Annotated in this window: 55 protein-coding genes and 1 riboswitch (2 of these 56 cut by a window edge); of the genes, 27 read left to right on the plus strand and 28 right to left on the minus strand. The window is 56.4% G+C overall.

The window, feature by feature from the left end; translation table 11 throughout:
• A protein-coding gene (locus DUD43_RS06610; protein ID WP_153229634.1) for a host specificity factor TipJ family phage tail protein crosses the window boundary here: on the plus strand, nucleotides 1-1384 show its final stretch. Its footprint begins 1490 nt before the window's first position; only the last 1384 of its 2874 coding nucleotides appear in the window; the start codon falls outside the window, past its left edge; it ends in the stop codon at nucleotides 1382-1384.
• Between the two features lie 62 nt (nucleotides 1385-1446).
• Nucleotides 1447-3318: an SGNH/GDSL hydrolase family protein gene (locus DUD43_RS06615; RefSeq protein ID WP_153229635.1), complete on the plus strand. Its 1872-nt coding sequence runs from the start codon at nucleotides 1447-1449 to the stop codon at nucleotides 3316-3318.
• A gap of 45 nt (nucleotides 3319-3363) precedes the next feature.
• On the opposite strand, the gene DUD43_RS06620 is transcribed toward DUD43_RS06615, so the two are convergent.
• Nucleotides 3364-3570 carry a hypothetical protein gene (locus tag DUD43_RS06620; protein ID WP_153229636.1) on the minus strand — a complete coding sequence of 69 codons (207 nt, stop codon included), beginning with the start codon at nucleotides 3568-3570 and terminating at the stop codon, nucleotides 3364-3366.
• Between the two features lie 208 nt (nucleotides 3571-3778).
• Between DUD43_RS06620 and DUD43_RS06625 the strand changes: the two genes are divergently transcribed.
• Genes DUD43_RS06625 through DUD43_RS06635 form a run of 3 tightly spaced genes read left to right on the plus strand, consistent with a single transcriptional unit; the run spans nucleotide 3779 to nucleotide 4957 of the window.
• Nucleotides 3779-4033 (plus strand): twin-arginine translocase TatA/TatE family subunit, encoded by a 255-nt coding sequence (locus DUD43_RS06625; RefSeq protein WP_125304166.1) that lies wholly within the window; start codon nucleotides 3779-3781, stop codon nucleotides 4031-4033.
• On the plus strand, nucleotides 4017-4475 hold the full coding sequence (locus DUD43_RS06630; protein WP_153229637.1) for a lysozyme: 459 nt from the start codon (nucleotides 4017-4019) through the stop codon (nucleotides 4473-4475). The genes DUD43_RS06625 and DUD43_RS06630 overlap by 17 nt, the downstream gene beginning before the upstream one ends.
• A complete protein-coding gene (locus DUD43_RS06635; protein WP_153229638.1) occupies nucleotides 4454-4957 on the plus strand; it encodes a DUF2514 family protein in 504 nt (167 codons plus the stop codon). The genes DUD43_RS06630 and DUD43_RS06635 overlap by 22 nt, the downstream gene beginning before the upstream one ends.
• An 812-nt stretch (nucleotides 4958-5769) precedes the next feature.
• Here the strand turns inward: DUD43_RS06635 and DUD43_RS06640 are convergent.
• Together DUD43_RS06640 and DUD43_RS06645 are read right to left on the minus strand one after the other, a co-directional pair.
• Nucleotides 5770-6483: an SOS response-associated peptidase gene (locus DUD43_RS06640; protein WP_322742800.1), complete on the minus strand. Its 714-nt coding sequence runs from the start codon at nucleotides 6481-6483 to the stop codon at nucleotides 5770-5772.
• Nucleotides 6483-6815, minus strand: coding sequence for a hypothetical protein (locus tag DUD43_RS06645; protein ID WP_153229640.1), 333 nt, complete (start codon nucleotides 6813-6815; stop codon nucleotides 6483-6485). The genes DUD43_RS06640 and DUD43_RS06645 overlap by 1 nt, the downstream gene beginning before the upstream one ends.
• A 604-nt stretch (nucleotides 6816-7419) precedes the next feature.
• On the opposite strand from DUD43_RS06645, the gene DUD43_RS06650 reads away from it, so the two are divergent.
• From DUD43_RS06650 to tauC, 4 genes are all read left to right on the plus strand, one after another.
• A complete protein-coding gene (locus DUD43_RS06650; RefSeq protein ID WP_153229641.1) occupies nucleotides 7420-8109 on the plus strand; it encodes a VIT1/CCC1 transporter family protein in 690 nt (229 codons plus the stop codon).
• 464 nt (nucleotides 8110-8573) lie between these two features.
• The gene (gene tauA / locus DUD43_RS06655; protein WP_153229642.1) at nucleotides 8574-9572 is read left to right on the plus strand and encodes a taurine ABC transporter substrate-binding protein; all 999 of its coding nucleotides are present in this window, start codon (nucleotides 8574-8576) and stop codon (nucleotides 9570-9572) included.
• A gap of 5 nt (nucleotides 9573-9577) precedes the next feature.
• Nucleotides 9578-10363, plus strand: coding sequence for a taurine ABC transporter ATP-binding subunit (tauB, locus tag DUD43_RS06660; protein ID WP_153229643.1), 786 nt, complete (start codon nucleotides 9578-9580; stop codon nucleotides 10361-10363).
• A gap of 16 nt (nucleotides 10364-10379) precedes the next feature.
• Nucleotides 10380-11270 (plus strand): taurine ABC transporter permease TauC, encoded by an 891-nt coding sequence (gene tauC, locus DUD43_RS06665; RefSeq protein ID WP_153229644.1) that lies wholly within the window; start codon nucleotides 10380-10382, stop codon nucleotides 11268-11270.
• 49 nt (nucleotides 11271-11319) lie between these two features.
• Here tauC and DUD43_RS06670 read toward each other — a convergent pair whose 3' ends face one another.
• The gene (locus DUD43_RS06670) at nucleotides 11320-12024 is read right to left on the minus strand and encodes an SDR family oxidoreductase (RefSeq protein ID WP_153229645.1); all 705 of its coding nucleotides are present in this window, start codon (nucleotides 12022-12024) and stop codon (nucleotides 11320-11322) included.
• Between the two features lie 103 nt (nucleotides 12025-12127).
• Between DUD43_RS06670 and DUD43_RS06675 the strand changes: the two genes are divergently transcribed.
• A complete protein-coding gene (locus tag DUD43_RS06675) occupies nucleotides 12128-13060 on the plus strand; it encodes a LysR substrate-binding domain-containing protein (protein ID WP_153229646.1) in 933 nt (310 codons plus the stop codon).
• A 125-nt stretch (nucleotides 13061-13185) separates the two neighbouring features.
• Nucleotides 13186-14394 carry a sensor domain-containing diguanylate cyclase gene (locus DUD43_RS06680; protein WP_153229647.1) on the plus strand — a complete coding sequence of 403 codons (1209 nt, stop codon included), beginning with the start codon at nucleotides 13186-13188 and terminating at the stop codon, nucleotides 14392-14394.
• A 71-nt stretch (nucleotides 14395-14465) separates the two neighbouring features.
• Here the strand turns inward: DUD43_RS06680 and DUD43_RS06685 are convergent, their stop codons facing one another.
• Entirely contained in the window at nucleotides 14466-15170 is a 705-nt protein-coding gene (locus DUD43_RS06685) for an IclR family transcriptional regulator (protein WP_086068937.1), read from the minus strand.
• Nucleotides 15171-15260: 90 nt separating this feature from the next.
• Here DUD43_RS06685 and DUD43_RS06690 point away from each other — a divergent pair, with 90 nt between their 5' ends.
• From DUD43_RS06690 to DUD43_RS06730, 9 genes are all read left to right on the plus strand, one after another.
• Nucleotides 15261-16763 carry an amidase gene (locus tag DUD43_RS06690; protein ID WP_153229648.1) on the plus strand — a complete coding sequence of 501 codons (1503 nt, stop codon included), beginning with the start codon at nucleotides 15261-15263 and terminating at the stop codon, nucleotides 16761-16763.
• A 44-nt stretch (nucleotides 16764-16807) separates the two neighbouring features.
• Complete coding sequence (gene dctP / locus DUD43_RS06695; protein WP_153229649.1) at nucleotides 16808-17839, plus strand: TRAP transporter substrate-binding protein DctP; 1032 nt, start codon at nucleotides 16808-16810, stop codon at nucleotides 17837-17839.
• Between the two features lie 18 nt (nucleotides 17840-17857).
• Nucleotides 17858-18397, plus strand: a complete 540-nt coding sequence (locus tag DUD43_RS06700; RefSeq protein WP_153229650.1) for a TRAP transporter small permease — start codon at nucleotides 17858-17860, stop codon at nucleotides 18395-18397.
• Complete coding sequence (locus tag DUD43_RS06705) at nucleotides 18394-19674, plus strand: TRAP transporter large permease (RefSeq protein ID WP_153229651.1); 1281 nt, start codon at nucleotides 18394-18396, stop codon at nucleotides 19672-19674. The genes DUD43_RS06700 and DUD43_RS06705 overlap by 4 nt, the downstream gene beginning before the upstream one ends.
• Before the next feature lie 125 nt (nucleotides 19675-19799).
• Complete coding sequence (locus tag DUD43_RS06710) at nucleotides 19800-20144, plus strand: zinc ribbon domain-containing protein YjdM (RefSeq protein ID WP_042489141.1); 345 nt, start codon at nucleotides 19800-19802, stop codon at nucleotides 20142-20144.
• A gap of 147 nt (nucleotides 20145-20291) precedes the next feature.
• On the plus strand, nucleotides 20292-20786 hold the full coding sequence (locus DUD43_RS06715; RefSeq protein ID WP_026484514.1) for an RNA polymerase sigma factor: 495 nt from the start codon (nucleotides 20292-20294) through the stop codon (nucleotides 20784-20786).
• The gene (locus DUD43_RS06720; protein WP_153229652.1) at nucleotides 20783-21727 is read left to right on the plus strand and encodes a FecR family protein; all 945 of its coding nucleotides are present in this window, start codon (nucleotides 20783-20785) and stop codon (nucleotides 21725-21727) included. Before DUD43_RS06715 ends, DUD43_RS06720 begins: the two co-directional genes overlap by 4 nt.
• A 101-nt stretch (nucleotides 21728-21828) precedes the next feature.
• Nucleotides 21829-24546 (plus strand): TonB-dependent receptor, encoded by a 2718-nt coding sequence (locus DUD43_RS06725; protein ID WP_153229653.1) that lies wholly within the window; start codon nucleotides 21829-21831, stop codon nucleotides 24544-24546.
• 203 nt (nucleotides 24547-24749) lie between these two features.
• Entirely contained in the window at nucleotides 24750-25772 is a 1023-nt protein-coding gene (locus DUD43_RS06730; protein ID WP_228125920.1) for a cytochrome-c peroxidase, read from the plus strand.
• A 95-nt stretch (nucleotides 25773-25867) separates the two neighbouring features.
• Here the strand turns inward: DUD43_RS06730 and dctP (DUD43_RS06735) are convergent, their stop codons facing one another.
• From dctP (DUD43_RS06735) to DUD43_RS06750, 4 genes are all read right to left on the minus strand, one after another.
• Nucleotides 25868-26965: a TRAP transporter substrate-binding protein DctP gene (gene dctP, locus DUD43_RS06735; RefSeq protein WP_086060773.1), complete on the minus strand. Its 1098-nt coding sequence runs from the start codon at nucleotides 26963-26965 to the stop codon at nucleotides 25868-25870.
• An 18-nt stretch (nucleotides 26966-26983) separates the two neighbouring features.
• Entirely contained in the window at nucleotides 26984-28306 is a 1323-nt protein-coding gene (locus DUD43_RS06740; RefSeq protein WP_153229655.1) for a TRAP transporter large permease, read from the minus strand.
• A complete protein-coding gene (locus DUD43_RS06745) occupies nucleotides 28296-28796 on the minus strand; it encodes a TRAP transporter small permease subunit (protein ID WP_153229656.1) in 501 nt (166 codons plus the stop codon). The genes DUD43_RS06740 and DUD43_RS06745 overlap by 11 nt, the downstream gene beginning before the upstream one ends.
• A 384-nt stretch (nucleotides 28797-29180) precedes the next feature.
• Complete coding sequence (locus DUD43_RS06750; RefSeq protein WP_042489114.1) at nucleotides 29181-30587, minus strand: amino acid permease; 1407 nt, start codon at nucleotides 30585-30587, stop codon at nucleotides 29181-29183.
• Nucleotides 30588-30965: 378 nt separating this feature from the next.
• Nucleotides 30966-31055: riboswitch (glycine riboswitch) on the minus strand.
• A gap of 288 nt (nucleotides 31056-31343) precedes the next feature.
• Here DUD43_RS06750 and DUD43_RS06755 point away from each other — a divergent pair.
• Nucleotides 31344-32288, plus strand: a complete 945-nt coding sequence (locus DUD43_RS06755; protein WP_153229657.1) for a rhodanese-like domain-containing protein — start codon at nucleotides 31344-31346, stop codon at nucleotides 32286-32288.
• Between the two features lie 63 nt (nucleotides 32289-32351).
• On the opposite strand, the gene DUD43_RS06760 is transcribed toward DUD43_RS06755, so the two are convergent.
• The 5 genes from DUD43_RS06760 to aqpZ all read right to left on the minus strand — a co-directional run bounded on the left by DUD43_RS06760 (nucleotide 32352) and on the right by aqpZ (nucleotide 36123).
• On the minus strand, nucleotides 32352-32768 hold the full coding sequence (locus tag DUD43_RS06760; protein WP_153229658.1) for a DoxX family protein: 417 nt from the start codon (nucleotides 32766-32768) through the stop codon (nucleotides 32352-32354).
• Nucleotides 32769-32793: 25 nt separating this feature from the next.
• Nucleotides 32794-33669, minus strand: a complete 876-nt coding sequence (locus DUD43_RS06765; RefSeq protein ID WP_153229659.1) for a DMT family transporter — start codon at nucleotides 33667-33669, stop codon at nucleotides 32794-32796.
• Between the two features lie 145 nt (nucleotides 33670-33814).
• On the minus strand, nucleotides 33815-34753 hold the full coding sequence (locus tag DUD43_RS06770) for a LysR substrate-binding domain-containing protein (protein ID WP_153229660.1): 939 nt from the start codon (nucleotides 34751-34753) through the stop codon (nucleotides 33815-33817).
• Nucleotides 34754-34757: 4 nt separating this feature from the next.
• Nucleotides 34758-35177, minus strand: coding sequence for a lysozyme inhibitor LprI family protein (locus DUD43_RS06775; protein ID WP_153229661.1), 420 nt, complete (start codon nucleotides 35175-35177; stop codon nucleotides 34758-34760).
• Between the two features lie 247 nt (nucleotides 35178-35424).
• A complete protein-coding gene (aqpZ, locus tag DUD43_RS06780) occupies nucleotides 35425-36123 on the minus strand; it encodes an aquaporin Z (RefSeq protein ID WP_153229662.1) in 699 nt (232 codons plus the stop codon).
• A gap of 282 nt (nucleotides 36124-36405) precedes the next feature.
• Here aqpZ and DUD43_RS06785 point away from each other — a divergent pair, with 282 nt between their 5' ends.
• Nucleotides 36406-36771: a DUF4440 domain-containing protein gene (locus DUD43_RS06785; protein ID WP_153229663.1), complete on the plus strand. Its 366-nt coding sequence runs from the start codon at nucleotides 36406-36408 to the stop codon at nucleotides 36769-36771.
• A 97-nt stretch (nucleotides 36772-36868) separates the two neighbouring features.
• Here DUD43_RS06785 and DUD43_RS06790 read toward each other — a convergent pair whose 3' ends face one another.
• The 11 genes from DUD43_RS06790 to DUD43_RS06840 all read right to left on the minus strand — a co-directional run bounded on the left by DUD43_RS06790 (nucleotide 36869) and on the right by DUD43_RS06840 (nucleotide 47610).
• On the minus strand, nucleotides 36869-37834 hold the full coding sequence (locus DUD43_RS06790; RefSeq protein WP_153229664.1) for a DUF3325 domain-containing protein: 966 nt from the start codon (nucleotides 37832-37834) through the stop codon (nucleotides 36869-36871).
• On the minus strand, nucleotides 37831-38127 hold the full coding sequence (locus DUD43_RS06795; RefSeq protein WP_153229665.1) for a DUF3649 domain-containing protein: 297 nt from the start codon (nucleotides 38125-38127) through the stop codon (nucleotides 37831-37833). The genes DUD43_RS06790 and DUD43_RS06795 overlap by 4 nt, the downstream gene beginning before the upstream one ends.
• A complete protein-coding gene (locus DUD43_RS06800) occupies nucleotides 38124-39785 on the minus strand; it encodes a PepSY-associated TM helix domain-containing protein (RefSeq protein ID WP_228125921.1) in 1662 nt (553 codons plus the stop codon). The genes DUD43_RS06795 and DUD43_RS06800 overlap by 4 nt, the downstream gene beginning before the upstream one ends.
• Nucleotides 39786-40354: 569 nt before the next feature.
• Nucleotides 40355-41716: an SLC13 family permease gene (locus tag DUD43_RS06805; protein ID WP_153229666.1), complete on the minus strand. Its 1362-nt coding sequence runs from the start codon at nucleotides 41714-41716 to the stop codon at nucleotides 40355-40357.
• A 298-nt stretch (nucleotides 41717-42014) separates the two neighbouring features.
• Nucleotides 42015-42497, minus strand: coding sequence for an isochorismatase family protein (locus DUD43_RS06810; RefSeq protein ID WP_153229667.1), 483 nt, complete (start codon nucleotides 42495-42497; stop codon nucleotides 42015-42017).
• Between the two features lie 96 nt (nucleotides 42498-42593).
• Complete coding sequence (locus DUD43_RS06815; protein ID WP_153229668.1) at nucleotides 42594-43598, minus strand: YeeE/YedE family protein; 1005 nt, start codon at nucleotides 43596-43598, stop codon at nucleotides 42594-42596.
• 36 nt (nucleotides 43599-43634) lie between these two features.
• The gene (locus tag DUD43_RS06820) at nucleotides 43635-44930 is read right to left on the minus strand and encodes an NAD(P)/FAD-dependent oxidoreductase (protein ID WP_194273453.1); all 1296 of its coding nucleotides are present in this window, start codon (nucleotides 44928-44930) and stop codon (nucleotides 43635-43637) included.
• Nucleotides 44931-44932: 2 nt separating this feature from the next.
• The gene (locus tag DUD43_RS06825) at nucleotides 44933-45286 is read right to left on the minus strand and encodes a c-type cytochrome (protein ID WP_153229669.1); all 354 of its coding nucleotides are present in this window, start codon (nucleotides 45284-45286) and stop codon (nucleotides 44933-44935) included.
• A gap of 165 nt (nucleotides 45287-45451) precedes the next feature.
• The gene (gene soxZ / locus DUD43_RS06830; protein WP_153229670.1) at nucleotides 45452-45778 is read right to left on the minus strand and encodes a thiosulfate oxidation carrier complex protein SoxZ; all 327 of its coding nucleotides are present in this window, start codon (nucleotides 45776-45778) and stop codon (nucleotides 45452-45454) included.
• Between the two features lie 13 nt (nucleotides 45779-45791).
• Nucleotides 45792-46295 (minus strand): thiosulfate oxidation carrier protein SoxY, encoded by a 504-nt coding sequence (locus DUD43_RS06835; protein ID WP_153229671.1) that lies wholly within the window; start codon nucleotides 46293-46295, stop codon nucleotides 45792-45794.
• Nucleotides 46282-47610, minus strand: coding sequence for an FAD-dependent oxidoreductase (locus tag DUD43_RS06840; protein ID WP_153229672.1), 1329 nt, complete (start codon nucleotides 47608-47610; stop codon nucleotides 46282-46284). Before DUD43_RS06840 ends, DUD43_RS06835 begins: the two co-directional genes overlap by 14 nt.
• A gap of 225 nt (nucleotides 47611-47835) precedes the next feature.
• On the opposite strand from DUD43_RS06840, the gene DUD43_RS06845 reads away from it, so the two are divergent.
• Nucleotides 47836-48045: a cold-shock protein gene (locus DUD43_RS06845; protein WP_009461028.1), complete on the plus strand. Its 210-nt coding sequence runs from the start codon at nucleotides 47836-47838 to the stop codon at nucleotides 48043-48045.
• 93 nt (nucleotides 48046-48138) lie between these two features.
• Here the strand turns inward: DUD43_RS06845 and DUD43_RS06850 are convergent, their stop codons facing one another.
• Both DUD43_RS06850 and DUD43_RS06855 read right to left on the minus strand, forming a co-directional pair.
• Nucleotides 48139-49491 (minus strand): ATP-binding protein, encoded by a 1353-nt coding sequence (locus tag DUD43_RS06850; protein ID WP_153229673.1) that lies wholly within the window; start codon nucleotides 49489-49491, stop codon nucleotides 48139-48141.
• Nucleotides 49492-49503: 12 nt separating this feature from the next.
• A complete protein-coding gene (locus tag DUD43_RS06855; protein WP_153229674.1) occupies nucleotides 49504-50166 on the minus strand; it encodes a response regulator in 663 nt (220 codons plus the stop codon).
• 252 nt (nucleotides 50167-50418) lie between these two features.
• Here DUD43_RS06855 and DUD43_RS06860 point away from each other — a divergent pair, with 252 nt between their 5' ends.
• From DUD43_RS06860 to DUD43_RS06875, 4 genes are read left to right on the plus strand one after another with little or no spacing between them, the layout of a single operon-like run.
• Complete coding sequence (locus tag DUD43_RS06860; RefSeq protein WP_153229675.1) at nucleotides 50419-52014, plus strand: cbb3-type cytochrome c oxidase subunit I; 1596 nt, start codon at nucleotides 50419-50421, stop codon at nucleotides 52012-52014.
• Nucleotides 52011-52661 carry a cbb3-type cytochrome c oxidase subunit II gene (locus DUD43_RS06865; RefSeq protein ID WP_153229676.1) on the plus strand — a complete coding sequence of 217 codons (651 nt, stop codon included), beginning with the start codon at nucleotides 52011-52013 and terminating at the stop codon, nucleotides 52659-52661. The genes DUD43_RS06860 and DUD43_RS06865 overlap by 4 nt, the downstream gene beginning before the upstream one ends.
• An 8-nt stretch (nucleotides 52662-52669) precedes the next feature.
• A complete protein-coding gene (locus DUD43_RS06870; protein WP_153229677.1) occupies nucleotides 52670-53485 on the plus strand; it encodes a c-type cytochrome in 816 nt (271 codons plus the stop codon).
• A 21-nt stretch (nucleotides 53486-53506) separates the two neighbouring features.
• A complete protein-coding gene (locus tag DUD43_RS06875) occupies nucleotides 53507-54595 on the plus strand; it encodes a c-type cytochrome (RefSeq protein ID WP_153229678.1) in 1089 nt (362 codons plus the stop codon).
• Between the two features lie 820 nt (nucleotides 54596-55415).
• On the opposite strand, the gene DUD43_RS06880 is transcribed toward DUD43_RS06875, so the two are convergent.
• Nucleotides 55416-55836 carry the 3' portion of a metallophosphoesterase gene (locus DUD43_RS06880; RefSeq protein ID WP_153229679.1) on the minus strand. 248 nt of this gene lie beyond the right edge of the window, so the window shows 421 of its 669 coding nt (coding positions 249-669); its start codon lies beyond the right edge, outside the window — the gene reads right to left on this strand; the stop codon is at nucleotides 55416-55418.

The following is a 55836-nucleotide window of genomic DNA, read 5'->3' on the forward strand; positions in this document are numbered from 1 at the left end:
GGTGCAATTGCATGCCGTACCGCTCGATGAGCACCGCAATCCAACTGGGCCTGAGCAGGTGTTTCATGGAACAGTGCAGGGTTCGGGCACATCCCGTGCCACGCGTGCGTTGACTATGGACGTGGATCTGGGCGCCGAGTCTTTGCGCTGGCAGTTCCGTATGCTGCGTACGAGCGATTCTGATACCAGCTTCGAAGGGCAGGTGGTTGACGAGGTGAAGTGGCGGGATTTGTACGTGGCAGCTCCGGTCGCTCAGCCGCACTTTGGTGATGTGACGATGGTGCAGTCTTCTACGTTTGCGACTGACGGGGCGTTGGCGGTGAAAGAGCGCAAGTTGAATGCGCTTGTGACGCGCAAACTGCCTCGGCGTGTTGAGGGTTCTACGTTTACCAGCGAGCTTTACCCCACGAACAATGTTGCTGACATTCTTTCTGCTATCAGCCTGGACCCTAAAATGGGCAATCGGACGGCTGCCGAGGTGGACTTTGACAATCTGTACGCGACGGCTGCGGAGATCAATGAGTACTTTGGCGTGAATGTTGCTCAGTTCAACTACACGATTGACGCTGACAGCCTGTCCTTTGAAGAGATCGTGGCCATGATTGCCGAGGCTGTGTTCTGCAAGGCCTACCGCCGGGGCAGTGTGCTGCGGCTTCACTTTGAGCGGGAGACGCCCGATAGCGCGATCCTCTTTAACCATCGAAACAAGGTGCCGGGTTCTGAGACGCGAACCACGTCTTTTGGGCCAGCCGAGCAGTATGACGGGGTTGAGTTCCAGTGGGTAAGACCCTCTGACGACTCCGTGCAGACGATTTATCTTCCGGCAGACCGCACGGCGGTCAATCCGAAGTCGGTGGAATCTGTCGGTGTACGGGTGCCTGAGCAGGCGCATTTTCACGCTTGGCGAGCCTGGAACAAGATCCGCTATCAAACGGAGGTCACCGAGTTTGATGCGCTGCCAGAGGCCAATTTGCTGACTCTATCCGAGCGAATCCTGAATGCTGACAACACTCTGGGTTTCTGCCAGGACGGTGAAGTGATCAGCGTGGATGGCCTGGCCATTGAGCTGTCCCAGCCCTTTGATTGGGGCGAGGGCGCGTACAACATCTTTTTGCAGAACGCGGATGGCCTGGTGGAGAGCATCCCAGTGTCGAATGGCGGAGGGCGGCGCTATGCATTGCTTGCGCGTGTACCGCGCGTGCCGATTGTCACCGAGGGGTATAACCCGACGAAGTACATCATCGCGGACGCCGCAGATCGGCGCAGTGCCAGGCCGTTTCTGGTAACAGAAAAGGATGTGCCGAACGAAGACGGAACGATCCCGCTGACCGCTATTAATTACGACGCTCGGTATTACACGAACGACGCTGATTACCGCGCTTGAACCTTACCTTTTTAATCAACTGAACCCCGCTGAAAGGCGGGGTTTTTGTTTGTGAGACAGCTATGAGCTATATCACCGCGCAAGAGTTACGGGATGCCAGTATTGATGCCGGGACACTTGAGAAATTTGCCCTAGGTGGGGTTGGGGAGCAAAACCTTAATCGTGAGGGTGTGGATGTTGAGACCCTTCAGACCATAAAAGACCGGACTTTGGAAATCGCCCGTCAGGCCGCCAACATGCAGACGTATCTGACGAAGGAAGAGGCGGACGCGGCCCAGCCACAACCTAAGGGAGTTATGGCGCAGGTCACCAACGGCCCTGGTCAAGGCTATTGGGTGTCCGATGGCTCGCAATGGATTTGGTCTGGGCTCCAGCCGACTGACTACAAGTACCGAGTCGCTGCGAACAACGTAGCACTTTCCACACTGTTGAAGATGGGAGTTTATGGCAGTGCCGCTGAAAATGGGCACCCCGATTTGCCAGCCAACTTTCCAGTGGGAGTAGGCAAGGTCATTCGGGTAGAGAGACAGCTTGATGCTGGTGTGAGTTGGTACGTGACCCAGTATCTATCGCAAACTGATCGGCCGCAGTTTGAATGGACCCGGCGTGTATTGTCTAGTGGAGCGACCACTAGTTGGGTGATGCCTTTTGATCAGTCGATTATTGGTGTGACCGATGCGAATGCGAAACAGCTATTACGGCCAGGTACCTACGTACTGACAGGAGCTCCAACGAAGCTGCCTGCAGATTGGCCGTCTGGTGCGACGCCGTTAGCGAAGGTTGAGCTGCACGGCGGTTTCCGGATCACAACTCTATTCCCGACCAGTGATGCTGCGCTTCGGTGGCAGTCCGTTGGTGGGGCAGAGTGGAGCAAAGACAAAGGTTACGACCTGACGGCGGCGTCGAACTTTACCCGTAACTATGCTTACCGTGGATTAGTCGCGCAGGGCAATGCTGATGAGTTGCATGACGAAGGGCATTACATGCTCACGCAACCGGCAACGGGGCTGCCCGCAGACGCACCGAATGAAACAGCGCTTGTTGACGTTGAGGTGTACGGCTCATTTGCTGTTCAGACCGTGCGTTATCGGAATCAGATGAAAAGTGTGTGGCAGCGGTCGGGCACCATTACAAGTGCAGGCGTTGCTACTTGGCAGACTTATCAGAAGGTTGGCGGTGGTGACAACCCGCTAGCTGGAGCCGTCATTGCAGTGATTGGCGACAGCATCGTTGAAAGTGGGAACTGGCCAGAGCAATTGGCCTCAGCCACTGGCGCAACAGTTCATAAATTCGGCTTCGGAGGATGCCGGATGTCCGCTTATCCGACAAGCATGGGACGCTACGACGGAATGTGCGGGTATGCAATTGCTACCTGCATTGGCAGCGGTGACTATACATACCTGCTGGATTGCGCTGAAGCAGTGGCACAGCCACCAACAAGTGACGACAACAGGCCGCAGGCAGCAGCGCTCGCTGCACTGGATTGGTCCACTGTCGATATTTTGGTGATCGCATTCGGCACGAACGATTGGACGCGCCCAGACCTTGATTTAGGGACTGGTTACACGCCAGACCCAACAGGCATGACCCTTCGTGGTTCTGTGGCTCACATTATCAATGCAATCCAGTCCGCATACCCAAACATTCGCATCGTCTTTCAGTTGCCCGCATATAGAACATTTGGCGGTGGAGCAAGCACAACCGACGACGCTTGGGTTCCACGAGCAAACAACATTGCACTCCCTGACGTGAACGAAGCGATTGCCGATGTGGCCCAGAGGACGGGCAGCCCAAGCATGGACATGCTCCGAGATGGAACGGTCAATCGACACACAGCTGATCACTATCTGCGAGATGGTATCCACCCGCGTCCCGGTGTTGGATTCGATCTGTGGGCAAAGCGGATTGCTGGCTGGCTGCGCTCCATAGCATGACGCAGGTTGTGGCTTATCCCCGCTTGTGCGGGGATGTCCAACTTATTAGGAGTCGGCTTTGGCCAGTCGGGTCAAAACAGACTGATACAGCGCGACAGCGTAGCTGGCGTCGTTCTGTGCGCGGTTAAGGATACCGTTGGTGTCTTTCAGGCGCTGCAGTGCACCGCTTTGCACAGCAGCTTTTGTGAGCTCAAGTGCGATTTCTTCGTTCTTGCTGAGTTGTAGGGTTTGGTTGTTGTTACGGCTTGCCATCTGGCCTCTCCAAGTATTGAAGCCGAGAGGATAAGCCAGCGAAGTAGGGTAAAACTGTAGTCAAACGAAATGGTTTGTAAGTGCTTTTCTCTATAGGAAAGCATCTATTCGACTTCCAATGAATGAGCCCGATTGGATTGATTGAGCGCCGCCTTCGAGCGGCTTTTTTTACGTCTGCTGCTTTTGCAGCATTTCACGGGAGACAGCCATGCCGACCGTAAACAAGGGGAAGAAACCAATGCTGCACAACGATGGAGCACATCTGCCGATTACCACCGGCTCAGCATTACTGATCTACAAGTGGACGCTGCAAGAGTTCGTGTTGCTGCTGTGGGCGGCTTATGTGCTGATTCTTATTGTGATCAAGCTACCAGACTTCTTGCGGTCGGCAGCCCGTTTGGTTGGTGGTCTGCAGCGTGCATGGGGGAACTTTAAGGAGTGGAAGCGTGGATCTAAAAACTAAAGTCGGCACAGGGATAATTGCGGCCGCGATTGGTCTGGTGGCTGCTTGGGAGGGGCGTTCGCTGGTGGCCTATGTGGACCCTGTGGGTATCCCAACTATCTGCGACGGCTATACCCATGGCGTGAAGCTGGGCGATGTGGCTACGCCGGAGCGTTGCGATGCTTTGACAGAGCAGGAAGTGCGCAATGCGCTGGGCGTGGTGGACCGCTCGGTGCCGCAAGCTCTGCCGGATGGTGTGCGCGTGGCGCTGGCCAGCTTTGTCTATAACGTGGGGGCTGGCGCTTACGGTAAGTCCACGCTGTTGCGCAAGCTACGGGCTGGCGATCTGTCTGGGGCCTGCAACCAACTCCCGCTCTGGGTGTATGCCGGGGGCAAGAAGTTGCGCGGATTGGAGCGACGTCGGGAAGCGGAGAGGCAGATATGTCTATCAAGTCTGCGATAACTGGGGCTGCTGTATTGGCAGCCCTTTTTATTGGGCTGCAGATCTACGGCGCAGCCCAGCATAGGAAAGGCTACGACCAGGCCCAGACTGAATACCTGATCGCTGTCGCGCATGCAGAGGGCAGGGCGCGGCAGATCGAGCATGAGTTAACTGAAGAAATGGAGGCCCGTGATCGTGAAACCCAAGAACAACTGGTACAAATTGCTAGTGCTGAGCGCCGCGCTGCTGATGAGCGGGTGCGCAGGTCTGCCGAAGAATACGCAGCCCGCTATCGTCGGGATACCGCGCTTGCCAGCGCTGCCGCAGAGCGCCAGGCAGCCGACACCGTCATCAGATTGTTTGCCGAGTTGCTTGGAGAGCTTGATGAAATGGCGGAAGTCTACGCAGCAGAGGCTGACCGTCGACGAGTAGTTGGGTTGGTGTGTGAGAGCACCTATAACTCTGCGCAGATTCTCGGCCAAACTATGTCAATTAATAATTGAACCGATGCGTAAAATTGATGCCTTGAATTTTCTATGCTTAAGTATTAGCTCTTGCTCGTCATCTGATATGCATGCCGGTGCGTTGGGACGTATTACTACCCTCAACTCTTTTTCATGCGAAAATCTCTCAGGCTTACAAAATACGGTTCTTTCGTACTCATCGGAACTGGGTCGAAGGGGGCCATAGATGAAGGTCGAAGGAACATGATATTCCGTTCGAGTACTCCCATACCTTACTGGCTTGTGTATAAGCCATGGGTGACCGAGCGTGTATCGGAGTGTAGTTTGATGCGGCGCTGAAAATCTAATTCCTTTAAGAAAGCGGTCTAAATCTATTACGGCATACTCACTAAGGTCGGGATTTTTTTCTAACAACTTTTCGTGATGCTCTTGGTCATAGTCGCCAAGTGATGCACAGAATACGAAATCATTTATAGTCGACTCCACTATCATTGGGGCGCCGCCTCCTCTAGTGGTAAAGCTACAGTTTACAAATGTGTTTCCCCCAATATTTGCATAGGAGACTTTTCCACCCGCGGGGAAAATAGCATTTTGGACCAGTCCTTCTCTGTTATCTGACATACGGTCTAGGCCCGACACCTGCCCTTCCTTTGCCCTGTAAGATTGCAGTGTTCCAAAGCGAAATGAGCCTTGTTCGACAAAGGGTAATACATTTTTCTCAAAGTATTTTGTTATTCGTTGTTTCATGGATTTTAAATAAAATTGCTCACCAATATAGGTTAGTGAATTTACTACTTAATGAGCTCCATTGCAGTAGTCTGCGTCGTGTCTGGATTCTCGCGTCAGAAAAGTTAACTTTTCGCACGATGGTCAATAGGCCTTTGAATAGCGGATGTTTGGTTAGTATTCGGCTCTTGATACTTCACATTACTCATCTGCCTGGTGACGGGGTGCCAGGCGAACGCCGTTTCTGGCCGTGCGGTGCTCAACAGTTCCAGCGCCGATTCGACGCTGGTGCCTGGCGAAGTCCACTCGCGAGCGGCATCTGGCATTAAAACTACCGGCCTACGGTCGTGAATATCCACCATGCCGCCCGCACTGGCATCTGTCACGATGGCAAAGCCGTGTTCAACGTCATCTTCCTTGCCAGGCTGCCAAGCCGTAATTGCGGCCATATAGATCGGCTCACTGTTCTTCGCATGAATAAACCAAGGTTGCTTGTCGCCAGTTTCCCCCGTCCACTCAAACCAGCCGTCTGCCGGCACAAGTACACGCTTGCCGAGTAGGCTTCGCCACATCGGCGACTTCTTCAAAATCGTGTCCAGCCGGGCGTTGATCACCGGCGAGCGCTTGTACCACTCTGGTTTGTAGCCCCAGAACAGCCTATCTATCTGATCGCTGCCATCACCGAGCTGGTGCATGACGAGGGGGCGGGTGCCAGGTGGCACGTTGTACTTCAGGCCATCTGCCAGTTTGCCAAGGTTGCGAGGATTCCAGTTCATCGACTCTATATAGTCAACTGGTTCGCGGGCTTGTCTAATTCGTCCACACATGCATTTCTCCATCAAGATTTGGTTGCTGGATCTTGCTTGTAGCGCTGTAGGTAGTATGCCATGTCGCCGTCCCGGCCCTGTGTGCGGTGAGGGAAGTTGAGCCGGTCTCGATGTTCTGATGCACGCATATAGCCTTGGACGGCATTCTCCATTTTGAGTGCCTCAAAGAGAGGGGTGAGGCGATGCCTGTTCTCTCCCAGCCCATTTAAAGGCATGGTGCCCAAGATGGAGTAGGTAAGTACGGTCAGCTCGCGTAGGCGTTTTACCTCACGCAACAGGTTCATCACGTCCTGATTGCGCCGGTTGCCTTCTTGTATGGCTTTCAGTTCGCGGTAGGTAAGCATGGTAAATTGCTGTATAAAAAAACAGTAATTTAGCACTTAACTGCTTGACAGGTGTTACCGAGCGTGGACGCAAAAAAGCCCGCCCCAAGGCGGGCGATAGGTTCCTTGCAAAGGTTAAATCTGCTCCGCATCGATAAATACTTGCATATATATCAACGCATTAGAATGGCCGGAAAACTCATGATTGCGGAGCGGAATAAGACTTAACCGCTTGAAAATACAGAGATTACCGTTGGAATCATAATCCGCAGGTCCCCTGTTCGAATCAGGGATGCGCCACCAGAATACCCCTGTTCAATCAGGACATTAAAGCCACCCAGCCGGGTGGCTTTTTTGTTTTCTGCGGCTTGGGGCAATAGAAAAAGCCGTAGTCCCATCTATGGTATGAGTTGTCACGGTATCAACAGATATTTTGCGTCTATATCCACCTTAAACTCACCTTGAAAACAGCGCGCTGCGGATGATGTTGGCACCGACATTGAATTACTATTTATCTTGATACTTTTTAATTGCATGCTCAGGTTAAAAACGCATGCTTAAATCAACCAGAGTGTTGGTACATTTGCTGCGCTGTACGTAATTCCACATTAACTTGGGGCTACCCATGAGACATGCTGAAAGACATAAGACGCACCGCACAGGCTGGCTTAGGGCCGCAGTTCTTGGGGCAAATGACGGAATTGTCTCTACGGCAAGCTTGGTCCTAGGTGTGGCAGCCACAGGAGCAAGTGCAAAGAGCATTCTTGTTGCAGGCGTCGCCAGCCTAGTGGCTGGGGCCATGTCGATGGCGGCAGGTGAGTATGTATCGGTCAGCTCGCAAGCCGATACAGAGCGTGCGGATCTTGCCCGTGAACAAGCGGAGTTGGCTAAAAACCCAGAGCAGGAACTGGCAGAGCTCACTGACATTTATGTTAATCGAGGCTTGGATAAAAATCTGGCTGCAAGCGTAGCGGCCCAGCTAATGGCCCACGACGCAATTGGGGCCCATGCGCGAGACGAGCTGGGCTTATCAGACACGTTGGTAGCCAAGCCCGTGCAGGCCGCATTGGCCTCGGCTTCGACTTTTGCTGCTGGAGCATTGTTCCCTTTGCTTGTGGTTCTTTTGCTCCCGACTTCTGCACTCATGTGGTACGTCGCGGGTAGTTCACTGTTCTTTCTTGCCTTTCTAGGTTTGATCGCAGCAAAGGCAGGCGGCGCTCCTTTGTTCGCCTCAACCGCTCGCGTGACTTTTTGGGGGGCATTAGCCATGGGGTTAACGGCTGGTGTGGGTGCTTTATTTGGTGTTGCCGCTTAGTCGCCGGGCATATTTCACCTTATAGGGAAAATGTCGCTATTTTGAATTTTTTTCCTTGACGGTGTTATAGGAGTCGCTGCCTACACAGGGGGAGTCTCTTGCGGTTTGGCAGCAGGAGTAAGGGCTTTTGTACAGGTTTTCTCGGCCTTTCGTCCTCTGCATTAGCTAGACTCCGGCTTGTTTAATGCGAACCACGACCCTCGTGGCTTGAAGGTCCATGAAGTCTAGCGATTAAGTGCTGAAGGCCGCGGTGCGGCTGCGAGTATTCATGGGCTTGATGGTATTTAATCGGATACTTCTGTGCTTTGAGGTGGATGGGTATTTAGTGGAGCCATCTTTGCACCTCATAAATTCGCGCACTAACAATAAGCGAAATCGTTCTTTTGCCTGCAGCCTCCCTTTGTCTATCCTGATTCCTCGACCTAACGGCTTATCCGGCCGCAAAAATAATCGAGGAATGCTCCATGTCGTTGACGAGAACTCTGCAGCATCTGGGCCTGGCCTTGGCGGCCAGCGTCGTATCTTTGACAGCCCAGGCCACCAGCCTGACGGTCGCCTATCAGACCATTCCCACTCCGTCGAACGTGCCTCAGGCAGACGGTGTTTATGAAAAAGAAACCGGCGCCAAGATCGACTGGCGCAAGTTTGATGGTGGGGCAGAAGTCATCAATGCCGTCGCTTCAGGCGACGTGCAGATTGCCTATTTAGGTTCCAGCCCCTTGGCCGCTGCGGCCAGCCGTAAATTACCTATCGAGACCTTCCTGATCGCGGCCGAACTGGGCACCAGCGAAGAGCTGGTTGTGCGTAACGGTTCGGGTATTCAGGCTCCCCAAGATCTTGTCGGCAAGACGATTGCCACGCCTTTTGTATCGACCAGTCATTACAGTCTGCTGGCTGCGCTCAAGCATTGGAAGATCGACCCCAAGCAGGTCAACATCATTAATCTGACGCCGGCCAATATCGTAGCGGCCTGGGCTCGTGGTGATATTGATGGTGCTTATACATGGGACCCGGCCTTGAGCAAGGCCAAGGAAAGCGGCAGGGTACTGATCAGTTCTGGCGAACTGGCCAAGCTAGGTGCGCCGACGTTTGATGTCTGGTTGGTGCGCAAGGATTTTGCGGAAAAACACCCGGATATTGTGTCGGCTTTTGCTCGTGTCACTTTGGCTTCTTACCAGAGCTACACACGTGATCCCGCCGCCTGGGTTGCCAATGCCGACAACATCAGCAAGCTGTCCCGCTTGACTGGCGCGACGCCTCAAGAAATTCCCAATGTCCTGGCAGGCAGCGGCTTTTTATCTGCGGCTGATCAGATCAAGACTCTGGGTCAGCCTACCGCCAAAGCCTTGGCCGATACCTCTGCCTTCCTGAAGGAGCAAGGCCGCATCGACGAGGTCTTGCCTGATTACGCGGCTTACACCACCAGCAAATATGTCGAGGCGGCTGCCTCGCAGGCCAAGTAATTCTGATGGCGCAGTTAACACTGAATCACGTCAGCGCACGTTATCCCGGTGCTGATCATCTGGCGCTGCGAGACGTGTCGCTGCAATTGGGGCCGGGGCAGTTGGTGGTGGTGCTGGGGCCTTCGGGTAGTGGCAAGACTACCTTATTGAATCTGATTGCTGGCTTCACCTTGCCTAGCGCTGGAACGATTACCCTGGATGGTGAACCTGTGCGCGGCCCTGGGGCTGATCGTGGTGTGGTGTTTCAGGATGATGCCTTGCTGCCTTGGCAGACGGTCCTGGAGAACGTGGCTTTTGGTTTGACGTTACGTGGGGAATCCAAGGAGCAGCGTCAGGCGGTGGCGCGTCATCAATTGGCTTTGGTGGGGCTGGACGGCTTGGAGCAGCGCCGTATCTGGCAATTGTCTGGTGGTCAGAAGCAGCGGGTGGGGATTGCTCGTTCTCTGGCGGCTGACCCGCGTGTGCTCTTGCTGGATGAGCCTTTTGGGGCGCTGGATGCCTTTACCCGAGAGCAGGCTCAGACGCTGTTGTTGAGTGTCTGGCAGCGCAGCGCCAAGCCTGTTTTTCTGATTACACACGATATTGAAGAAGCCGTGTTTCTGGCTACCGATCTGATCATTTTGGGCGGTACGCCTGGGCATGTGGTGGAGCGTTTGACGCTGGATTTTGGGCAGCGTCACACCGATGGGCAGCCGGTGCGTCAGGTGAAGTCCTCGCCGGAGTTCATCGCGGCGCGAGAGCGTGTGCTGGAGCATGTGTTCTCGGCGCATCCCGTTGTTGCTTCGTCCTGAGTTTAGGAGATTATTCATGAAATCCTCTGCCGCTGGCGAGGTTCTGCAAGCAGGCGATATCGCAGGTTTGTCGGGCGCTTCGTCTTTAAGCGTGGGTGGCGATTCCAAGCCTTATCAATCAGCGTCCACCAAGCCTCGGCAAACGTCTATTGCTGTGATCAGTTTGCTCACTTTAAGTGGGGTGCTGTTTTTGTGGTGGGCCGTTACCGAGTGGGGCTATGTGGATCCGCTGTTCCTGCCCTCACCCCCGGCTGTGCTGAGTCGTGTTTTTCGACTGTTCTCGGTGGGCTATATGGATGCCACGGTCCAGCAGCATTTGGCGGCCAGTTTGTGGCGGATCAGCTTGGCATTGATTGCGGCTGTTCTGTTGGCGATTCCTACGGGTATCGCGATTGGCCGTAATCGTATTGCTCAAGGCATTCTGGACCCTTTGATTGAGTTCTATCGCCCGATTCCTCCGCTGGCGTATTTGCCTTTGATCGTGATCTGGTTTGGGATTGGCGAGTTGTCCAAAGTGCTGCTGATTTATCTGGCGATTTTTGCGCCAATCACGATTGCGACGGCTGGCGGGGTACGTAATGTGGACCCGGTGAAATTGCGTGCGGCTCAATCTCTGGGGGCGACGCGTGTTCAGTTGCTGCGTTACATCATTATCCCCAGCGCCTCGCCCGATATTTTGACGGGCCTGCGCATTGGGCTGGGAGTAGGGTGGTCGACTCTGGTGGCTTCGGAGCTGGTGGCTGCCACGCGTGGGCTGGGATTCATGGTTCAGTCAGCGGGGCAGTTTCTGGCGACTGATGTAGTGATGGCGGGGATTCTGCTTATTGCCTTGGTGGCGTTTGTGCTTGAAATCGGCTTGCGTCGTTTACAGGCCAAACTTGTTCCGTGGCACGGGCAAGCGCGTTAACCCCCCTTTATTTGGCGTGAGCACCGCAGCCTAAGCAGATTTAGCTAGCTCACACCGACCGGGTCAGCCCACCATCCACCTTGATGTTCTGGCCCGTAATGTAGCCAGCTCCATCCGACAACAAGAACGCAATCGTCGCCGCAATTTCCTCGGCTTTGCCATAGCGTCCCATAGGCACGCTCTCTCGCCGTTCTTCGGTTGCAGGCAGGCTATCAATCCAGCCAGGCAGCACGTTGTTCATGCGTACATTCTTGGCTGCATAGCTGTCCGCAAAAATCTTGGTGAAGCTGGCCAGCCCGGCGCGGAATACGGCGGAAGTAGGGAACATCTCCGCAGGCTCAAACGCCCAGGCTGTAGAAATATTCACAATAGCCCCGCCACCTTGCGCGGCCATAATGGGGGCCACCAGTCGTGCGGGACGTACGGCATTCAGAAAGTAGACGTCCATGCCTGTGTGCCAGTCTTCGTCGCTGATCTCCAGAACCGGGCCTCGCGGGCCATGTCCGGCGGAGCTGACCAAGGCGTCGATACGCCCCCAGCGTTGCATGGTCAGGTCCACCAGTCGCTGCAAGTCCTCGTTGGATTGATTCGATCCTGTCAGACCTATACCGCTTAACTCTTTTGCCAAGGCTTCGCCCTTGCCGGAGGAGGACAGGATGGCGACGCGGTAGCCATCTTGAGCCAGCCTGCGGGCCGCTGCGGCGCCCATGCCCGAGCCGCCTGCGCTAATAAGTGCTACTTTTTCTACAGTCATGAGAGCCTCCGTGTGTTGAGATTGGTACTATTATTTCAGCCTAAAGCAGAAAAATCATGCGATAAATAAGCCCTCAAGGGTGTAGAAAAACTACTGACAGAATATGACCAAATCTCGCCGCTCCTTGCCTCCGCTCAATGCCTTGCGTGCTTTTGAAGTGTCTGGCCGTCGTTTGAGTTTCCGTGCCGCAGCGGATGAGCTGGGTGTGACTCAAGGTGCTGTCGCCCAGCAAGTCCGGGCCTTGGAAGAACATCTGGGGCTGGCGCTGTTTCAGCGTCATCCGCGTGGCTTGCAACTGACTTTGGCGGGCGCTGCCTATCTGGCCGAGGTAACTCGTGCTTTCGATACCCTGGCGGAGGCGACAGGGCGTTTGTTGGTGCGACCCGATTCGGTGACGATCAGTGTGACGCCTACCGTTGCTGCCAAACTATTGATCCCTCGCCTGGGGGATTTGCAAGCGATGTTGCCTGATGTGGAGTTGCGCACGGTAGCAACCGAAGCCTTGTCGGACTTCGAGCGTGATCAGGTCGATATCGCTGTACGCCTTACTCGCCCCCCGTTTGCGGCGGACCTGGAGGCACAGTTGCTGTTTCGTCAGGATTTAGTGGCTGTGGCCAGCCCCCAATTAGTGGGTAATGCCGCTCTTCCTTTGTCGTTGGAGCAGTTACGCTCTCTGCCCTTATTGCATGATGCGCAAGGTCATTGGGCTACGTTTCTGAAAACCAGTGGCAAGTTACCGGGGGCGGTATTTAATCAGACAACATTGGCTTTGGATGCGGCGATCGCGGGTCAAGGTGTGGCGTTGGCGTGCAAGGCTTTTGTGGCGACAGACCTGGCAACAGGCCGCTTGGTGCAGGTGGCGGAGGCGGGGACTTTGGGGGCGGATTTCTACTTGGTGCGCAAGCGCTCGGTATCGGCCCGAGAGTCTGTTGAGGCTGTTTGGGATTGGTGTCTGCATAGACTGTTGTTGCCTCAAGATCTGGCTACTCGGCGATTTGAAGCCGGAGGCGCTAGAGACTGCCCGGTTTATCGTTGATCGTAATAGTGAACTTAGGCATTCAGTAAAAAACACTTACAATCGTTCTTCCCCTGTTGATGCTTCACTGGCTTGATGACGGTGGCCAGGCGCAGGAATTCCGTTTTCTTTTTCTACTTCTTTCTATGGTCGCTTCCGTTCTTGTTGGCATGCTGTGCGCACATCTTTTGTGCTTCTCAGTCATGTTCTTGTTGATCAGCCGACGCTTGCCTGACAACCGGATGGGGATGGATTTCTTTGCGGCAGGTAATCTTTTGCTGGCCTTGGCCTACATCCTGCAACTGCTGGAGGGAGGCCCGGCCTGGAGCTTGCTGAGTGTCATCAATCACAACCTGACGCTGGCCTCACCCATTGCCTATTGGCTGGGTGCCATGCGGTTTTTTGGGCGGCCGGTTCCGTTGTGGCGCCCCTTGATTCTGTTTTTTGTGGCCTATGGTCTGCTGCAATGGATGGTGCAGTGGGGCCTGGGGCCGACAGCCCGTTATGCCATGTTGGCGGCAATGGCGTCTTTGCTTTTCTTGGTGATGACGATCACGGTTATTTATGGGGTACGCACGTTTGCCAAGGACCTGCACGGGGAGATGATTTTCTTCGCCTTGCTGATTGGCGGGATCTGCATTCTTAACGCGCTCAAGTTTCTGAAAATCTTGGATGGCGGTTTGGATGCGCTGCAAATGGATAGCCGTTTCCAACTGGTTTTCTACATCTATATGTCTACGCTGGCGACGATAGTGCCGCCTTCGATTGTCTGGTTGGTGCTGCGACGGCTGACGGATGATCTGCGTAATCGGGCTGCGCGCGATCCTATGACGAATCTGTTCAATCGTCGGGGTTTGATGGAGGCGCTGCACCTGTACTTCAATACGCGCAGCGCGGTCCCTGCTTATCTGCTGCTGATCGATATCGACCATTTCAAGAAAATTAACGACAGCTATGGGCATCAGGCAGGGGATGGGGTGATTTGCCATGTTGCAGACCTCTTGTCTTCCACGGTGCGTCGCGGGGATTTGACCGGGCGTATCGGGGGCGAGGAGTTCGTGGCTATTTGCCTGGAGACCGATGAAGTCGGTGTCTGGCGTTTGGCCGAGCGTTTGCGCACCAGGCTGAAAAATGAAGTGATCAAGCTGCCAGGTCTGGAGCAGCCGTTACATTGCACGATTACGATTGGGATTTCACCGGCGTTTCATGGTGCGCAAGGCTTGGAGGACGCGTTGCGGCAAGCGGATGTGGCGCTATACAAGGGTAAGGCGGCGGGGCGGGATCGAGTTGAAGGGGCTCCCGGCGTGGGTAGTAGGGATTTGGTTCCTATGCCTCAATCTGCTCTGGTGGAATAACAGCCGGACGAGGGTAGTAAGACTGTGGCAAGGGAGCAGGCCACATCCCCCGGATGTGGCCTGCATGGAGTTCAGGGCACGGCGCTGTGTATGCGTTTTAAAGAAGCTCCTAAGTGCGCACAGAGCTCCTGCCTGTACTCATCCTCTTGAAACCGTGTTCGTGTCCCCGACAGCCCCAAGGCCCCCAGCAATTTCCCGTCGCCACTGAACACCGGCACCGCCAAAGCAGCCAGTTCCGCCACGCGCTCGCCCAGGGACTGGAAAACCTTGAACTCATAATCCTTGGGGCGGCCATCGCTAAACTCCGTCAGCACATGCCCGCTGGCGCCTGTCATGGGCAGGGTATCCCCCGTACACAAACGGTGCCCCACATCCCGCCATCCCATGGCGACCGCCACACACAAACGCTGCTCGCCACTGCAATTGAAAAACGATGCCGTCTCGCCGGTTTGTTTGGCCAGCCAATCCAGCTCCGGCTGCATGCTGCTGGCCAGCCAGTTGTCCATGCTCAGGTTGCGGGTGATGACGGCCAGCGCATAACCAAAGTAATACAGCTGCCGACCATCCCGCCACACAAAGCCTTGTTGCTCCAGGGTCCGCAGCAATCGCAGGGCGGTGGCCTTGTTTAAATCACTGCGCTGGGCGATTTCCGTCAGGCTCAGCCCTTCTTGCTGCCCCAGGGTGCGCAAGATTGATAGACCGCGTTCCAAAGCCGCGACACCAGCCGGTGCAGACTGTTTTTGTACGGCTTGTTCAGGACTGTCCTTTCTTGACATCACCCAACTCCTCTGATAGATTTTTATGAAAATAATACACGAGTTTCATCTGATGAAACTACGGCAAAAAACTGCCCAGGGGACAAAACAATGGCCAGCACAACGCAGGCGGACCTACGCTACACATTTGAGCAGTACGCAGGCTGGATTCAACAGCCTTTGACCAAGCCTTCCACCGCCGAGCAATGGGTACAACGTTTAGCAATTAACGAAGCGGAAATCCAACATTTTCTGCAATTGCCCCTCAGCAAGGCACAGCCTTATCAGGCTCGTCCCGCGCAGATCAAAGACGCGCAGGGCACAGTAACGCGTGCGCAGTTCAGTTTGCCTGCCATTGCTCTTGAACCGGAGCAGGCTTTGCAGCGTGCCAAGGATCTGAATCCTGACTTGCACTTGTTTACCGCCTTGGCGCAGACAGCGCCAAACGGGCAGGCGGGGTATCTGCACAATCTGCCCATTGCGGTTAAAGACATGACGGCGGTTGCGGGGTTTGCGGTCACGGCGGGTAGCGCCTCGGGGGATGTTGAGCCTGTGACGCAGGATGCCTTGAGCGTGGCCCGTTTGCGTGCCAAGGGGGCCGTGGTGATTGGCATGGCCAATCAGCACGAGATGGCTTTTGGGGCCAGCAGCAACAATCCTCGTTATGGCCGTGTGATCAATCCTGCTTCACCTGAGCACATTCCCGGCGGTTCCAGCGGTGGTTCTGCCGCGATTGTGGCTGCGGATGTGTGCCGCGTTACCTTGGGCACTGACACGGGCGGGTCTATCCGTTTGCCTGCTGCTTGCTGTGGCGTGGTGGGTTTTAAGCCTACCTACGATAGCGTGCCGCGTGACGGGTCTATTGATGTTGCGCCCAGCCTGGATCATCTGGGGCCCATTGCCAAGTACGTGCAGGACTGCGCTCTGGTGTATGCCGGGCTGCTGGATTTGCCGCAAGAGCCGGACTGGGCAGTAGACAATCTGGACGGTATTCGCGTGGGTCGCTTGGGGGGCTATTTCGCGGAGCCTTTGGAGTCTCAAGTGCTGCAAGCACTGGATCAGGCTTGTCTGGGTCTGGAAAAGGACAAAGCCAGCGTGCAGGACATTCTCTTGCCCGAAGCCCATATGGCGGCCGCCTTGCAGTTCATGATCATCACTTCCGAGGCCACTGCGTCCTACACCGACCGCCTTCAGGAAAAGCCCGAGCAGATCAGTGAAGAAATCCGTATCCGGCTGGAGATTGGGCACTTTCTGCCTGCTCCCTGGTATCTGCGCGCGCAAAAACTGCGTACTGAATTCAATGCCCGCATCGAGGCCCTGTTTGATCAGGTCGACATTCTGATTTGTCCGACCATGCGTTGTCCGGCTCCGAAAGTCGGCGCGACGCAAGTGCAGATTGGTCATAAAACCTACCCTCTGCACACGGCTGTCACGCAACTGACCATGCCTTTTAGCTTGTCGGGTTCGCCTGCCATCTCCATTCCTTGGGGCGTGGCGCAGGACGGCGCACCTATCGGGCTGCAATTGATTGCCAAGCAGGGGGATGACTGGCGTTTGCTGGCCGTTGCCCAACGCCTGGAAGCCGCCGGGCATGCCTTGTTCGGTAAAAACTAAAACGATTCGCTGCAGAAACTACCTCTACCACCAGGAAAAAAACCATGTCTTCACATCGCATTTCTCCTTTGCGTTGCGCGGGGCTATTCGCCCTTGCCCTGACGCTTGCGCCTGCTGCTCATGCAGCGGATAAATTCCGGATCTCTCTGGATACCAACCCCAACCACGTGCGCAATAAAGGCGTGGAAGTCTTTGTGGCCGAGCTGCAAAAAAGAGTAGGGGACCAGTTGGTGGTCGAGGTCTACCCCAGCGCCCAGCTGTTCCGTGACCGTGATGTGCCTAAAGCCTTGCGCCAGGGCGCGATTGAAATGGGCTTGCCCGGCACCTGGCAGCTGGAAGGCAGTGAACCTAGTGCGGCGGTTACGGCCTTGCCCATGTTCTACGGCGTGGACCCCGAGATCACCCACCGTTTGATGGATGGCAAGCTGGGAGCCTTGGTCAACCAGAAAATTGAAGACCGCTTGAAGGTGAAAGTCTTGGGTAACTGGGCGGATGCCGGTTCCATCCATTTCTACACCACAGGTAAAGAAGTCCGTTCCTACGACCAACTGCAAGGCATGAAAATCCAGTACTCGGGTGGCACGACTTTCTCGGCCCGTATCGAAGCGCTGGGCGGTGTGCCGGTGATGATTCCTTTCTCCGACTTGCCCATGGCCATGAGCCAAGGCGCCATCGACGCCATTGCCAGCAGCCGCGAGGGTGTGCGTACTGCCAAGCTGTGGGACTCGGGCCTGAAATACAGCTTTGACGATTACCAGATGATGGCGCAATACGTGCCTCTGGTCAGCGAGCGTTTCTGGAAAAAGCAAAGCCCTGAAGTTCAGGCTGCGATTACCGAAGCCTGGCAAGTCGCGGTGAAAGAGCAGCGCGATATGGTCAAGCAAGTCGAGCTGGATGCAGCCAAGACCTTGCAGGAGAACGGGATTCAGGCATTCAGCCCGGATGAAGCCGCCCGTACCGAAGCGCGCAAGAAGCTGAGCCAGTCTCAGGACGCGTTGGTCAAAGCCATGAAGATTGACGCCGAGGCCGAGCAGTTGGCCAAGCAAGAACTCCAAGCGGCCAACGTGGACTTCTAAAACAAAAAAGGCGTGAGCATGTCCAATACCTGTACCAATAAGGACACGCCAGCCTTGGGGGAGGCCACGCCTCCCTCCGCGCTGCAGCGAGTCGAAGATGTGATCGTGGGTTTACTGGGACTACTGGCTGTACTGGTCTGTTTGTATAACGTCATCCTGCGCAACACCAGCAGCAGTCACGCCATTACGGCCAGTGATGAAATCCAGGTGTATCTGATTATCTGGGCCGTGTTCTTGTCCCTGGGCGTGATTACGGCGCAAGGGCGGCACATCAAGGCCGATATTGTTCTGAACTATTTGTCGCCCAGCTTGAAGCACAAGGCGTTTCTATTTACCTATGTGCTGGGCCTGCTGTTCTCCATGTTGATGAGCTACCTGGGTGTGCAGATCACCATGGAAGCCTATGAGTTCGGTGATGTGTCCTCGACCAGCTTGCGCTTTCCGCTGTGGATTTACACCGCAGCCTTGCCGGTAGGCATGAGCCTGATGAGCCTGCGCTATCTGCTCCTCTTGTTCCGCTGCCTGCGCACGCCGGCAGGCCAGGAGATGCAATCATGATCGGGATTGTGTTTCTGGGTTTTCTGGCCTTGCTGGCTATCGGTGCACCTATCTTTTTGGCGTTGGGTACGACGGGTGTAGTGCTGTTCTATCAGGATGATGCTTTGCTGTCCTTGGCACAACGCCTGATTGATGAGCTGAACTCCGTGCCCTTGCTGGCTGTTCCGTACTTCGTCATTGCCGCTACGTTCATGGAGCGTGGGGGTATTGCCCGTGCCTTGGTCGATGCGGCTCAGGCCTGGGTGGGGCAGATTCGTGGGGGCGTGGGTCTGGTCGGGATTACCGCCTGTGCCTTGTTCGCCACCATGTGCGGGTCTTCGGTGGCCACGGCCATTGCCATGGGCACCATCCTGATTCCCGCCATGCTGCGTAGCGGTTACTCCGGTGGCTTTGCTTCTGGTGTAGTGGCATCGGCTGGGACTTTGGGCATTCTGATTCCGCCGTCGCTGGCCTTTGTGATTTACGGTGTGCTGGCGGATGTGTCGATTCCCCGCCTGTTCCTGGCAGGCGTCATCCCGGCGATTTTGCAGATTGTGATGATCTCGGGCTACATCATCTGGTTCAGCCGCAAGAATAATTACGCCATTGATAGCAGCACCATCAGCCGTGGTGAAAAGCTGCATAAAACCTTGCTGGCCTTGCCGACCCTGTTGATCCCCCTGATCGTGCTGGGTGGCTTGTACGGCGGTTTCATGACGCTGTCCGAGTCCGCAGCGGTCTCGGCGGTAGTGGCTTACTTTCTGGCGCTGTTTGTCTACAAAGGCATTACCGTCAAAGAGACTTTTGCGGTGCTGGCAGTGGGTGTGCGTAACGCCGCGGTGATCATGATTATTGTGGCGGTGGCCTTGCCATTCGGTCACTGGATTACCGAAAGCGGTTTGGGTGCCAAGCTGGTGGGGCAACTGCATGACTGGGATATCAAGGGCTGGCAGTTCCTGCTGTTCCTGAACCTGGTTCTGCTGTTCCTGGGCATGTTCCTGGAAGTGCTGTCGGTCCTGATGATCATGATGCCGCTGGTGCTGCCTTTGCTGGAGCCGCTGCAAATCGACCCTATTCACTTTGGTGTGCTGGTGGTGGTGAATATGGAGATTGCGCTGCTTAGCCCGCCTTTGGGTCTGAACCTGTTTGTGGTGTCGGACATAGGTAAAGTGCCTTTGTCGCAAGTGATACGCGGCACGACACCGTTCTTCCTGATCCTATTGGTATTGCTGGTCATGGTCACCTACATTCCCATCCTGTCCACCTGGCTACCAGAATTGCTGATGCCTACGATGTAATTAAGCTCCCATCACAGGCCCTGCCTAAACCGCAGGGCCTGTGTGTTTTTGGTCTTCCTGATGCAAAGGGCTAAACTGGCCGCACTTCTGGTGCAGCAGCACCCAGCTTTTTACAGGAAAAAAATATGAGCACACCGCTTCCCTGTCCTCAGTGCACCTTGGAAAATACCTACCATGACACGGAGCAATGGGTATGTGCCGATTGTGGCTATGAATGGCAAGATGCGGACCCGGTCGCCGAGTCTGAAACCGATGGCGATGAGCTCATCGTTAAAGACAGCAATGGCAATTTGCTGGCCGCTGGCGATGATGTGATTCTGATCCGCGACTTGAAGGTCAAAGGCTCCAGCACCTTGAAGAAAGGTGCCAAGGCCAAAGGCATACGCCTGGTTCGTGGCGACCATGAAGTCGATTGCAAGATCGATGGCATCAGCTACTTGCTGAAGGCCATGTACTTGAAGAAAGCCTAAGCATTCAGACTTGGGATTTGAAAGCGCAGCGTTGATACGCTGCGCTTTTTGCTTTCTGCGCACGGCTTTTTGTAGCGGAGAAGGGGTGATCGGTGTATATAATAATGAGAATGATTATTAATTAGATGCTCACCTGATTGTCTCTCTATGTCCAAGCTGACGGCGGCGTTCCTGACCCATTACCCGGATTTGATCCGCTATCTGCGCAGGCGTACTCATTGCTCTGAACTGGCGCAGGATTGCGCGCATGACACCTGGCTGCGCTTGCTGGAGAAGGGCAAGCAGGTCACGGCAGACAACCACCGGGCTTATGTGTTCAGAGTGGCCGCCAATATTGCGGCGGACTGGTATCGGCGTCAAACGCGTGAGCAGGCTGCTTTCGATGGCTACGCCTTGAGTGTCGCCCATCACCATGCCCCGGATACGTACGAGGAAGTGCTGGCCAAGGAAACCTTGCAGCGTTTGGAGCAGGCCTTGATGGCTCAATCTCAACGTAGTGTGCGGATTTTCATGATGCATCGCTGTGAAGAGATGAGCTACGCGCAGATCGCCCAGAAGTTGTCGGTATCCGAGAGCACGGTTGAGAAACATATGATGCGTATTTTGCTGGTGGCGCACCAAGTCTTTAATTCCGCCGCATGAACGCGCAGCCAGATTCGGCCTGGAGCCGTGTAGACGAAGACGCCGCCCGCTGGGTGGTGCGCAAAGAAGGCGCCAAGCTGGAGCCGGATACCCTGGCCCAGTTCGACGCCTGGTATGAAGCCGATCCTTTGCATGCTCAAACCTACGATGCCTTGGCGGCCAGTTGGCGGCGACTGGATCAGGTTTCAGTGTTGCCCATCGCCCGTAAAAAGAGAAAGTCCCGTGTCAAAGCGCTGGCCAGTGCCTGTGTCTTGATGGGGGCGTCTTTTTACGCCTGGCAGATGTTTGAGCTGCAAGGCTCGATCCGCAGCGGGGTGGAGATTACTCAATTGAGTCTGCCTGACGGCTCAGTGGCGATTCTGGACGCGCAGACTCGTGTGCGTCTGAATTTTGAAAATGGCCAACGACAAGTCAGCGTGGAGTCGGGGCGTGCCTTCTTCCAGGTGGTGCCTGTTTCGCCCCAGACAGGTCCGTTCACCGTGCAGGCCGGTCCGGCACAGGCGACGGCTTTGGGAACGCGCTACGAGGTCAGCCTTAAGGATCAGGTCAGCGCTGTGGCGGTGTATGAACATACCGTGCAGGTCCAGTGCCAGTCTTGTGATACCTCCCAGCCAGTGATCTTGCAGCCGGGGGACAGCGCCACGGTAGCGGGCGGGCAACTGCGGGCGCAGTTGGCTCAGTCTACGGCTTCCACACACGCGGAAGCGGCACCGGCCTGGACCAATGGTTTGCTGAGTTTTGATGATGTCAGCCTGCGGGAAGTGGCCCGTCAGTTGGGGGAATACACACACCGAGTGATCTGGATTGGCAACGAGCAAGCCGGGTCAACGCGAGTGTCCGGTGTGGTGCAAGCGACTCGTCCAACCGCTGCCCTGAACTTGCTGACTGTCGGCCAAGGCTTGCAAATCAAGGAGTTACCGGGGATTATAGTTATTTACTAATGATAATTATTATCAATTAAAAAATACGATGGCAATCAGGGGTGAGGGGAGAGGGGTAGCACAGCGTCCTGAGGGTAGTTATTTACATAGGATGCTCAATCATGAAGTGCGCTTTGCAGGACACGCCGTCCCTTTTTGCCTTGCGCAGGCAAGTTCGCCCCGGCGTGGCAACCGACTCTCTTTCTTCTTCCCAAGGCTCGCGCTTTAAGCAGGGGAAAGTGGCTTTATTGATGGCCAGTGTTTTGCTGCTGATACAGCCCATGCAGGCATACGCTGCCGGGCCTATGGTGCTGAATATGGCGTCGCAGCCCTTGGCTGATGCACTCTTGCAGATTGGCCGTCAGGCCCAGGTGGAGATCGCGTTTTCACCGGGGCAGGTTCGGGAAAAGCGAGCCGTGGCCTTGCAGGGCGAACTGACCGTTGAGCAAGCTTTGGATACCTTGTTGACCCCTTGGGGACTGGCGGCCAGAGCCCAGGGCGATCAGCGCTATACGATTGTGACGGCCCCCGTTGCCAAAGGCTTGTCCGTGCTGGAGCCCGTCCGTGTACAAGGCCAGCGTGTTGGTGAACGCAACTATTCCCGTGAGGAACTGGATCAACGCGCGGCGGGTAATCGTGATCTGTCCAGCCTTCTGGCTGATAACCCGGCTGTGCGTCAGAACGAGGCCGCAAAAACCAGTGCCAACCGTGGTTCTCTGGCGCTGGAAGATATCAGCTTCTACGGGGCCAGCCCTTTCCAGAATCAGTTCCAGATTGATGGCATCAGCTCCACCAATCAGATTGATCCTGCCAGCCGCAATTTGAATTTGCAGGTGGGCAATGTGCCCGCCTACGCCCAGGCCTACAACCTGGACACGAATATGCTGGAAAGCGTGACGGTGCTCGATAGCAGCATTCCAGTGGAATATGGCCGCTTCACCGGGGGCGTGGTTGATGCCAAGGTGCGTGATCCCAAGGGCGATAACAGCTTCCGCGCGGACTTCAGCTACAACTCCTCCGGGCTGACCTCCCAGACTGTGCCAGAAGAGCAGAAGAAAAAGTTCGGGGCAGGCGAGCCGGGTTTTACCCCTGCCTGGACCAAGCGTTTTTCGTCCGCCATGCTGGATGTGGGCATTACCGACAATACCGCGGCCTTGATCAATGTGTCCCGGCGTGAATCCAGCATTGATCGCACCATGCGCGTCATGCACGAGAAGGAGTTCACCGATGTGAATACGAACTCCAAAGACCGTGTCGATAATGTGTTCGCCAAAGTCCATACCCGTTGGAGTGCCAGCACGGACTCTGCCTTGACCTTCAAGTACGCGGATCGGCGCGAGGATCTGGTGGATTCCGGCATCCTGGCCAATCGGGTGCAGTGGCAGCATCAACAAAAAGCCTATGGTCTGGGCTTTGACCTGAACCATGACTTTGGTTGGGGGCAGGGGAGGGTGCAGTTGGGTTACGACCAGATGAACAGCTACCGTAATTCCGACGGCACGGAATATATGGTCAATATGGTGTTTCAACCCGATGGCCGACCCGACTACACCTATATCAGCGGCGGTTTCGGGCAGGAGTCTACCGAGCAACGTAACCTGACCTTGAAGTCCCGACTGGAGTTCAAGCCTTTCCAGACGGGGGCAATCGAACATACACCTTATGTGGGTTTCGAGCTGGCTCATACCAAGGGAGAGTTTGTCCGTGACCAGGACGCCTATGGTGGTAATACCCGTCACTTCAGCAATGGGCAGCCAGACAAGATCCAGACCTTGAACTATTACCGTGCTGGCGAGGTGGGCGTCAGCTATACCAATGCGTCCATTTACGTATCGGATCGCATGTCCTGGCAGCGTCTGGCCCTGACTACGGGCTTGCGTATGGATAGGGACAACTACTTTGGCAACACCAATCTGGCCCCTCGTACCTTGCTGGAATGGGATGTGCTGGGAACGGGTGAAACCCGTCTGTCGGGTGGCTGGTCGCGCTATTACGGCATGGATATTCTTGGCATCGCCATGCGCGAACGCAAGAGTCAACTGCACACCTTGCTGGTGACGGGCGGCAATCCGGTAGACCGTCCTTCGCATACGGCCTACAAGCTGGATGGCCTGAAAACCCCGTATGACGACGAGTGGGCCTTGCGCTTGCAACAGCAGTTGTCGAGCACGGTGGCTGCCGAGCTGGCTTATGTGCGCCGCTATGGTCGTCAACAAGTCTCTATCGAAGGGCTGGCGAAGACGGGCTACACCTACACCAATAATGGCAAGTCCAAAACCGATGCCATTACCTTGAGTTTGAAAAACACGGCTCCCTGGACCTTGGGCGAGAGCTTGTGGACGGCGCGGGTGGATGTGACCTATCAGCACAGCAAGCGGAACAACAAGCTGGCCGACGGCTACGACGGCGAGGCGGAGGCACAGGAGGAGAACATCTATTACAACGGCGACCTGATACGCCGTGGTGATCGTCCAGTGGGGGACTACAACCTGCCTTGGCGAGTCAGCGCTGGTGTGACCGGCATGTGGGCGCGTTATGGCTTGCAGATGAACAACCGGATCAATTGGAACAGCGCCCGCATGGATGTGCACTATGTGGGTCTGAATAGGGGCGATGGCTTGGAGAAGTACGAGTCCGGTCGGGTTGGTTCCTACTGGACCTGGGATATGCGTCTGGACTGGGAGCCAGCCATGCTTAAAGGTCTGGGCCTGGGGCTGGATGTGCTGAACGTGCTGGACAAGCAAGCACCCGTGGTGGTCTCGACACCGACCTCCGTGCTGAATCCGAACCTTTATCGCACAGGACGAGAGTTGTGGCTGCGCGCTTCCTATCGATATTAAAAAGGGGGCGAGCTGGCGCAAGTTTGCTGATGGCGGCACTGACAACAGTGCTGGCAGAGGCAGCTTGCGCGGTGGGGGGATTGGAGACAGGAGCGGACCAGAAGCTTGGCTCAGGTGTAGCTTCTGCTTCTGTTGCTGCTCCTGTGGTCACTACGGGGCCTTTCGCTTTGGAGGCAACAGAGCCATCCTGTGGAGCTAAGGACATGCTTGAGGCCAGGTGTCTACGTACCCTCTATAAAAATGTCCCCGCTCAATGGCCTGCGCCCACCATTGATCCGGGGCAGTCCTGGCAAGAATGGGGGCCCGTGCCTGGGCCGGGCTCCAGCGCCCAGCCCGAGGCGGCGGAGGATGCCAGGAATACGCAGATCGTCTCCTTGGGCGCCCGACTGTTTTTTGACAAGCAGCTGTCGCGTAAAAAACAGATCTCCTGTGCGTCCTGTCATCAGCCCGACAAGTCCTTTACCGATGGCAAGGCGTCAGCGGTAGGGGAGGATGGTTTGATGGGCAAGCGCCGTACTCCGCCCTTGTTTGCTGCGCCTTTCGCCCAAGATCTGTTCTGGGATGGCCGTGCACGAACCTTGCAGGAGCAAGTCGTTGGCCCCATAGAAAATCCGGTAGAGATGAACCATGCCTTGAGCGACTTGATTCCGCGCTTGCAGGAGTCAGGGGACTATCGAGAGGCATTTCAACAAGCCTTTGGCGCATCCTCATCCAACCCCATCGACGCTGAGCGACTGGCCCGAGCCTTGGCCGCCTATGTCGTCACTATCCGCCCGCCAACAACGCGCTTTGATGACTTTATCGCCGGGGATACGGCTGCCTTGAATGACCAGGAGCTGATCGGCCTGCACCTGTTCCGTACCAAGGCGCGCTGCATGAATTGCCATAACGGTCCCATGCTGACGGACAACGATTTTCATAATATCGGTCTGTCTTTTTACGGACGCCGCTTGCAGGATCTGGGGCGATTCGAGTGGACCCGAAACCCCGCTGATCTGGGGCTGTTCCGCACTCCCAGCCTGCGCAATGTTGCCAAGGCTGGCCCCTGGATGCACAACGGCTTATTCCCCAGTCTGGATGGCTTGCTGCGCATGTACGATGTGGCGATGGGGCCGGCCCCTAAAGAAACCGGCCCTTTGGTGCCGCGCAAATCGGAACGGATCCGGGAACTGCACTTGAGTGATGAGGAAATCCAGGCTTTGCTGGCCTTTTTACGAGTCTTGTAGCGATTACAGCGGTTCAGACCTGATGGCTTGGCGCATAAAAAAACGATAGTGGCGGAACCACTATCGTTTTTAATTTTAACGGAGTGAGTGCCGCTTTACTTCAGGCAGGCTTTGATTTTTTCCAGATCTGGGCCCTCAATAGGACGTCCCAGGTTAAAGGGCATGGAGGTCTCGCGCCAGTCCTTGTAGTCGTGCAGATACTCCATCTGGCTGGCATATACCTTGGCAGCATCGGGGTTGCTGCAGGCCATGGAAATCATCACCTCGTTGGTGACTTGCTGAATGGTCTTCAGGCTTTCATCATCCATGCGGTGGATTTCCACGCCAGCTTTCTGAAAGGTGCGCAGACCTTCCGTCGCTTTTTTCTCTGTAAAAGCGATGGACCACATCATAGTGGCGTCGGCGGCAATTTGCAGTTTCTCCTTGGCCGAATCACTGAGTGCATCCCAGGCGGTTTTATTGATCATGACGCCAAACACGGAAGCGGACTGGTGCCAACCCGGCGTGGTCCAGTGCTTGGTGACCTGATGCAGCCCGGCAGAAACGTCCACGTTCGGAGTGGAGAACTCGGCTCCCTCGATCACGCCACGCTCAAGCGATTGATACAGCTCCTGACCCGCCATGGACACCTGCGTGCCACCAATTTTTTCAAGCACCTTGCCTTGTTCCAGACCAGAGAGACGCAGGCGCTTGCCCTTGATTTCTTCCAGGTTGCGAATCGGCACATTGGTATGGAAGCCGGATTCGTTATTGGTGATGGCGTAGGGGAGGTACACCATGCCGTACTTGCCGTAGATCTCGTTATAAAGTTCGGCGCCACCCCATTCCTTGATCCAGTTTGCGTAGTCAACCGCGTTGAACAGGCTGGAGTGTGTTCCTAAAGGGGAGAAAGCCGGGTTGCGGCCGGCCCAGTAGCCCGGCCAGTCGGCCCCGGCCTGGATGGTGCCGGATTCGACCGCGCTGAATACTTCGCCAGTCGGCACCAGGGCGCCACCTTCGTAGAATTCGATTTTCAGCTCGTCACCGACCAGCTTGTTGGCCAGCTCCACCCACTTCTTGTCCAGTTCAACCAGCTCGATGGAGGCGGGCCAGGTACTGGTCATGGTCCACTTTTGTGCTGCCTGGCTCAGGCCGCTCATGCTCAGCAGGGCAAAGCCGGTCAAGGCGAAGAGTGCCTTCTTTGTTAGCTTCATGGTGTCTCCTTGTTTTATTTAAGTTCCGTACAGGACGGTGGGTAGCCAAGTGGCCAGGCCAGGGAAAATGGCCAGCAAGATGCACATCAAAATAATCAGGCCAATGAATGGAACCACCCCGCTGATGATCTCCATGGTCTTCACAGATTTAGGCGTGATGGCCCGCAAATAGAAAAGGGCGTAACCAAAGGGCGGGGTCAGGAAAGAGGTTTGCAGAACAACGGCGACCAGAATGACAAACCAGAGCAGGCTGATGCCCATTTCCTGCACAATCGGCAAGAGAATCGGGAAGGACAAGAGGACAATACCGGTCCAGTCCAGAAAGCAGCCCAGTACAAAAATAATCAGCAGCATGACCACAATAAGCAGCCAGGGCTCCATATCCAGGCCACGCATCAGGTCTTGTGCTGCGCCTAAACCGCCGGTGATATTAAAGACGCCAGTAAAGGCGGTTGCACCTACCACGATAAATAAAATCATGGAGGAAGTACGGCCTGTTTCGTAAAGCGCATTCAGGAAAATGGACCATTTGAATTTGCCCCGGAAAATAACGATCAGCAGGGACAGCAATACCCCAATGGCCGAGGCTTCGGTGGCCGTTGCAATACCGGCCAGCATGGAACCCAGAATGCCCAGAATCAGAAAGATGGGGGGCACGGCTTCCACCAGCAGCATGCGGATCAAGGCGGGCCGGGAGATCTTTTCATCGGGTTCCACGGACGGGGCGCGTTCTGGGTGACGCCAGGCAATAAACACGACCCACACGGCATAGAGCAGGCCCAGCAGTACGCCGGGAATCAGCGCGCCGGCAAACAACTCACCGATAGACAGCGGGGAGTAGCTGGCCATCAGAATCAGCATGATGGATGGTGGGATCAGAATCCCCAGACAGCCCGAGGCTGCAATCACCCCTGTGGTGAGCTTGGGGCAGTAGCCGTATCGCAGCATGGGGCGCAAGGCCATCATGCCGGTGACCGTAATGGAAGCACCGATAATGCCGGTGGTGGCGGCCAGCAGAATGGAGATGAACACCACCGCCAGCGCCAGCCCGCCACGAACGCGCGACATGAGCAGGCGCAAGGCCTCGAACATTTTGTCGGTTACTTCGGAGTCAGACAAAAAGCGCGCCATCAGGATGAACAAGGGGATGGCGATCAGCGTGTAGTTGTCCAGGACATCGCCGTAAATGCGGTTGACCACAATGCCCAGCACCATGGGCTTGCCCGCGACCAGCGCACCGATAACGGCTGTGCTGCCCAGAACAAAGGCCAAGGGATGGCCCATGAACAGCCCCAGCAACAGCAGGCCACCCATCACCAATGCAATCAGTTCAGGCGTCATGGCGGGGGGCTTCCTTCTGAATCAGCAAACGGACGACTTCAGCAATGCCTTGCAACAGCAGTAGTGCAGCGGCAAGAACCATGGACATCTTCAAGGGATAAACGGGCAATTGCACCGCGCCGTAGGTGGTTTCACCTTGAGCTAAGGAGCGCATGGCGAAATCGTAGCTGCGAGTCAGAAATACCCAGGCAAAGGGGAAGAAGAAAATCAGATAGCCCGCAATCTCGGTCCATTTGCGGACAGTGGGGGGAAAGCGGTTGATTAGCAGATCCACCCGGACATGGGCCTGGTGTTTAAGCGCGTAGGCACCCAGCATCAGAAAGTAAAACCCATACAGCTGCTTGGTGACGTCAAAAGTCCAGCGAGTGGGCTGATTCATCACGTAGCGCATGAACACTTCGTAAATAATGATGGTGGAGAAAATAATGGCGATAAAGGAGATGAGCCTCCCTATCCATTCATTCGTTGAGTCGATTAGACGCAAAACCATGCTTGTCCCTTATGTTCGTTTTTATGGGCGACATCTCTGTTTTAGTCTATGAGCAAGATCGGGACGGTCACAACTTGGGTTTACCCTTACGTCAACCTGAAATGAATAAATTAGGGTAATAAGGCGTAAATAAGTGTGATTCTCTTGGGGAATCGTGCTGGGGAAGGAGTTGAAAGCCTGATTTTCGGTTGAGCAATCTGCATTAAAAAAGCCACCCGCTTGGGTGGCTTTTTGCAGTCGGGCTCCAGCCTCGTTCCAGTTCTGCTGCCCAAGGACAGCGAGTTGAAGTGTTGCCAGTGTGTGCCAGCCAGGTTTTGTAGAACGAGGCCAGACCCGACTGCTACAACACGGTTCTTGGTAGAGCCGTATTGTGCCCATCACAACTTAGCGTACGCTTTGCGCCGCCAGGCCCAGGGCCAGATCCTGCTTCATGCGTTTCTTGTAGAAAGGCAGGCAAATGAACAGGGCCAGGAACCAGAATGGCGTGGCGATCAGACCGATCAGGGTTTCTTCTTCCTGGCTGAACAAGTACAGCGCAAAGGCAAAGAAAGCCAGGGTCAGGTAGCACATGGGAATCGCAAAGGGCATTTTGTAGCTCGATGCGGCATGGGCCTCGGGGCGAATGCGACGGTACTTCAGGTAGGTGATCAGAATTACAGCCCAGACAAAGATAAAGCAGATGCTGGCCACGGTGGTCACGATGGTGAACACACGCATCACGTCGCCTTCTGCGTAAAGCAGGAACAGGCTGGACAGCAAAAGGGCGCAAGAATAGATCAGACCATTACGGGGGGTGCCGTTACGCGACAACTGGCTGAATGCTTCGGGAGCCAGCTTGTTCTTGGACAGACCGTACAACATGCGGCCAGTCGAGAACATGCCGCTATTGGCGGACGACAGGGCCGAGGTCAGCACCACGAAGTTGATGATGGCTGCAGCGGCACCCACGCCAATCAGCAAGAACATATTTACAAACGGGCTCTTGTTGGGCGCAACAATATCCCAGGGGGTGACGGTCATGATGGCGGTAAGTGCCAGCACGTAAAACACAATCACGCGAACGGGAATCTTGTTGATGGCTTTGGGCAGGTTCTTGGCAGGGTCCGCTGTTTCAGCAGAAGCCGTACCCACCAGCTCAATCCCCACGAAAGCAAAGATGGCGATCTGGAAGGCGGCAAAGAAACCATGCAGGCCATTGGGGAACATGCCACCGCGATCCCACAAGTGGGTCAGGCTGGCTTTTTCGCCGGTCGGGCCGACAAAGCCGGTGAACAGCAAGTAAGCACCCACACCAATCAGGGCCACAATGGCGATGATCTTGACCAGAGCAAACCAGAACTCCAGCTCGCCAAACAATTTGGCCGACAGCAGGTTAAAGATCAGCAAGAAGGCAATGCATGCCAGGCCGGGTAACCAGAGCGGAATGTCCGGCCACCAGAATTGGGTATAGCCGGTAATGGCGACAATATCCGCAATACCAATCACTACCCAGCAGAACCAATAACTCCAGCCCAGAAAGTAGCCCATGGTGGGCCCGAGAATATCGGCGGAGAAATCCACAAAAGATTTGTATTCCAGGTTATGCAGGAGCAATTCCCCCATCGCCCGCATAACAAAAAATAAAAAGAACCCGATGATCATGTACGTAAACAAGACCGAGGGTCCGGCCAGGCTAATGGTGCGGCCTGATCCCATAAATAGCCCTGTACCGATAGCGCCTCCAATTGCTATCAGTTGCAGGTGCCGGTTTTTCAACGAGCGCTGCAGTCCAGATGAATGTTGCTGAGACACACTGTTCTCCTAATTTTTTTTCGTTCAAATGCGTAATTATGACTGTGCTGCGAGAAAACAAAGGGCACAACCCGTCCTCAAGGACGGTTTTCTTGATGCCGATCTAAATATGATGTGGAGCGCACAGCAGTCCTCCTTGTTCTGACGACATGAAATGTCAAAACAGACCTGTGTGCGAATAAATATGGGAATAGGGTAGTGGTGTGCCAGGCGGCCAGAAAAGGCACCTGACTATCTGCTCATAAATAGGCTCCGGACGAATAGGTGAACACAGGCCATCTGGCCTCTGTACCCCCTCTGTCCGTTTACCTGAGAGCTTATCCATCGGCGGGCGATGGTCCCCTTCGGTGGGCACTGATGTGCCTCTCTCCAGAACGTCAAGGGTTCAAGATTCTTTTGCCTGAGAGATTCCGGGGTCGTTGCTCCGTCGGCGCTTCATCAAAGTGAAGACTCTCACCTGAACCGTTATTGACGCCGCTATTGTATAGACAGGCAAAAAGCGATGACTACTAGCGTTAACCTGTAGGCTTTTAATGAGAATAGTTCTTGTTTGTTGAGCGCTTTTGTGGCTGGAGAGTCAGCGTAGGGGGAGCCGATGCGCGTGATGAAAGCGGTGGCGCCGGTTCCCGCCCAGCGCCTGTGAAGGGGCAATGTTTTTGGCATGGTAGCTATTCCGGGATGCTTGAGCGTTGAAACAGAAATCGGCGGGTACCAGCCTACAATATCGGCTGTCTGGCAATTTTTGTACCCTGCGATATGGTCGAATCGATTCTGCAACTTATCGAGCAACACGGTCTGTTGATCGTGTTTTTCAATGTCCTGGTGGAGCAGGCGGGCGCGCCCATTCCTGCCTATCCGGTGCTGGTGGTAACGGGTGCCTTGCATGAGTCGGGCGGCTACAGCTTGTGGAACTTGCTGGGTTTTGCCGTACTGGGCGCGATGATTGCGGATTACGGCTGGTATCTGGCCGGGCGACGCTATGGTGGCAGGCTGCTGGCCTTGTTGTGCAAGATTTCTCTGTCGCCGGATTCCTGTATTCGTCAGACTGAATCCATTTACATGCGTTGGGGTGCACCGTCCTTGATGGTGGCCAAGTTCGTTCCGGGCTTTGCCTCGATTGCCAGTGTGCTGGCCGGTACGGTGGGTACACCCAGAAGAAGCTTCCTGTTTTACGACATCATCGGGGCTGCGGTCTGGGCGGGATCTGCCGTCTTTCTGGGTTCCTTGTTCAGCTCGGCGGTGGATGAGCTTTTGAATGTGCTGGTCAGCCTGGGTGTGGTGGGCGGAATTCTGCTGGCGCTGGCCTTGGCCGTGTTCATTGCCAAGAAATGGTGGCAGCGTCATCGCTTCATCAAGTCCTTGTGCATGGAACGTGTCAGCGTGCAGGAGCTGCATCAGATGCTGTCTTCGGAATCGCCCCCCACGATTGTGGATGTGCGCTCCACCCTGATTCAGGCGCAAGGACGCATTCCGGGGGCGATCAGTCTGGCCTTGGGCGAGGCCACCTTGAACCTGATTACCGACGGGGAAATTATTGTGTATTGCGATTGTCCCAACGAGGTATCCGCGGCCCTGGTGTCCAAGCGTTTGCTGCAAAGTGGCTATAGCCGGGTGCGTCCTTTGGAAGGCGGACTGGAGGCCTGGCGGGCCGCCGGTTTTGATATACAGCGCGGCCCCGATCAGCCCGAAGCGGCCCTGTAAAGGAAAATGGCAGACATGGTTTGATGTCTGCCGTTTTGCCAGAAGAACGCTTGATACCGCGCTTTAGTGACGTGCCTGCCGGTGAGCGTGAGCCAGGGCTGCGGCCACCGCCAGCCCGCCGATCACACTGATATGGTCTTGCACCAGAGCCTGTTCCAGAAAGGCCTCTAATCCCTGCATTGCCCAAAACCGATGTGCGAGGGGAATCGTGGACAAGGTAAAGACACCAAGCATCAGCGCCCCCAACCAGGCCAGACGACTCGCGCTGATAATCAGCCAGCTGCCCAGCAGTTGAACTGCAATAGTCAGCACCGCAAATAAAGCCTGGGGCTCCAGCCCGAAGTGGGCCATCTCTCTTTTTGCCGCGCTGAAGTCCCAAACCTTGTTCACGCCGCTCCACCAGAAAATGTAGGTCAGGAGCAGAGTAGCCAGCACAAAATACACTCGTGAACGCAGTAATTCTTGTATGACGTGGTTCATGATGCCTCCTCCTTGGGTGGGGCGTTCAGGGCTTGTGTACGGATGCTTCCAGCGTGGAGCGTGCTACGGCCAGTGTCTGCTGGCTCAAGACCAGCCCAGCCATGACCAGTGCCACTCCCACCAGTTGCAGCGTGGTGGGCCAGACTCCCTTGATCAGCGCGTCCAGAATAAAAGCGGTCACTGGCACCAGCAGCATGAAGGGGGCAACGGTGACGGCACCCAGCTGCTTGATGGCACTGAACCACAGCGCGAAGGGGCCCGCAGTCAGTACAGTTGCCAGCAGGAACAGGCCCAGCCAATGCACAGGAATCAGCTGGCTTGGAATGTCCTGAGTCAGCAGCACAATCACGCTCAATTCCACACCGGCAATCAGCAGCTGCCAGCCGGTAAAGCCCAGCAACGGGATAGGTGGCGCGCCCCATTTGTTCATCAAGACCCCACCTGTCGCAATGGACAACATGCTGCCCAAAGCGGCGGCAATGCCGATCAGATCCAATGTGGCCTGGCTGGACAAGACCACCAGTGACACGCCCAGTGCGCCCAATAAAACGGCACCAATGCGCGTCAAGGCTGGGCGAGCACGCAGAATGCCCCAGGCGATAAATATGGTGGCTAGCGGCGTCAGCGCCTGAAAGATGGCAGCTACGCCACCGGGCAGACGGGTTGCAGCGATAAAGAACAGACCAAAGAACAGGCCGGTGTTCAGAGTGCCTAGCACGGCCAGGCGTCCCCACCAGGCGCGGGGCGGCAGGCTGCGTACCAATGCCAGCAAGACGACGGCACCTCCCAAAGCCCGGACCGCCGCCAGGAACAAGGGGTTAGGTGGCAACCAGGTCGTGGTCAGAATGTAGGTAAAGCCCCAGAGAATAGCGGCGGTTGCCGCGGCCATTTTGGCGTTCATGTCGATGCACTCCCCATCATGAATAGTTGGATGAAGAGACTATAGAAGTGCAACGATGGCTTGAATAGATAAGAATATGGCCATCAGCGTTCCATAATTAGAACGACTGGGCAATGGCTGGCTTGGGGTGATTTGCAGCGCGGATTTACGAGGAGGGCGCATGCAAAATAGTGACGAATTCCTGGCCCAGAAAGTCCAGCAGGGCACGGACCGCAGGCACCAGCCCCCGGCGTGAGGGAAAGACTGCATGCACCACGCCGGAGCGGGGATTCCAGCCGGGGGCCACATCCACCAGCCTGCCGTCCCGCATATACGGGGCAATCAACATGGCCGGCATCTGAACCACGCCAATCCCTTGCAAGGCCGCTTGCAGCAAAGTCATGCGGTCGTCACAGACCAGACGGGGCTGGTAGGGCACTTCCATCAGGGTGTTTTCTGCGGTTTGCAGCTGCCAGGTGGGATTGCGTTGCAGATGCTCGTCGCTCAAGGAGGGCCAGCTACCTAGTTGGTCCAGCTTGGGCAGCCCGCCCATGCGCTCAATCAAGGCCGGGCTGGCCACCAGATACTGCGTGCTCTCGCCCAGGACTTTCATGACCAGGCCGCTGTCTTCCAAAGGCGGGAAGCGGACGCGCAGGGCCACATCAAAGCCCTCACGAATCACGTCCACGCGGCGGTTGGTGCTTTCCACTTCCAGCTTTACCTGCGGATACGCCGCCATATAGCGGGCCAGCAATTCATTGACTCCATAGTCCAGCAAAGCCAGGGGGCAACTGATGCGTACCGAGCCTTGCGGCTCGCTGCGATGGCGCTCGATGATGTCCTGGGCGGAGTCAGCCTCTACCAGCATGGCCAGACAACGCTGGTAGTACATCTGGCCGATTTCCGTGACGCTGAAATGGCGGCTGGAGCGCTGGATCAGGCGCACCCCCAGGGACTCTTCCAGAAAGGTGATGCGTCGGCTCAGCTTGGATTTCGGGATGCCCAAGGCTCGTCCGGCAGGCGCAAACCCACCGTGGTCCACGACCTGTACAAAGTAGTAAAGGTCGTTCAAGTCGCGCGTGGAGGGATGTTTGGTATCGGGCATGTCATTACATGGCGGGTGGAACCGGGCAGCTCGTATCGCCTTCTTCGCAGGACAGGTAGGTGTTGAAGTTCTTGATGCGGGCTTGGGTCAGTTCATTGCGGCAAGTGGTGATCAGCATGGCGTGAATACTGCCGCCTTGGGTGTTGATCGCGGCAAAGTCGCATTCCGCATCCCTGAAGCTGACCCAGGCACGTTGGGCGTTACGCAAGGCTTTGAGGGTGTCAGCATCATCTTTAAGACGATTGCCGATTTCCTTGTAGAGCTTGTTCAGTTCGGCGTCCGAGTTCTTGTACTCGTTGCTAAAGCACTGATTCATGGCGTTTTGATTGGTCATGCTGTCGCAGTCGGCCGCCTGAACGTAAGAGGCGCTTGCCATCAAGCTCAGGCCTAAAGCGATCAGGCCGGTGTTCAATGCTTTTTTCATGGGGTTCTCCGGGTGTGTGGGTGTTGAGAAGCGTATGAGTCTGGTTTGAGTCGCCAGGTGCAGCGCGTACTGCCTGTTTGCTTGGGGCAGGGTGTAAATCCTACTACAGAAGCGCGACAAGCCTGGTGCTTTGCAGGGCGACAATTAGGTTCCATAAATAGCATTGAGCCGCATCGTCTTGAACAGGCCATGTGCCCGATTCAAGCCTTTGCGGCTCAAGGATCCTGCCAGCAGGAGTCAGTGCAGCTTACTCGTCGTTGGCGTGCAAAAAGCGATACACCAGGGCGCCGATCACGCCGCCAATCAAGGGAGCCACCCAGAACAGCCACAGCTGTTCCATGGCCCACGTGCCCTGGAAGAAGGCCACGCCGGTAGAACGCGCAGGGTTCACGGAGGTGTTGGTGATGGGGATGCTGATCAGGTGAATCAAGGTCAGAGACAGACCAATTGCCACGCCTGCCAGACCAGCGTGACCACGCTTGTGGGTTGCGCCCATGATGATGAACAGGAAGAAGGCGGTCAGTACAATTTCTGCGATCAGGGCAGCGTTGCGGCTGTAGTTGTCGGGCGAGTGCTCGCCAAAGCCGTTGGAGGCAAAGCCTGCTACGGGATCAAAGCCGGTTTTGCCGCTGGCGATCAGGTACAGAACGCCGCCGGCCAGCAGGCCGCCGATAACCTGGGCAATGATGTAGGGAATGGCATCGCGAGCGGGGAAACGTCCACCAGCGACCAGACCCAGCGTGACAGCCGGATTGATGTGGCAACCGGAGATATTGCCGATGGCATAGCACATGGTCAGCAAGGTCAGGCCAAAGGCCAGGGCTACCCCGGCAAAACCAATCCCCAGTTCAGGATAGGCAGCGGCAAAGATCGCACTTCCGCAGCCCCCAAAGACCAGCCAGAAAGTGCCCAGCGTTTCTGCGGTGCATCGTTTTAATAAAGACATGATATTGCCCTGTTAGTGATTTAACACGGCTGGATTCTAGCGATAAGAAAGACGCGCTAACTTCTTGAAAGGAAAACAACTGTTAAAAGTTTTCCTTTGTTGAGGGTGGTGTTTTTTTATAGTAAATGTGAGAAATATCGCTAGTGTGCTGGTTTGTGTCGGGCGTAGGATCTTGTCGGGTTTGTGAAGACTTGTTTGGATGATTCCGGGCCTGAATATCCCCCGCAACGACATACTAAAATTCGGGAACGCAGTTGCATATTCCAAGGTGCCCACATCAACATGACCCATTCCCTTGAAGCTCTGATCCTGTCTCTTGAAGAGCGCCTGCTTGATCGTGCTACTCGTCAGGACGTGACGATGCTTGGCGCTTTATTGGCTGACGAGTTTGTAGAGTTTGGAGCCAGGGGCGCGGCATGGAGTAGAGCAGACGTGCTACGTGATCTGCCTGAACAGGAATTTGCGCAGCGTCGCCTGAGCGACTTCAAGCTGAGCCTCCTGTCAGAGGGTGTGGTCCTGGCGACTTATGTATGTGAAGTGTCAGGCGATGAAGGGCCGCAGCGGTCCTTGCGCAGTTCCATCTGGAAGCAGGTACAGGGACGCTGGCAGATGGTGTTTCATCAGGGAACCAGAATGGCGCAGGAATAAAAAAAAGGCCGGAATCTGAACTGCCCCCCAAAGCCTGGATTGTTATCCAACTTTCGGAGGGGCAGTTCAATCTTGGCCCTTTCTGTGCAGATCGCTCTTACGGCTTTTGCTGGATGAACGCTGCCGTTATTGGCGAGACCTGATGGAAATCAAAAGCTTGATGGTAGATTTCCCCGCTCTTGGCTTCCACGGTTAACCACAGTTGATGCTCCAGCTGGCTATTGGGCGGGATGGCAACGTCTACTGCTCGTGTCCAGCGCGTGTTGCTAAACGCCTGACGGGGCGCAGGCATAGGCTCGGGTTTGCTGACTTGCAGATAGGCGCGGCGTATATGTGGATCGCAGGTCTCGCAAAAGCGAATCTGGAAGGCTTTGCGATGCGCGCCGCTGGGCCCACTGATGGGGGCTTTGTCATCCGTTTCAGCCAGGATAAACGACCACGGACCAATCTGGCCTTGCAGGGCATTGTTGCGAAATACAGGCTCCGGGCCTTGCTGTGCCAGATAAATCATGAAGGCGGCAGGAATGGCCAGAAGACTGCTGGCAAAAACCAGGCTACGTGTAGAAAATCGGGGTGCTGTCGGTGTCACTCCAGCTTGGGAAGGCTCTGTGCGTGTAGCCCCAGCGCTCGTTGAAGCAGGGCTTGAGTTTGCCGCCGCCACTCCATTTTTCCCAGCTACAGCGTCACTTGATGCCGATGCAGTGTTGCCCGCTCCAACCGCTTTAGGTGCTGCCTTCGCAACAGGCGCAGGTTTGGCCCGCACAGGTTTCTTTTCCTGCCAGGGCCACCAGGGCAGGTAAAAGGTCAGTCCAGCACCGGCCATGGTTAGCCAACCCAGCCAGGCAACCGTGCCCATGCTCCAGCCCCAGCCTTGCCAGCACAGGGCTAAAGCCACGGCCAGCAGGGGCCAGCCGAGCAGACGAAAGATCAGTCTTTCCTTCTCGCTGGGCGTGCGATGTAGCAGGAATTCTCCCTGGCGATCACTGGCCAAGGCCAGGCAGATAAAGCCTGCCAGGCTGATGATGAAAACGGCCAGATTCAGCCACAGACTGGTATTGCTCATGGCAGCACTCCGGCGGGCATCAGCAGCACGCTGAGCACGGCGATGACAGCCGTAGGCAGAACCATACCCACCCAGGCACGGGTGGCGCTTTTAGTGCTGAACACCCACATGACGGCGATGGTGTACCAGACAAAGCTCAACATATTCGCTGCCAGAACAGCCTGGGCTCTAGGCAAGGGCCAGAGCACGGTCAGCAATACTGTGGCGGCAGCCGCCAAGGCGTAGCCGCCGACAGTGGCGGCCACAATGCGTGACAGCACTTGCAGGCGGTAGCGGGAAGTCAGTCCACTCATCCGTTCACTCCCGCAGTTTGCAAGCTGGCCGGGGCGGCGGCTTTTTTAGGCAGGCTGGCAATGTGCCATTTGCGTTTCATTTTGATGGCGATATAGACAAAGATGGCGGCCAGGCCAAACATGGTCAGGTCAAAGCCTGCCAGGCCCCAGTCGCCATGGATGACGGTGACACCCAGGTGACGGTCGGTAGTCAGCAGGTTCAGGACAGGAATCAGGGCGTAGGCGGCGGCTGTCAGGTACAGCAGTTCCAGCCAGGCGCGCTTCAAGGGTCGCCAGGAGGCATACAGGAAGGACCAGCCCCAGATCAGGAACAGCGCATGGAACTCCCAGGCGGCGCGGTCAGCCATATTGACGGGCAAGAGGCGATTGGCCCAGAAGTAGGCGGCCAGACCTAGCGGCAAACCGGCTAGGGTTCCGGCATTCAGAATTTCCACCAGACGCAGGCCCGCCGCATCAAAGCGCTCGGAGACACTAAGCGCAGTGGCTTTGGCCATGCGTTTTTGATGCTGGGTACGACGCTTCACGGTCCACAGCACCAAGCCTGTTCCAATAACGGCGCAGCCCAGCAAACCAGAAATAAAGTACAGCCAGCGCAACCACCATTCGGCAAACACACCTTCGTGCAAGGCCAGCAATACGCGGTGCGTGTCTCCGGTGACATTGCTATTGTTCTCCGGCTCCATGGCGCTGCCGTCGATGGCGTTAAAGCGCAGGGTTTCGGCACGGGTCCAGTGCACGCCCGTGACGCCGGTGCGACGCAGTTCTACATAAGCCTGGCTATCTGCCGGGTGTGTGATCTGCACCGAGGCAATGCTGTTCTTGCCCCAGGCTTGTTCAGCGCTATGCATCATCTCGCTTAGCGAGGCTTGCGGCGCGCTGATGGGCAGGAAGTCCCGTTTTTGCTGGCGAAGATCCTGGAAGTAAGTCTGTCGTCCTTCTTCCGTCGCGCCGTACATGACTTCTCGCCCAGTCGGCATATAGATGGACATGAAAAAGATCAGGCCCGTGTAGGTAATCATCAGGAAAAAGGGCAGGGACATCACGCTGACGATATTGTGCGCATCCAGCCAGGAACGCTGGCCCTTGCCGGGTCTGAAAGTGAAGAAGTCGGTGAAGATTTTCTTGTGAGTCACCACGCCTGTAATCACGGCCAGCAGCATCAGCATGGTGCAGATACCGACCAGCCAGATAGCAACCGGGTAAGGGATGTAGTGCAGGGCGTAATGCATGCGATACAGGCCAGTGCCACCAGCCGTGGCGCGGGGCTCGGTTTCAGGCTGAATCTGGCCGGTAACCGGGTCCAGCTCCTCGCCCCCGCGACGGGCGCGTTGACCGGGCTGGGGCATTTCTTCCCAGCCAATGGACAGCCCTTGTGTGGCACGCGGGTTCAGGGCTTGATGCGGCAGGGTAATGGTCCAGGCTTTGGACTCTGCCGGGGCATGCGCTTGCAACTGCGTCAGGGCCTGATCCAGCATCTGGCTGGATTGCTCGGGCAGGACTTGCATGGGCAAGGGACGCTCCGGCTCCATCCAGCGGGTGATTTCATCGTCTACATAGCCTGCCGTGCCGGTGACGAAGACGAAAAACAGGATCCAGCCCACCACCAGACCGACCCAGGTATGCAGCCATGCCATACATTGGCGAAATGACTCTTTCACGCTGATGCGCCTCCTACTTCAGCACCGTCTCCGGGTGCTGGATTGATGACCATTGAACCGAGAAAAGCCGTGCTTGCCTGGCAGCTGTGGGTGACGGATTGAGTCCGCCATTCTTGTCCGCTGCGCTCATCACGCAAGCTTCGCTTTTCAGTAAGCAAGTTCTTGGTGACAGAGAGGGGAAGAGGGCATCAGGCTTGAAACAACGGCAGAATAATAGCAATCATTCTCATTTCGGTGTTGGGGATTTCCAGGTTTCAAGGCTTTATTCAGAAATTAATGCGGCGCCATAGCTTTTTTGGCATTTTCCATAGGGGAAAGACGCAGTTGAGGGGGAGCGGGGCGATGAGCTGGTGAGAATCGGGCGGGAACAAGTCTTGTCGGTTCCGGGCTGAGGGCTGAACGCCGGGATGAGGCAGAAGGGAATACGCCTTGCAGGCATTACACCCCTGCTAACAAAACTTATGGTCTATAGAGCATTAACTGCCGGTTGATGAGGCCAGAACCCCCATCAAAAAGGCCCCGGCTAGCAAAGTGCCGGGGCCAGCTGGATTTCTGCTACGCCGGGAGTTTTAGAGCACCACAAACAGCAGCCAGACGACGACCGGGGCAATAACCGTGACGGCAGCACCGTACAGCAAAAGCTGACGGAAGAAGGCATCACGCGACACGCCCTGGGCATTGGCCAGCACCAGTGCGCCATTGGTGGAGAAGGGGCTGACGTCCACAATGGTGGAGGACACGGCCATGGCCGCAATAAAGCCCACCGGCCCCACGCCGCCATCTCCTTGCAAAAAGGGGACAGCCAGCGGAATCAGCGAACCCAGCACGGCGGTGGAAGAGGCAAAAGCCGACACAACCGCCCCCACAAAAAGCAGCAGCAAGGCCGCCATCAAGGGAGAGGTCAGCTGGGCAACGCTATGGCCAACAAAATCAATCGTGCCCATGGATTCCATCACGCCCACATAGGTGCTGACACCCACAATCAGCATGATTTCAGGCCAGGACACTTGGCCCAGCGCGCGTTTTTGCAGATTGGGGGCCATCAAGGTCAGAACCAGACCGATGGTGATCGAGGTAAAGCCAATATCCTGTTTGAAAAACAGCGTCAGAACGGCTAGGATAAACAGGCCGATCAAGGTAAGGACGCGATACCAGTGCGGGGCCTCGCTGGCACCATTACCGGCTTCGACCAGGGCATCGGGACTTTTCCAGGCGGTCTTGCGCTCTTCACCAAAGGCCTCGGCTTCAGCATCACCGAATACCTGCGGGCCACCCGAGCCATGGGCTACACGGGCAACTTTGACGTCTGCCGAACTTAAGTCCACTTTCTGGCGCATCAGCTTCAAGCCACCCATCCATACGAACAGCAAAATGGACACGGCCAGGTTGATGCTCAGGCTGGCCATCATGGTGGCCATTTCATTCAAGGGCAAACCGGCGGCGCTGACCACACGATTGGTGATGCCACCGTAGATACTGATAGGGGAGAAGCCGCCCCCTTGTGCGCCATGTATCACCAGCAAACCCATCAAGAGCGGGTTGATGCCGTACTGGCGAGCAAAGCCCAGTGCAATCGGGGCAATGATGGCAACGGCGGCTGGGCTGACGGCACCCACAGCCGTCAAGGCGGCCGTGATCAGGAACATGATCCAGGGAATGGCGGCGATGCGGCCACGCACGGCTCGCACAGCCATGCTGACCAGCCAGTTGATCGTGCCGTTGTTCTGAGCCAGAGCGAACAAATAGGTAATACCGGCCAGAGTCAGGAACAGGTCGGCCGGAAAGCCGCCCATGATTTCTTTGGCGCCCATGCCCGCCACCAGCGTCCCCACCAGAAAAGCGCCTACAAAAGCAATCAGTCCCATATTGATGGGTAGGGCGGTTGCCAGTACGAACATGCCTCCTAATACGGCAATGGATAGCCAATGCATATGTTTCGTCTCCTTGTAATTGAACCTTTTGCAGGTTTCTGGAAACGACCATATCAGTGGCGGTATAGGGCTATCAATAAAGCTTATGGCCGAATGATTACGCTAAACGTAATGATTAGTCAGGGAGGCGATGGTTGAGCTTTCAACTAGCACGCTCTTGTACTTGTACGGAATAGGCGCGGTTTTGAGGAGGTGAGGCAGCAGGAGTCGGGAATCGAGTGAGGGGCGTTGTGGCTGGGGTAGACAGAAGGGCTGATCAGGTGGGTGTGAAGGGACGCAGGCTGTAAAAGCGAGCTGTTTATGGCTGGTTCAGTTCCGCAATCAGTTCGCTGCTGTGAATTGTGCGCCCGAAGTGATGTTTCCATAGCTTGATGCCCAGCTCGCCGGAGCGATCCAGGGACGAGCCTACCGTCAGATCCGTAATCAGGGTGGGGTGTAGCCCGGCATCAAACAAGGCAAAACCGGCGGCCAGTACGCAGGTATCGGTTTGAATTCCGCAGACCAGAATGCGATCGGCCTGACATTGCTGCAAATACTCCATCGCCGCCGGGCTGGGGGCGTAGCCGTGCTTGATGAAGATTTGCTTGGCATCGACCAGACAGCGATCGCTGCGTGGCGGGCACCAGCCCAACTGGCTGGAAAAGGGTGTTTGCGACTCGTCGTGCAGTTCAATCAAGGCCGCGCAAGGCAGGCGGGTGCTCAGGGCGTTAATGCCTTCAATCAGCCAGGGGGGCGGTGAAAAGCAGCTTTGCACATCGACAACAAGCAGGATCTGTCGCATTGCGGGAGTCTCAATAAGAGCGCCTCAGCGATGCCAGACGGAGGGGGCCTGGGCAGTCTGAAGGGCCGTCAATCAAGCCCTTATTGAAACATGGACTCAGGCGCTTGGGCGGGTCCAGGTCAGGCGGGCACCGACGATAATGCCCAGCACCGCCAGCAAAGAGGTGGCCGACAAGGTGGACAGGCCGCTTAAACCCTGGCCTATGGTGCAGCCCAGGGCCAGCACGCCACCAACGCCCATCAAGGCACCACCTGCCATGGAGCGCAGCATGTGGCGGGGCGACTCAAAGCCTTCCAGTTTCCAGCGACGACGCAGCAGGGCGCTTAGCAAGGAGCCAGCCACAACACCCACCACAATCATGATGGTGAAGCGCGGGCTCATGCCGGTGGAGATCATGGCGTACTGAATGCTTTCACCAATCGGGGCGACAAAGCTGAGCGAGCTGACGGGCAAAGGCTCGAAGGGATCATCGCCCAGCCAGCCGGTGGTCAGCCAGCCTGCCACAATCAGCAGCCCTACAAAGGCTCCGGCCAGAAGATCATTCAGGCGTTGGCCGTCCTGTCGGCGCAGCAAGGCAAAAGCGATCAGGGCAGCGACGATGAGGGCAATCACAATAGACCGCAGCGGACCCTCGGCCAGGGTGACCGCAGGCAGGGTGACACTGCTGGCTTGGGCGATGCCCATGCGCAGCGGCGCCAGCAGGCCCGTCAAAGTGATATAGGCGGCGATACCCAGACAAAGCACGACGACAAAGGAGCGCAGATTTCCCTGCCCCAACAGAACCAGAGCACGGGCGCCACAGCCATTGGCCAACGTCATGCCGGCTCCAAACAGCACACCGCCCACAGGCACCAATAACCAGGAGAAGGTGGGGTTCAGGTACAGAACCTGGTCCAGGCTGATCAGCCCATAGCCTGCCGCCAGTTGTGTCCCGGCCAGGGCCACGGCTAGCGCCAGGGCAAAACCCTGGAGCTTGTAGCCGCTGCGCCCGGACCAACGCTCGGTCAAACCACGATAAAAGCAAAAACCACTGAGCTGGCCGCCAATGCCAAAGAGCAGGCCAATGGCCAAGCTGACCCACAGTACAAGTTCTGTATTCATCATGTGTGCTGGATGTTAGGACCGGGTTATGAACACTTAGCCTTTGGTGCCCCAGATGTCGCGACTGATCGCGGCATACCAGGCTTCGCCATACTGGGCTTCCTGCTTGCGAAAGGCCGGGCTGGCTTCTTTGGGGCTGACCCCGCCGGAGGCTTCCGCCAGCTTGTCATCGGCAAAGGCGTACAAGTGCCCCACGGAGATGCCGTAGTCGGGGGCGATCAAACTGTAGCAGGTATTGCTCAGCGTGGCCTGTGGCGCAGGCTTGCCGCTCAAGGCATTAATGATGGCCGCCGCTGCCAGCTTGGCCTGTGTATTGGCCGAGAAACCCGACTTGGGCATGGGCGAGGCAATGGTGGCATCGCCCACCACATAGATGTCCTTGACCTGCTCGGACTCGAAGGTATGCGGGTCAATCGGCACCCAGCCGCTGGCGTTGGTGACACCGGCCTGCTCGGCAATGGCCCCGGCTTTTTGTGGCGGGATGACGTTCAGCACATCGGCCTTGTGAATCTCGCCAAACTCGGTTTCCACGCTTAGCTTGGCTGCATCCACGCGGGTAACTTTGCCGTCCTTGGAGAAGGGCACCCATTCGATCATGTCGCCATAGACTTGTTTCCAGCCGTCCTGGAACAGCCCTTGTTTGGAGAAGCTGTCTTTGGCATCCAGAATCAGAATCTTGGATTTGGGTTTGTTCTGCTTGAAGTAGTGGGCCACCATGCTGGCGCGCTCGTAAGGGCCGGGCGGGCAGCGGAAGGGGTTTTCGGGGGCCACCATAATGAAGGTGCCGCCATTGGGCATGGCATCCAGCTGGCTTTTCAGCAAACGGGTTTGATCGCCCGCTTTCCAGGCGTGCGGGGCCAGCAAGGAAGCGGCCTCGTCATAACCTTCCAGCGTGTTCCAGCGAAAATCAATGCCGGGCGAGAGCAGCAACTTGTCGTAGGACAGCTTCTGGCCCTTGGCCAGGGTCAGGGTCTTGGCCTGGGAATCGACCGCGGTGGCCAGGTCGTGAATCACGTCGATCCCGGCGGCGCGCAAATCGTCAAAGCCGTGGCCTTGCTGTTCAAAACGGCGCAAACCGGCCAGATACAGATTGGTGAAGGGGCAGGTGTAGAACGTAGTGGCCGTTTCAATCAAGGTCACTTTCAGGGACGGATCGCCGCGCTTCAGGTAACGAGCGGCGGTTGCACCACCAAAGCCGCCACCGACCACAATCACATGGGCCGAGCTGCTGCGTGCGTACACAGGCAAAGTGCTCAGGGCCAGGCCAGCCACACTGGTTTTACCTACACGGCTCAGCCATTGGCGACGGGAGGAGTTCAAGGGTGTGCTCATTCTTAACGTCCTTCCGCAGCACTGCGAGGGGTGGAGGAAACTTCAGAGAAATAACGTGCCAGGGCTTCCAGATCCGCGTCCTGGTAGCCTTTGACCAGACGACTCATGATGGTGGTGCCAGCCGGAGGTGTGTCCGAGGCAAAGGCGCGCAGTTGCTCCAGCAAGGCGGCTTCGGGACGGCCTGCCAGCGAAGGAATGATGGTCGTGGAACGCCCATCCGGGCCGTGACAGTTCGCACAGGAGCTGGCCACCGTTTTGATGTCCAGCGTGGAACTGGCCCAGGCCGGTGCCGTGGCACTGCTGGCCACTAACACGGCGGGGGCAATAAGGAGACGACCTACCAGAGAGAGGGACATGGGCATTCTTCTTGTCAATGTGCATCGTTGTAGGAAAGGACGCTCAGCGTAGCATTCCCCTTACGCCCACCTTGTATGACTATATAGAACGCTGTTATGAACTCAGCGCCCGATAAGGGCGCTGAAATGGGGCGGGTCAGGGAGCTTGGTTGTAATTGCCCAGCATCAGCCGCTGATGTTCAGCTCGGTCTGGCCGGTAATGACAGCGCCTTGATCGTCCGTCCAGCTCATTTCCAGAGCCCCGGAGCGTCGTGCGACAAAGGTGAATTCAATGTACGGGTTTTGGGAAATCGCTGTTTCCGGTTGCCAGTTGAACAAGGGTTCGCCGTTAAAGCTGGCCTTGAATTCGTGGATGATGTTGCGCGGCACAACCTGGCCTTCCTTGCTCAGGCGCAGGCCGCTTTCCATGCGGTGTTCGACCAGGGCGCGCACGCGCACAATGTCGCCCGCCTTGGGCTTGGCATTGCTGATCCAGATACGTGGTTTACTCATGAGTGCCCCTTGTTTACATGCCGCAGCCACCAGCCGTCACAGTGATGTGATGCTGGGCGCTCAGGACGCGGCCATCGCTTAACCGTGCCAGGGCGCGGATGGTTTGGGTTTCAATCAGGCGCAGGCGAACCGCCACTTCCGTTGTCCCGGCCAGGGCCGTGAAGTTGAAGCGGCAGGCCAGCGGATGCGGGTTGCCCTGGGCCAGAATGATCAGCTCCTGACAATACAGCTCGTCGCTTAGCGGCAAATCCAGCACCACTTTGACAGGCACCGCAGCGGGGTTGTCCCCCAGTGCGGGCATGTCCAGCTTCAAGCCCTTGTTCTCCGGGCTGGCACCCTTCAGGAACTCGTCCACAATGGCTTGCACCTGGGCGGCGGTGGCCGGTTTCAGCAATTGGTCAAAAGCGACTTGCGCATGCAGATTCAGGGGCAGCCACGCGGCGCCCAGTCCGGCCGCACTGCCCAGCAAGAGCTGGCGGCGGCGGACAAAGCGGGAGGGGAGTTTAGAGGAAGTCATTGAAACGGCTCTTGATCCACTGGAAGTCTTCTTGAACAAGGTCGGGGGTGCGTACGTCCATATCAATCTGCGTTTGCAGAACCTTGCCGCTTGCGTCCAGCTCGTATTCAAACTTGACCGAGATTTCTTCTTGCGGGTCCCCGTTGACCATCATGTAGCACAGGTTGTCGGGCAGAACTGGCACCACTTCCTTGTCCGCGATGCGTTCGGCCAGATTCTGTGCAACGATCTTGGCCACCGCGTGTGCCACGTGGGCGCTCTTGGGGTAGTGGCCGAACTGGTCGGAAATAAAGCCCATGGAGTCCCCCACCACGTAGACATTGTCATCGTCACGGGCGGTGAACAGGCGCGGGTCAATATTGGCCCAGCCCGTGGGTTTGCCATCGGGGCCTGTGCCGACCAGGCCTGCATTCCAGACCATATCGGCGGCCTGGTGTGGGGGCATCAGCACCCCGTCGTCAAAATCAAAGTCGCCAGCGGTGGTCTTGATGTGTTTCTTGAAGGGATCGACCTCACGCACTCGGGCATTGGGGACATGGGTGATGATGTCCGGATACAGCTCCTGGAAAGCCGCGCGGTAGCCTTCGCCAATGGGGGCGATGGTGGGCTTGGGGTCCAGAATAATGATCTTGCCCGGAATCTTGTTGGTCTTGATATGCCAGGCCATCAGACAGGCGCGTTCGTAGGGCGAGGGCGGGCAGCGATGGGGCGGCGGGGGCAACGTCATCACAATGGTGCCACCCTTGAAGGCCTTGAGCTTGTTCTTCAAGGCGAACATCTCGGCATTCGGGATGTAGGCGTTGGGGAAATGCTGGCGGGTGTATTCCGCCGCATAAGTGTCATTGCCGAACCAGGCGTCGTAGGCATTGCGTATGCCGCCCGACAGGATCAGGTAATCGTATTCCAGCGCGCCCTGGGTGGTGCGCACGGTTTTCTTGTCACGCTCGATGGCGGTGACTTCGGCATGAACCAGGCTGTAGCCGTACTTGATGGACGGTGCCAGCATGTCGTGGTTCAGGAAATCGGTGTTGACGATGTCAATCAGCCACTTGTTGCTCATGGGGCCGGACCAGAACGTGGGGTTGCGCTCGATCAACACCACTTGTGCCTGGGGCACCAGTTTGGACAGGTACTTGGCAGCCGTCATGCCGCCCCAGCCGCCACCACAAATGACAATGCGCGGGCCCTTGGTGTGGCGCGGCAGGATTTGGCTGGTGTTGGTGATGATGGCGGGGGCCGACAAGCTGGCCGAGGGGAGAATCAGGGTTCCAAGTGCGGCGGCTGGCGTGGCCAGCATGAAGCTTCTACGATTCATTTTTATGCTCCTCGTGATCATGACATGACACACGTCATTCAGGACTGGTGGACCGCTTTGTGCGAGCCAGTATAGCCAAGAGTCCCGGTACCGGCTCCGGAAACAACACAAATCCGTGTTTTTTGCGATTAAAAAGTAACGAAGCTATCTTTGTGGGCGCAATCGGAGGATAGTTCAGGAAGGGAAAATTTTTTTCTCTGATCGTTATTACATTTAGGACTTATTTTGAAGACAGAAATTGGTATTGTGAAGTGGTTCAACAGCGAAAAAGGCTTCGGATTCATCGTGCCGGAGAACGGCGGTAAGGATCTCTTCGCACACCACAGTGAAATTCAGGGAACCGGGTTCAAAACTTTGGAAGAGAACCAACGCGTTTCCTTCATCGAAGGTGCAGGCCAAAAAGGCCCATGCGCAACTAAAATCCAAATTCTTTGATGATGGGCTTGCCTGAAACAGGCAAGCACCGCGTCAAACTAAAAAGGCTGGACCCGTTACGGGCTCCGGCCTTTTTTTATGGCTGGCTCGGTCTTAGAAGGCTTGGTCGGCAAGGGGCACGGTCAGACGCGCTTCCAGACCGCCACTTTGACGATTCAACAGTTCCAGCGTGCCGCCATGCTGTGTGGCGATGGCGTTCACAATGGATAAACCCAGCCCATAGCCCGCCTGCTGCTGCGAGCCGCGCCAAAAGCGGTTCATGGCCAGATCCCGCTCGCTGTCACTTAATCCGGGGCCGTGGTCCAGCACGCTGATGCTCAGATAGCCCGGCTCTCCCGTTTCAATCCGCAGGCTGATCGGTTGCAGGGCTTTGGTATAGCGCAGGGCATTGTCGATCAGGTTCTGTACAGCCACTGTCAGCAGGGATTTTTCAATTTGCACCGGGCCGGGCTTGCTGCGTATATCCAGCGTGATCTGGTCTATGGTGTCGCCATAAACGGCTTTAAGCGCATGCAGGGCCGCATACACGGCCTCGTCGGCCTGACTGCTTTCCATGCTGGCGCTTTGTCCATCCAGCCGGGCCAGTTCCAGCAGCCGCTGCAAAATATTCTGTAGCTGTTGTACGCCCTGGTCTGCCTGGCTCAAGGCCGTATCCAGCGTGTTGCGCTCGCCGGGGCGCTGGGCGGCCAGATGGGCTACCTGGATATGTGTTTTGATCCCGGTCAGCGGGGTGCGCAGTTCGTGGGCGGCGCTGTCGGTAAAGCGGCGCTCGCGCATGATGGCGGCTTGTTGCCGCTCCAGCAATTCCTCAATGGTTTGCAGCAAGGGTTGCAGCTCAACCGGGGCTTTGACTTTGGGCAGCGGGCTGTCGTCACCCGGACGGCGGCGCGACAGCAAATCCCGAATCCGCTCCAGGGGAGCCAGACCGTGACCGATACCAATCCACAAAAGCAGCAGGCTGCCAAACAAGGCCACCACAAAGGGCAGACCGGCCGAGAGCATGATGTCCCGTACCAGCGATTCACGTATTTCTATGCTGTCGGCAGCGGCAATCTGGATATGGCCTTCACGCAAGACAAAGGTGCGCCAGCGCTTGCCGCCATGGATATGCGTGCCAAAGCCCAAAGCCACTTGTGACATATCCGGGCTGCCTGCGGTACGGCTGACAGCCTGAATTTCCACTTCACTGCGCACCACACTGATTTCGCAGGCCACGCCGTCGCGGGCAATGATGTCCAAGGGACGTTCCGCAGATTGGGCCAGTTCCTGCAGATTCGGGAATTGGGCCACCAGCCCGGCCACCATGCGGGCCGATGCCGCCAGTCGGCTATCCAGCGCTTCACGCAAGGAGTGGCGTGCATCCATCAGCATCCAGGTGGCGACCGCGCTCCAGAGCACGGTCAGGGAAATGCCGATAATCAGCAGCAATCTAAGGCGCAAGCTCATGGCGTCACATACCTAACCGGCAGGTCCCAGCTTGTAGCCCAGGCCGCGCACGGTCTCGACAATATTGCTGCCCAGCTTGCGGCGCAAATGGTAGATGTGCACATTGATGGCGTTGCTTTCCAGATCCTGGTCGTAGCCGTAAACGCTGTCGCACAGCTGTTCGGCGCTGAGGATGGTGTGGGGTTTATTGAGCAGAGCGCGCAGCAAGGACAGTTCGCGACGCGCCAGGCTGACCGGCTTTCCATCCAGAGTGACATGGCCGGTGGAGGCACAGAAACTGAGCCGCCCGTATTCAATACAGTCCGTATCGTGCCCGGCCAGGCGGCGGGTCAGAACATGCAGGCGTGCCAGCAGCTCGTCCAGGTCAAAAGGCTTGATGACGTAATCATCGCCCCCGCCCAATAGTCCCTCCACGCGATGGTGCAGGGCATCGCGGGCCGTCAGAATCAGAATGGGCAGTTTGCGGCCTTGTTCGCGCCAGCGACGCAGCAGCGTCAGCCCGTCCTGATCGGGCAAACCCAGATCAAGAATACAGACATCAAAGTGCGAAGACAGCAAGGCCGTGTCGGCCATGCTGGCCGTGCCGACGTGGTCCACCGTCAGCCCGTGCAGTCGCAGGCCCGCTACAATTCCGCTGGCGACAAGCGCATCATCTTCAACAAGTAAAACGTGCATTCTCCCCCCTGTAGCGAATGCGGCTTGTGCAGGCAAAGCCTGATGTTTATTACGTTTCGGCATTCATGTTAGCAGTCTTGAGGGCAGGGGCGAGAGGGAAAATTCTCTTAATTTGGCCTTAATCCTGATCCTCTACTGTGATGTAGATTGCATTGCATTTGTATCTCGGTACTTACTTTTTTAATAAAACCGGCTTGGGCAATGACGTTTCTCTAGGCTTAGCCGCATGACAGATATCGGGCATTTACTCACATGACTCCTATATTAGGAATATTACTGGCGACCAGTTTTGTCGCCTCTTTGGTGGCACTGGGCATTCTTGTCTGGGCCGTGGCAAACAAGCTGATCTTCGTTGGGAAGAACGAAGCTGAGACCATCTTCATGAAAGGTGAGCTTGGTCAGCCTGATGACAGTGCTTCCTTTGGGGGGGAGAACGAAGCACATACTCATCGTTTTGACGTTTTACGCGCGGGTATTGACCGCAGTGGTCGGGGGCCGGTTCTGCTCCTGGTCACGGTCGGGATTACCTGGCTGCTGATTGGTTCGGTGTTTGGCGTAATGGCCTCACTGAAACTGCACTGGCCCGATTGGTTGGCTGACGTGGCACAAGTGACCTTTGGTCGGGCGCGTACCTTGCACCTGAACATCGTGGCTTATGGTTGGCTGTCGGTGACCGGGATTGGCGTGGCGCTGTGGCTGTTGCCGCGTATTTTTCATACGCCTTTGCGTCGCCCCAATATGGTGTATTTTGGCGCTGCGCTGTGGACCCTGGGGGTATTGGGCGGCACGATTGCCGTGGCCAATGGCTGGTCCGACGGGATCGAATGGCTGGAATTCCCCTGGCAGATCGACATTCTGCTGGCGGTAGGGGGCTTTTTCCTGGCCTGGCCTGCGATTGAAACTGCAGCCAACCGCAAGTCGCGCCATATCTATGTGTCGGGCTGGTACTTCCTGGCCGGCATGGTCTGGTTTCCCTTCCTGTTCCTGGTTTCCAACATTCCTGGTCTGCACATCGGTGCGCAGCAAGCAACCGTGAACTGGTGGTTTGCCCACAACGTGCTGGGTCTGTGGCTGACACCGATGGGTGTGGGTGCGGCCTACTACATCATCCCCAAGATCATCGGCAAGCCCGTGTATTCCTACAACGTGTCCTTGCTGGGCTTCTGGAGTCTGGCGCTGTTCTACAGTCAGGTCGGTATTCACCACTTGATGGGTGGTCCGGTGCCAACCTGGGCCGTCACCTTGTCCGTGGTGCACAGCATCATGATGTTTGTGCCGGTGATTGCCGTGGCCATTAACCAGCACGTGACGGTTGCGCAGAACCTGTGGGCCTTCAAGCAATCCATGGCCCTGCGTTTTGTCTGGATTGGCGCGTTGATGTACACCTTGTCCTCCTTCCAGGGTTCGCTGGAAGCAATCCGCTCGGTGAACTCGGTTACGCACTTTACGCATTACACCGTCGGTCACGCTCACCTGGGCGCCTACGGTTTTGTGTCCATGGTGATGTTCGGCACGCTGTATTACATGATGCCGCACATTCTGGGACGTCGCTGGCCCTTCCCGGCCCTGATCAAAACCCACTTCTGGCTGGTGACTGCAGGCTTCACGATTTACGTGTTGGCCTTGAGTATTGCTGGTGTGGTGCAGGGCATGGGCTTGATGGACCCAGGTTCAAGTTTTGGCGAGATCACTCGCAAGATGGTTCCGTATCTGGAAGCCCGCTCCATTGGCGGCACCATGATGACGCTGGGCCACTTTGTCTTTGCGGCTCACTTTGCCTTGCTCTTGCTGCGCAAAGGTTCCGCTGTTAATGCGACTCCTACACTTGCTCGGGCAGATGCGTCATGAATCGACTCTTACCTTTACTGATCGGGGCCATTGGCGTTTTGCTGCTGGCGACCTTGATGCTGGTGATTTTGCCAGCCTGGCAACTGCGTACCTCGGAACCGCCGGAGCAGTTGCAACCTTATACCGCCCAGCAATTGCTGGGGCGTGACGAGTATGTGGCCAATGGCTGTTTGTACTGTCACAGCCAGCAGCCACGCTCCACCGGTCAAACCCTGTTTGATACGGCACGTGGCTGGGGCCGTGCGTCCACACCGGGCGATTACTTCTACGATTCGCCCCACCTGCTGGGCACCATGCGTACCGGCCCTGACCTGTTCAACGTCGGTGCGCGCATGAAAAGCCGTGACTGGCATTTGACCCATCTGTATCAGCCCCGTGCAATTTTTGACTGGAGCCTGATGCCGTCCTATCCCTATATGTTCGAGCTGAAAGACCAGCTTGCCGAAGGTGACGTGGTGGTGCGTTTGCCGGAATCCCTGCAGCCTGCGGGCAAGCATGTGGTCGCCCGCAAGGAAGCGCTGGATTTGGTGGAGTACCTGCTGGCTCTGGATCGTACTTACGCGACCAGCGCCCAGGAACTGGATAAACGTGACCGTGGCTACGATCGTCGCCCCGCTGAAGCCTCGACGGATTCGGGCGCTAAATAGGACAAGTCATGACAATGGAAAAAGTTTCTAGTTCGCCCCAGGTCGAGAACATCGACCCCACCTTCGAGCCGTGGGAACCGCCGCGTCCCATTCCGATTTTCCTGTTGGCTGTGCTGTTCGCCTTGGCTCTGGCCGGTGTGGGCCTGTACCTGCACGATCTGGCACCGCATGCCGCAGCGGATAAGCCAACTGCGCCTATCGTTGCCTCCAATGCGGGTGGTGTTCCTGTGGTGCCGGCCATTCCTGCCTTGAAGGATGCGCCTGTGCTGGTGCATTCGGGGCAGGGCAGTGTATGGAGCTGTGCCTCCTGCCACGGCGAGGCCGGTGAAGGCGCGGGCATCACTCCGCGTTTGGCCGGTATGCCCGAAGCGTATCTGCTCAAGCAGCTGGAGGATTTCGCGCAAGGTACACGTTTGAACGAGTCCATGCAGTATGTGGCTCGTGGCATGAAGCCTGAAGATATGAAAGAGCTGGCTTCTTACTACGCCAAGCTGCCTGCTCCCGCCATTAATGTGCCCAGTTCGGAAGCGAACCTGGCCCGTGGCGAAGCCCTGTTCCATAAAGGGGACTGGAAGCAGAACGTGCCCGCATGTATCAGCTGCCACGGCAGTCAGGGTGAGGGTGTAGGTACGTCCTTCCCGCCCTTGGCCGCGCAACAGGCCGAGTACTTGTTCAGCCAATTGTCGGCCTGGAAAGGTGGCCATCGTCACAACTCGCCGCAAAGCCTGATGGATGACATTGCATCGCGCTTGTCCTACGAGGACCTGTATGCGGTTTCCTACTACGCCGCCTCGCTGCCAGCTCATGGCAAGCAGGCGAAATAAGATCAGAACAGAGAGCTTCTTATGAAAGACACTCAAAAAAATGGTCGCAGTAAGTCCACCATGTCGGGTGGACGCAGACTGGCCTGGGGGGCCGGTATTGGTGTGCTGCTGTTTGCGATTGGCTATGGTTTGAATGCCAAGGGCTGGTTGTCCTTTTCCCTGGGCTCGCCCGACAAAGGCACCATTCAGGTGGGCGAGGCCACGTATAGCCGCGAGGCCATGGAAGCCGATCGCAAGGCGCAGAGCAAGGACAAGCATTCGGTCACGGCCGGTATGCCGGTGGGGGCGGATGGTTACTACGTGCCACCACCAGAGAGCAGCATTCCGGATACGCCGTATGGCGAGGCGATTCGTCGCGGTCACAAGATTTTTATGGAAACCTCGACCACGGTGTCGGATCACGTGGGCAATACCTTGGCTTGTGTGAACTGTCACCTGGACGGTGGTCGTCGTGAGCACTCCGCACCTATGTGGGGGGCCTATGTCAGCTATCCGGCCTATCGTGCCAAGACCAAGGCGATCAGCACGCTGGAAGATCGCATTATTGGCTGTTTTACCTATTCCATGAATGCGCAGGCTTCGTCTTCGGGCATTGCCCCTCCGGCTGGCAGCGATATATACCGTGACTTGATGACGTATATGTACTGGATGTCCGATGGGGCGCCTACAGGTCAGAAGCTGCCGGGTGCGGGTTTCCCCAAGGTTAAAAAGACCGAGCTGGGCTATGACGTAGCACGCGGTAAAGAGGTGTACACCAACAATTGTGTCTTGTGTCACGCGGTGGACGGCCAGGGTCAGAAGGATGCGGAAAGTGATGTGGTGTTCCCGCCTTTGTGGGGGCCCAACTCCTATAACTGGGGTGCGGGGATGGCTCGTATTGATACGGCTGCCGGTTTCATCAAGGCCAATATGCCTTTGGGTAAACCGTTTTCCTTGTCCGATCAGGATGCGTGGGACGTAGCGGCGTATATCAACAGTCATGAGCGTCCCAAGGATGCTCGTCAGAAGGGGACGGTTGAGCAGGCTCGTGTGGAGTTCCACGATGGCGAGGAAAGTTACTACGGTAAGGAAGTGAACGGCGTGATTGTGGGTGGAGGTGTGGAGAAGTAAGCCTTTGGCCTGTTTGCCGTTTGTTTGAAGATGAGACCGCCTCAGTTTCTTTTGGGAATTGGGGCGGTTTTGTTTTGGGCTTCTTCTTCTTCTTCTTCTTCTTCTTCTTCTTCGTCTTCTTCGTTTTTGGCCCTTGTAGAGCGGAGCTGTACCCGAAGCAGGAGGCTGGCGAAAGAAGGAGACAAGGAGTGCAGAGAGGCTGCATGTTTGAATAGTGCCTCGTGATAACGCCGGTCTGGGCCGGGGGCCGTCCTCCGGGCTTGGCTCCTTGCCGGTGCTGCGCACCGGTACCCTGGTCAGGCTTGCTATTCGGGCGCGTCCTGAACTCGCGAAAGTGCCTTGTCCCCCGGACAAGGCACAAGCATTTCGCTCAAACAGCAGGACGCTTGAACCCCGAATAGCAAGCCCGCCTGCGGCAAGAAGCCTGAATCGCCCAGAGGACGGCCCCCGGCCCAGACCGGCTCACAATGACTATAAATATGCGGCCTTTTTCCTTCTTGCGGCAGAAGGATTGTCTTTGTAAATAATCGCTGAGAGCTGTTTCGGTCCTGTTGGGGTGTTGGGGCGATTCAGAGTACTGGCCGCAGGCGAGGGCTCAATCGGGGGTGCAAGCATCCTGCTGTTTGAGCACGACGCTTATGGTTTGTCCGGGGGACAAACCATCGTGCGAGTTCAGGATGCGCCCCGATTGAGTCCTCGACAAGGGGACCGGTGCGCAGCGCCGGCCAGTGCTCAGCCCCGACACCCCAACAGGACCGAAACAGCGTTTCCCCAGAGACTAATCTTGCAACTACAACCCATAATCGAAAACAAAGCACACCTACAAAGCCACCAATCGCTTCAAATCCAGCAAGGTGAAATGCCCATGATCCAGCCACCCGCCGGTATCAATGAAAAACACATTCCCCAGTTGCCGCATTTGATGAGTCGTCTGATGCCCATGCACCAAAGCCCGCAGCCCTCCCACCATGCCATCGTATCCAGTCACATAGCGATCTCTGGACCACATACAGACATAGTGATCATTGGCATCAAAACTCTCGGTATGGATATGTTGCCAATCATCGTAAGGAAAGTCGGCATGCACCATGCCCACCAATCCCAAGGGCGTTTCAATTTCCATTGCCAAAGGCAGGGCTTGCAGACCTTGGGCGATAAGTGCCTGCTCGTCCGGCGTGCAATCGTCCAGCCATAGCCCGCCGTGCACACGATGATCCACTTCCTGAATGGGCTGCCCAATT

The organism is Alcaligenes faecalis (assembly GCF_009497775.1).
In the GTDB taxonomy this organism is placed as follows: Bacteria; Pseudomonadota; Gammaproteobacteria; order Burkholderiales; family Burkholderiaceae_B; genus Alcaligenes; species Alcaligenes faecalis_D.

What these genes read in the sequence shown, in the direction of transcription:
- DUD43_RS06865 (WP_153229676.1), top strand. Translation starts at nt 52,011, where the DNA reads ATGAATCGACTCTTACCTTTACTGATCGGGGCCATTGGCGTTTTGCTG.
- DUD43_RS06760 (WP_153229658.1), bottom strand. Translation starts at nt 32,768, where the DNA reads ATGAACCACGTCATACAAGAATTACTGCGTTCACGAGTGTATTTTGTG.
- DUD43_RS06635 (WP_153229638.1), top strand. Translation starts at nt 4,454, where the DNA reads ATGTCTATCAAGTCTGCGATAACTGGGGCTGCTGTATTGGCAGCCCTT.
- soxZ (WP_153229670.1), bottom strand. Translation starts at nt 45,778, where the DNA reads ATGAGTAAACCACGTATCTGGATCAGCAATGCCAAGCCCAAGGCGGGC.
- tauA (WP_153229642.1), top strand. Translation starts at nt 8,574, where the DNA reads ATGTCGTTGACGAGAACTCTGCAGCATCTGGGCCTGGCCTTGGCGGCC.
- aqpZ (WP_153229662.1), bottom strand. Translation starts at nt 36,123, where the DNA reads ATGTCTTTATTAAAACGATGCACCGCAGAAACGCTGGGCACTTTCTGG.
- DUD43_RS06625 (WP_125304166.1), top strand. Translation starts at nt 3,779, where the DNA reads ATGCCGACCGTAAACAAGGGGAAGAAACCAATGCTGCACAACGATGGA.
- DUD43_RS06755 (WP_153229657.1), top strand. Translation starts at nt 31,344, where the DNA reads ATGGTCGAATCGATTCTGCAACTTATCGAGCAACACGGTCTGTTGATC.
- DUD43_RS06815 (WP_153229668.1), bottom strand. Translation starts at nt 43,598, where the DNA reads ATGAATACAGAACTTGTACTGTGGGTCAGCTTGGCCATTGGCCTGCTC.
- DUD43_RS06765 (WP_153229659.1), bottom strand. Translation starts at nt 33,669, where the DNA reads ATGAACGCCAAAATGGCCGCGGCAACCGCCGCTATTCTCTGGGGCTTT.
- DUD43_RS06700 (WP_153229650.1), top strand. Translation starts at nt 17,858, where the DNA reads ATGTCCAATACCTGTACCAATAAGGACACGCCAGCCTTGGGGGAGGCC.
- DUD43_RS06860 (WP_153229675.1), top strand. Translation starts at nt 50,419, where the DNA reads ATGACTCCTATATTAGGAATATTACTGGCGACCAGTTTTGTCGCCTCT.
- DUD43_RS06715 (WP_026484514.1), top strand. Translation starts at nt 20,292, where the DNA reads ATGTCCAAGCTGACGGCGGCGTTCCTGACCCATTACCCGGATTTGATC.
- DUD43_RS06670 (WP_153229645.1), bottom strand. Translation starts at nt 12,024, where the DNA reads ATGACTGTAGAAAAAGTAGCACTTATTAGCGCAGGCGGCTCGGGCATG.
- tauB (WP_153229643.1), top strand. Translation starts at nt 9,578, where the DNA reads ATGGCGCAGTTAACACTGAATCACGTCAGCGCACGTTATCCCGGTGCT.
- DUD43_RS06875 (WP_153229678.1), top strand. Translation starts at nt 53,507, where the DNA reads ATGAAAGACACTCAAAAAAATGGTCGCAGTAAGTCCACCATGTCGGGT.
- DUD43_RS06680 (WP_153229647.1), top strand. Translation starts at nt 13,186, where the DNA reads ATGGTCGCTTCCGTTCTTGTTGGCATGCTGTGCGCACATCTTTTGTGC.
- DUD43_RS06855 (WP_153229674.1), bottom strand. Translation starts at nt 50,166, where the DNA reads ATGCACGTTTTACTTGTTGAAGATGATGCGCTTGTCGCCAGCGGAATT.
- DUD43_RS06850 (WP_153229673.1), bottom strand. Translation starts at nt 49,491, where the DNA reads ATGAGCTTGCGCCTTAGATTGCTGCTGATTATCGGCATTTCCCTGACC.
- dctP (WP_153229649.1), top strand. Translation starts at nt 16,808, where the DNA reads ATGTCTTCACATCGCATTTCTCCTTTGCGTTGCGCGGGGCTATTCGCC.
- DUD43_RS06835 (WP_153229671.1), bottom strand. Translation starts at nt 46,295, where the DNA reads ATGACTTCCTCTAAACTCCCCTCCCGCTTTGTCCGCCGCCGCCAGCTC.
- DUD43_RS06745 (WP_153229656.1), bottom strand. Translation starts at nt 28,796, where the DNA reads ATGGTTTTGCGTCTAATCGACTCAACGAATGAATGGATAGGGAGGCTC.
- DUD43_RS06620 (WP_153229636.1), bottom strand. Translation starts at nt 3,570, where the DNA reads ATGGCAAGCCGTAACAACAACCAAACCCTACAACTCAGCAAGAACGAA.
- DUD43_RS06650 (WP_153229641.1), top strand. Translation starts at nt 7,420, where the DNA reads ATGAGACATGCTGAAAGACATAAGACGCACCGCACAGGCTGGCTTAGG.
- DUD43_RS06720 (WP_153229652.1), top strand. Translation starts at nt 20,783, where the DNA reads ATGAACGCGCAGCCAGATTCGGCCTGGAGCCGTGTAGACGAAGACGCC.
- DUD43_RS06740 (WP_153229655.1), bottom strand. Translation starts at nt 28,306, where the DNA reads ATGACGCCTGAACTGATTGCATTGGTGATGGGTGGCCTGCTGTTGCTG.
- DUD43_RS06770 (WP_153229660.1), bottom strand. Translation starts at nt 34,753, where the DNA reads ATGCCCGATACCAAACATCCCTCCACGCGCGACTTGAACGACCTTTAC.
- DUD43_RS06645 (WP_153229640.1), bottom strand. Translation starts at nt 6,815, where the DNA reads ATGCTTACCTACCGCGAACTGAAAGCCATACAAGAAGGCAACCGGCGC.
- DUD43_RS06730 (WP_228125920.1), top strand. Translation starts at nt 24,750, where the DNA reads ATGCTTGAGGCCAGGTGTCTACGTACCCTCTATAAAAATGTCCCCGCT.
- DUD43_RS06615 (WP_153229635.1), top strand. Translation starts at nt 1,447, where the DNA reads ATGAGCTATATCACCGCGCAAGAGTTACGGGATGCCAGTATTGATGCC.
- dctP (WP_086060773.1), bottom strand. Translation starts at nt 26,965, where the DNA reads ATGAAGCTAACAAAGAAGGCACTCTTCGCCTTGACCGGCTTTGCCCTG.
- DUD43_RS06710 (WP_042489141.1), top strand. Translation starts at nt 19,800, where the DNA reads ATGAGCACACCGCTTCCCTGTCCTCAGTGCACCTTGGAAAATACCTAC.
- DUD43_RS06805 (WP_153229666.1), bottom strand. Translation starts at nt 41,716, where the DNA reads ATGCATTGGCTATCCATTGCCGTATTAGGAGGCATGTTCGTACTGGCA.
- DUD43_RS06790 (WP_153229664.1), bottom strand. Translation starts at nt 37,834, where the DNA reads ATGAGCAATACCAGTCTGTGGCTGAATCTGGCCGTTTTCATCATCAGC.
- DUD43_RS06795 (WP_153229665.1), bottom strand. Translation starts at nt 38,127, where the DNA reads ATGAGTGGACTGACTTCCCGCTACCGCCTGCAAGTGCTGTCACGCATT.
- DUD43_RS06820 (WP_194273453.1), bottom strand. Translation starts at nt 44,930, where the DNA reads ATGAGCACACCCTTGAACTCCTCCCGTCGCCAATGGCTGAGCCGTGTA.
- DUD43_RS06685 (WP_086068937.1), bottom strand. Translation starts at nt 15,170, where the DNA reads ATGTCAAGAAAGGACAGTCCTGAACAAGCCGTACAAAAACAGTCTGCA.
- tauC (WP_153229644.1), top strand. Translation starts at nt 10,380, where the DNA reads ATGAAATCCTCTGCCGCTGGCGAGGTTCTGCAAGCAGGCGATATCGCA.
- DUD43_RS06705 (WP_153229651.1), top strand. Translation starts at nt 18,394, where the DNA reads ATGATCGGGATTGTGTTTCTGGGTTTTCTGGCCTTGCTGGCTATCGGT.
- DUD43_RS06870 (WP_153229677.1), top strand. Translation starts at nt 52,670, where the DNA reads ATGACAATGGAAAAAGTTTCTAGTTCGCCCCAGGTCGAGAACATCGAC.
- DUD43_RS06785 (WP_153229663.1), top strand. Translation starts at nt 36,406, where the DNA reads ATGACCCATTCCCTTGAAGCTCTGATCCTGTCTCTTGAAGAGCGCCTG.
- DUD43_RS06725 (WP_153229653.1), top strand. Translation starts at nt 21,829, where the DNA reads ATGAAGTGCGCTTTGCAGGACACGCCGTCCCTTTTTGCCTTGCGCAGG.
- DUD43_RS06840 (WP_153229672.1), bottom strand. Translation starts at nt 47,610, where the DNA reads ATGAATCGTAGAAGCTTCATGCTGGCCACGCCAGCCGCCGCACTTGGA.
- DUD43_RS06640 (WP_322742800.1), bottom strand. Translation starts at nt 6,483, where the DNA reads ATGGAGAAATGCATGTGTGGACGAATTAGACAAGCCCGCGAACCAGTT.
- DUD43_RS06690 (WP_153229648.1), top strand. Translation starts at nt 15,261, where the DNA reads ATGGCCAGCACAACGCAGGCGGACCTACGCTACACATTTGAGCAGTAC.
- DUD43_RS06810 (WP_153229667.1), bottom strand. Translation starts at nt 42,497, where the DNA reads ATGCGACAGATCCTGCTTGTTGTCGATGTGCAAAGCTGCTTTTCACCG.
- DUD43_RS06825 (WP_153229669.1), bottom strand. Translation starts at nt 45,286, where the DNA reads ATGTCCCTCTCTCTGGTAGGTCGTCTCCTTATTGCCCCCGCCGTGTTA.
- DUD43_RS06675 (WP_153229646.1), top strand. Translation starts at nt 12,128, where the DNA reads ATGACCAAATCTCGCCGCTCCTTGCCTCCGCTCAATGCCTTGCGTGCT.
- DUD43_RS06775 (WP_153229661.1), bottom strand. Translation starts at nt 35,177, where the DNA reads ATGAAAAAAGCATTGAACACCGGCCTGATCGCTTTAGGCCTGAGCTTG.